Consider the following 54,565-nt stretch of genomic DNA (forward strand, 5'->3'; position numbering starts at 1 on the left):
GCGCCAGAAGCCCGCCCACCGTCGCCGATGCAGCGATGGGACCCCTTGCAGTCATCAAGGGCTGGCCCACCACGGCCTCAAGACAGCGCTGCGCGCAAGCCGTCAGCACAGCCGCCGAGGCATCGTCGATGACCACCGCGAACTTGTTGCTGGAAAAGCGGCCGACCACGTGGCTTGACATCCGGTCCTTCAGACGACGGCCAACCAGTTCGATGATCTCGTCGGCGATGCCGAAACCGTAGAACTCGTTCACCCGGCTGACATTGTCGACATTGACCAGAAGGAAGCCGAACCCGCCGCCACCGGCCGCGACGTCGACGAATCGCTGTTCCAGAAGCCGGACCAGTTGCTGCCGGTTCAATACGGCGACTCCCGCCGTCAGCAGCGAATCAGACTGTTCCGCCGAAACGGTCGGCAATTCCGGCGCGCGACGGGGAGCGTGAGGCTCGTAACCGCCAAGCCGGCGCACAATGCCGCTCATCTCGCTTGGCGAACCATCGGCACCGCCGACCAGAATGCCCTTGTCCTCGACCCAGAACGCGGCATCGTCACGCCCTTCCGGCCGGATCCGGTAGATGGTCTCGAAAGGTGTCGAAATGCCCGCCAGAACACGATTTTCGCCGTTGAATACGGCGCGCCGGTATTGTCCGGTGTCAGAACCGAGAAGCTTGTTGTAGGAGGCGCCATTGCGGGGCGGTTCGCCGCCCAGCACTCGTGAGGCGTTTTCGCACCACAGGATGCGATCATCCACCAGCGTCCAGCGATAGGCGGCACCGCCAAGCTTATGGACGATTGCCGTCACCGCGTCGTGCCGCAGGGGCACGAATCCGTCAGGTGTGTTGGCATCGTCGGGGGTGGAAACAGGCATGTTGGTTCCGGAAACGGCGTCGCGTGGCGACAAGGACCATGCCATGCGCCGAAATCAATTGCACGTAAAATAGCTCTAAATTTGTTGTATATGATATTGAAAGCGAGAATACGGTTTCAATGTACCGCCTGCCATCTCAACGTAAACGGGCCCGATCGGCTCTCGCCTCGGGCCCGTTCAATATGTCCATCGCGCGCCGTGACATGCCGCCCGGTTTGCCACCGGGCCGTCACGCAACGGCTCAGGCCTCGGCCTTCACCTTGAGGATCTGGCGACCCTTGTACATGCCGGTCTTCAGATCGAGGTGGTGCGGACGGCGCAGCTCGCCGGAATCCTTGTCCTCGATATAGGTCGGCTGCTTCAGCGCATCCGCCGAACGGCGCATGCCACGACGCGACGGGCTGGTTTTCTTCTTCGGAACGGCCATTGTCTCAACTCCTGTGCCGGCTGCCTCCGCACCCAAACGGGCGCCCTGAAGGGGGCGAGCCGGTGCCGGATAGCTCTTGTTCGGAAGGCGGGCTTATACAGCGTCGTCGCGCGAAACGAAAGAGGGCCCGACCACAAGGAAACGCGCTTTGCGCAGGCGTTCCGCCGGCAGCGGCCGCTTCAATGCCGCGGTGTCGCGCCCAAGCGGTCCGAGACAGGCCGTCAGCTCAGCTCCCTCACGGGGAATCCGCCCCTGCAGCCGTGTGGCGAGACGCGCGAGGCCGGGCTTCGGCTTGCCGGCATCGCGCGTATGGGGGTTTGGCAGCATCACCGCCATCAGCGCCGCCTCGCGCGGGCTGAGGGCCGCCGCACTCTTGCGGAAGGCGCGCTGGCTACCGGCCTCGATGCCAAACTGCCCGTCCGGCCCCCATTCGGCGATGTTCAGGTAGATCTCAAGCTGCCGCCGCTTCGACAGCACCGTGTTGAGGTAGACCGCCAGAGGCATTTCGAGCCCCTTGCGGATATAGCTGCGTCCATTCCACAGGAAGAGGTTCTTGGCGAGTTGCATGGTGATGGTGGATGCCCCGCGCGAAGGCTCGCCCTCCTCCGAGGGGTCCATCGCGTTGTTCAGCTCGACAAGGTCGACGCCGAAATGCTGGCAGAATCGCGCATCCTCGGATGCCAGCACGCTGCGGATCAGGGCGGGCGCGATCGCATTGATCGGCACCCAGCTCTGCACGACGGGCCGCGCCGTCGCATAGCGTGCGAGCATCAGCGTCGAGATCGGGTTGACGAACATGTAGAGCACGCCGAGCGCGAGGATGACCATCGCCAGCAGCGCTGCCGCGCGGAAAGCGATACGCAGCAGGCGGGTCATCTCGTCTCCTTGTCGCGCGAGGGATTCGCGGGCGCTCCTTGGCCGCGCCATACCCTGCCCCATCGAAGGCTGCTCCGACAATGCTTCGATGCCCGCCTGGCGGATCGGGCCCCGCTTGACCCCCGACGTGCGGTCGGGCACGCAGGGGCCCTGATCGGACCGAGTATCATGACCTCCCTGAACGTCGACGCCCTCGCCATCGCCATCGCCCGGACCGCCGAGGCCGTCTCCGCCCATATCGACGGCGCCATCGCCAGGCATGGCAGCGTCAGCCCGCGCCTTGCCGCGGCGATGCGCCATGCCGCGCTAGGTGGCGGCAAGCGGCTGCGGCCTTTCCTCGTCGTGGAAAGCGCGGCGCTTTTCGGGGTCGACCGCGAGGCCGCGATGCCGACAGCGGCGGCGCTGGAATGCGTGCACTGCTATTCGCTCGCCCATGACGACCTTCCCGCCATGGACAATGACGACCTGAGGCGCGGCCAGCCGACCGTGCACCGCGCCTATGACGAGGCAACCGCCATCCTGGCCGGCGACGCGCTGATGACACTTGCCTTCGAACTGCTCGGCCAGGAAAGCGCCCACCCCGATCCGGCGGTGCGGGCCGCCCTGGTGCTGGCCCTCGCGCGGGCTTCCGGCGCCAACGGCATGGTGGGCGGGCAGATGCTCGACCTTGCAGCCGAAGGTCGCTTCGAGGAACAGGGTCGCCGCGACCTTGGCCTCGCCGACATCGCCCGGCTGCAATCGCTGAAGACCGGCGCGCTGCTCGCCTTCGCCTGCGAGGCCGGCGCTCGGCTGGGCGGCGCAGACGCGGCAGAGCACGAGGCGCTTGCCGCCTATGCCAGCGCCATCGGGCGGGCTTTCCAGATTGCCGACGACCTGCTCGACGTCGAAGGCGCGCAGGAAACGGTGGGCAAGGCCGTGGGCAAGGATGCGGCGGCCGGCAAGGCGACCTTTGTCGGCCTGCTCGGCGTCGAAGGGGCCCGCGCCGAACTGGCGCGGCTCGTCGGCGAGGCCGAAACGGCGCTGGGGCGGTTCGGCGCGCGAGCCACACTGCTGCGGAAAGCGGCGCATTTCATAGCCGAACGGCAGAATTAACGGCGCAGCACCCTCGACGCGGAACCAACTTGCCGCCATCTTCTTGGTAACGTAAGCGTTCGCGCGGTGGCGGCATCAGGCCGCCGGGAGGTTGATATGCGTTTCGTCCGGTTCGCACCGGCCATTGCGGCCACGGTTTCGGCGGTATTCCTGTCGGGTCTCATTGCGGCACCGGCGCTGGCGCAGGACAGCCCCACCCGCATCATCATCCGCAAGGCGCCGGAACGGTCCTTCCTGGATCCCGGCACCGTCATCAGGCCGGGCACCGGCCGCTACAACAATTACGTCACCGCCAGCACGCCGCGGGTACCGACCTATGGCGGCGACGGTGGCATCACCGGCAGCCGATTCCCGCTGCCGCAGGCCTACGAACTGCCGGGCTTCTGAACGGGACTTCCATCGTGACATGAGACATGAGCCGCGCGGGTTCCCCTCGCGCGGCTTTTTGTCGTTTCCCTTGTATCAGGCAGCGGAAACGAAAACGGCCGGGCCCACGCGGAGCCCGGCCGTTCTCGAATGGAGCAAACGCCTCAGGCCGCCTTGTCCAGCTCCGCCAGCATCGCATCGCCCATCCCGGAAGTGCCCACCACGGTCGAACCGCCGGTGCCGGCGATGTCGCCCGTGCGGAAGCCTGCCGCCAGCGTGCCGGCGATGGCCGCTTCGATGCGGTCGGCCGCTTCGGACAGGTTGAAGGAATAGCGCAACGCCATGGCCAGCGAGCCGATCATCGCGATCGGATTGGCAACGCCCTTGCCGGCGATGTCGGGCGCCGCGCCGTGCACCGGCTCATAGAGCGCGCGACGCTTGCCGGAAATCTCCTCCACCGCGCCCAGCGAGGCAGAGGGTAGCATGCCGAGCGAACCGGTGAGCATCGCCGCCACGTCTGAGAGGATGTCGCCGAACAGATTGTCGGTCACGATGACGTCGAACTGCTTGGGCGCACGCACCAGCTGCATGCCGCAGGAATCGGCGAGCTGGTGCTCCAACCCGACATCGGCATAGTCCGCGGCGTGGACCTCGCTCACCACCTGCTTCCAGAGCACGCCGCTCTTCATCACATTGTGCTTCTCGCAGGACACCACCTTGTTGCGGCGGGTGCGCGCGATCTCGAAGGCGACGCGGGCAATGCGCTCGATCTCGTAGGATTCATAGACCTGCGTGTCGATCGCCCGCTTCTGGCCGTCGGCGATGTCGACGATCTCCTTCGGCTTGCCGAAATAGACGCCGCCGGTGAGCTCGCGCACGATCAGGAGGTCCAGACCCTCGATGATCTCCGGCTTCAGGCTGGAGGCGGAAGCGAGCGCCGGGTAGCAGATCGCCGGGCGCAGATTGGCGAAAAGCTCGAGATCCTTGCGCAGCCGCAGCAGGCCCGCCTCGGGGCGCGCCTCATAGGCCACGTCCGCCCATTTGGGACCACCCACCGCGCCGAGCAGGATGGCGTCGGCCTCGAAAGCCCGCTTCATCGCGCCCTCGGAGATGGGCTGGCCGCAGGAATCATAGGCCGAGCCGCCGACGAGATCTTCCTCGATCGCGAAAGACGCCAGGCCCACCTTTTCCAGCCAGCCGATGACGCGCTTCACCTCGGCCATGACTTCGACGCCGATGCCGTCGCCGGGCAGAAGCAGGAGCTTGTGGGTGGCCATGTGCGTTCCTCGCGATGCGCCTTCAAGACAGGCGGGTGGACAAAATCCGGGCGCGGGGAGTGCTAATCGCTGGCGTGGCGGCTGGCAAGCAGCGACGCTGCAGGAAACGCTGCAGGAAACACGGCCATCGGAGGCACGCGGCCGGTCATTCGTCCCGAAGGCGATCTGTCGAGGCGGAAGAGGCCGCCGACTGCCCGGCCGGTCGCGGAGTCGGGGTAGCCTTCGCGAAAGGCCTGAAGGCAGCCGGCGGCAGGCACGGCCATCGGTCGGGAGACAATCCGACCGGCCGGAGGACGGCGGCGAGGCCAACCCGTCGCCGGGCGCGCGACCGGGATGCACGGCGCCGGACCGGCGCCGTGCGGTTCCGCGATCAGATGGTTTTCTTCGACATTTCCCCGGCGATGAACTCCGCCTGCCGAATCGCCAGCGCCACGATCGTCAGCGTCGGGTTCTCCGCGCCGCCGGTGGTGAACTGGCTGCCGTCCGAAACGAACAGGTTGGAGATGTCGTGGGTCTGGCCATGCTTGTTCACCACACCGTCCCGCGGCTTCTCGCTCATCCGGTTGGAGCCGAGATTGTGCGTGGAGGGGTAAGGCGGGGTCGGCATGGTGCGGGTCGCCCCCACCGCCTCATACATCGCCGCACCCTGCCGGTAGGCATAGTTGCGCATGGCGATGTCGTTGGGGTGGTCGTCGAAATGCACATTGGCGACGGGCAGGCCGTATTGGTCCTTCACATCGGTATTGAGGGTGATGCGGTTGGTTTCCTGCGGCATGTCCTCGCCCACCAGCCACATGCCGGCCATGTTGGCATAGCCGTCCATGGCGGTGGAGAAGGAACGTCCCCAGGCGCCGGGGTCGAGGAACGCGGCCATGAAGGGCAGGCCGAGCGACAGCGTTTCCATCTCGTAGCCGCCGACGAAGCCGCGCTTGGTATCGAACCGCGCCTCGTCGCGCACCACGCCCGCCATGGTCGTGCCGCGATACATGTGCACCGGCTTCTCGAAGATGCCGTACACCGAGCCGGTCATGTGGCGCATATAATTGCGCCCGACCTGACCGGAGGAGTTGGCCAGACCGTCGGGGAACATGCTGGATGCCGAGTTCAGCAGCAGGCGCGGGCTCTCGATGGAGTTGCCGGCCACCGCGACGATGCGGGCTTTCTGGCGCTGGTGGTTGCCGTCCTTGTCGGCATAGACCACGCCCGTCACCTTGCCCGAGGCATCGTGCTCGATCTGCAGCACCATGCATTCGGACCGCACTTCGAGATTGCCGGTATCCTCGCCGACCGGGATCTCCGCGATCAGCGTCGACCATTTCGCCCCCGACTTGCAGCCCTGGAAGCAGAAGCCGATCTGCTGGCACGAGCCGCGATCGTGCCGGGGCTGGCTGTTGATCGCCATGTGGCCGGTCGAAACCTCGGTGTAGCCGACCTTCTTGGCACCCGCCTCGAACACCTTGAAGTTGTTGTTGCCGGGCAGTCCGGGGATCCCGTTGGTACGGGTCACGCCCATCTTGTCCTCGGCCTTGACGTACCACGGCTCCATCTCGGCGAGCGTGACCGGCCAGTCGAGCAGGTTGGCGCCCTGCAGGTCGCCATAGGTCGAGCGGGTGCGGAACTCATGCTCCTGGAAGCGCAGCGAGGCGCCGGCCCAGTGGATCGAGGACCCGCCCACCGCCTTCACGATCCAGGCCGGCAGGTTCGGGAAGTTCTTGTGCACCCGCCACGAGCCCGAAGTGGTGCGCATGTCCTTCCAGGCGAGCTGGGCGAAGCTGTCCCATTCATTGTTGATGAAGTCTTCCATGTTGTGACGCTGGCCGGCTTCCAGGATCACAACCTTGATGCCCTTGAGGGCCAGCTCGGTGCCCAGCGTGCCGCCGCCGGCGCCCGAGCCGACGATGACCACCACCGAATCGTCATTCAGGTCGAAAGGCGCTCCCATCTTTCCCTCCCTCAGAGCCAGGCGAGATCGTTGAAGCCGCGGTTGATGTAACCGCCCTTGTCGGCCGAGGAGCCCTCATAGCCGAAGATCGGCCATACCTCCTCCTGGTTGTAGAGCCCCACCACGAGGCCGGAGCGCACCTTCTCGAAGAAAGCGGTGTGCTCCATCTTGTGCAGGATCGCGACCCGCTGGTCTTCCCAGCCGACCTGCGCATAGGGCACGCCATGCTCGCCCTGCGCGATGGTGTCGAGCGCCGCCACGCCGCCCTCGACGAGCTGCTTCAGCGCCGGGTCGGTTGAACCGGTCTCGTAGGGCTTCATCGCCACCGCATAGAACTGGTCGGCGAGCCGGTCGTGGGGGTAGATGTCGCGCGCCATGACGATGAGGGTGCGCATCGTCTCGGGCTTTAGATTCGTGACCTCGAGGCCCCACGCCTCGCGGGGATTGATGATGGCACCGCCAGCGATCATCAGCGCGCCAGCGGCCCCGATGCCGGCCAGAAGCGAGCGACGCGACGGGCCGCCGGGTGATTGTCGAGGCGGACTCCGCCTGTCGATCAAAGTGGTCATGGGCATCCTCCTGAATATTCTTATGTAACGTTGGCCGCCCCTTGTTTTCCGGGGTCGTGCCTTAAAGACGTCAGCGGTAGCGTCCGTGCTTCTGTAGCACCTCGATCTTGTATCCGTCCGGATCGGCGACGAAGAAGAACTTGGCCAGAAGCGCGCCGTCGCGGAAAAACTCTTTCACCGGATTGGGGTTGAGCCCGAGTGACGTGAAGCGCGTATGTTCGGCGTCGAGATCATCGACCGCGAAGGCGATGTGGCCGTAGCCATCGCCCAGCGCATAAGGTTCGGTGCGGTCGTGATTGATGGTGAGCTCGACTTCGAAATCGGCTTCCGCATTGCGCAGATAGACCAGCGTGAAGCCGTCGAAGCCGAACCGGTCGGCGATCGCGAGGCCGAACGCCTTCTCGTAGAAATCGACCGAGCGCGCCTCGTCGAGAACGCGAATCATTGAGTGAATGGCCTTGGCCAAACCGTCCCTCCCTTGTCCGTGACGACATCATCGTCATGAAGAGGATGCTAGGCGCGCGGCAAAAGGCGTGGTGGTAGACGGCTAGCACAGGCCCGATAAGGCGCAGGAGCACGGCGGTGAAAGGCCGCACCACCACAAGCGGACGGCCGGCGCCGTCTCATTCGGCCGCCGGCAGGTGCACCATCTGCGAATCACACAGCCGCCGGGCAGCCTCGCGCGGGCTGATCACGGCAGGGGCCGTACCGCGCACCTCGGCCAGATAGATGAGACAGGAACAGCGCAGCAGCGAAGCGAAGTTGCGGACTTCGCCATGCAGGTTCAAGACCTCGTCATTGAGCGTGGTGATGAATTTGCCCAGGCTCATCCCCTGATGGGCGGCCACCTCGTCGAGGATCGACCAGAAGGCCGCCTCCAGTCGGATCGAGGTGGAATGGCCGCCGATCCGGATGGAACGGGTCTGACTTTCATAGGTTTCGGGCGCTTGGCCCGCGAAGATGTGGCACATGAGGGGCGTCTCCCGAGATCTCGTTTTTCTTTCGAACGATTCCACTCCGGGAAAACGGCGCTGTAAAGCGGGAAAAAGAATGAGGTCCCTCGTCCTCTCGGCCTGTTTGCGCCCTTCAGCGCGACCGCCGCGCCGTCACCTCGATCTCGATCTTCATTTCCGGGCGTAGCAGGCCGGCGACGATCAGCGTCGCGGCGGGACGCACCTCCCGGAAATAGGTGCCGAAGATCGGGAACACCGCATCGGCATAGGCGACGTCAGTGATGATGTAGCGGACCCGCACCACGTCGCCGAGGCTCGATCCCGCCTCGGCTAGCGCATCGGCGATGTTGCGGAAGCAGGCATGGGTCTGCGCCTCCACGCCTTCCGGCATGTCCATCGCCTCATAGTCGTAGCCGGTGGTGCCGGAGACAAAGACATCGTCGCCGTCCACCACCGCGCGCGAATAGCCTGCTACCGCCTCGAAGGGCGAGCCGGAGGAAATGAGACGGCGCCGGCTCATGGCCAACACTCCCCGGACTATGAGGGTGGAAGAGGCGCAGAGCGCCGCCGCCCGCGACCTGCGGCAGGCGGCAGGTGTACTGCCGTGGGCTCAGGCCCACGGGCGCTCCGTGGCGAGCTTGCTCTCGAAGCTCTCGATCTCGGAAGCCTTCACCTGTGTGAGGCCGATATCGTCCAGCCCGTTCAGCAGGCAGTGCTTGCGGTGCGGGTCGATGTCGAAGGAGATGGAGCCGCCGTCCGGCCCGGTGATGGTCTGGCTTTCCAGATCCACCGTCACCCGCGCATTGGCGCCGCGTGAGGCGTCGTCGAACAGCGCCTTGAGCTGCTCCGGCGTCACCTTGATCGGCAGGATGCCGTTCTTGAAGCAGTTATTGTAGAAGATGTCGGCGAAGGACGTGGAGATCACGCAGCGTATGCCGAAATCCAGCAGCGCCCACGGCGCGTGCTCGCGCGAGGAGCCGCAGCCGAAATTGTCGCCCGCAACCAGGATCGAGGCCCCCTTATATGCCGGCTTGTTCAGCACGAAATCCGGATTATCCGAACCGTCCTCATTGTAGCGCAGCTCCGAGAACAGGCCCTTGCCGAGCCCGGTGCGCTTGATCGTCTTCAGGTACTGCTTCGGAATGATCATGTCGGTATCGACATTGACCAGATGCAGGGGCGCCGCGACGCTGGTGAGGGTGGTGAACTTGTCCATCGTGTCTGATCCCGGATCGGGCAGGCCCTGCGACCTGCCCTGTTGCTCGTTGTAGTTGCTCGCTCCGCCGGGCGCAAAGTCGCACACCCGGCCCCTGCCGTCAGTTTCCGCCGGCTTCCGTCTCGACGCGCTCCATGTCGTCGTCGGACAGGCCGAAATGGTGGCCGATCTCGTGGATCAGCACATGGGTGACGAGGCGCCCCAGCATCTCGTCGTGCTCCGCCCAATAGTCGAGGATCGGGCGGCGATAGAGGTGAATCATGTTCGGCATGGCGAAGGGCACGGCATCGCCGCCCTGCGCCAGGCCGATGCCGCGGAATAGACCGAGCAGGTCGAACTCCGTCTCGGCTTCCATCTCGTCCAGAACCTCGGGCTCCGGGAAATCCTCCACCCGGATCACGAGATTGCCGCACATCGCGCGAAAGCGCCGCGGCAGACGGGCAAAGGCCGCCTCGGCCATGACCTCCATCTCCGCAAGGCTCGGTGCCTTGAGGCGTCGCAGGCGAGTGATCTCGTCGCTCTCGTCGGTCATCGTTCCGTTCATCGCAAGAAGGTGGCGATCAGGCTGGCGGCAAGGACAATACAGGCGATCACGGCGAGGCTGCGCCCGATCCGCCGACCCCAGATCACGGTCCAGTCGTCGGGCGACGGCTCCTCGCCCAAGGGAGGTGTCATGCCGCCCTCCCCGGCCCGGCGGCGACGGCCGGGCGCCAATATGGCGCAAACACGGCATCGCCCCAGGGTTGCCCGCATGCTGAACGCGCGCTGAACCCGCCCCTCAAGGCCGGTTCATCCCGAAAGGCGTGAACTGTGCGCAGCAAGGGCTGATACGTCTTGCCAGGGAACCGTCCCGCAAAGCCGGGCGTTTCCCCTTGAGACGGCGCAGCCGACGCCGCCCTCCGGCCGGAAACGGGTTCCGTCCGGTCCCAAACGGGGGGCAAAACCGTTGGAGGAGTGCTCGGCATGACAACTGCTCTCAAAACCGGACCTGTTCTCAAGATCGGCGCCTCGCTGACCATGGTGCTCGCCCTTCTCGGCACAGTGCCCGCGGCTCAGGCCGCTCCCATGCAGCCCGCCGCGATCCAGAATGCCGCGGGCGCGATGCCGGCCGCAACGCCGGTCGACTGGGGCCCGGGCGGCCCCGGCTGGCGGCGTGGCCCGCCGCCCGGCGGCGGCTGGCACAGCGGTGGACCCGGCTGGCACGGGGGCGGTCCCGGCTGGCGTGGAGGTCCCCCGCCGCGTTACGGCTATGGCTGGGGCCCGCGCCGCAACTATGGCTGGTATGGAGCCGGCACCGGTCTCGCCGCAGGCCTTGCTCTCGGCGCCATCGCCGCACAACCCTATTACCGGTCGAGCTGCGGCTATGTGATGGTGCCGACCTGGCGCTACGGGCATCGGGTTTACGTGCAGCGCTATCGCTGCTGGTAACCCCCTGCCCCGCCGTGAGCCCGACCGCGAGGTCGGGCTCACACGGTTAATCACGCCGCCTTCGGCCATTCCCGGATGTCGACGAAGCGCCCCGCGATCGCCGCCGCCGCCGCCATGGCCGGCGAGACGAGATGGGTGCGCCCCTTGAAGCCCTGCCGGCCCTCGAAATTGCGGTTCGAGGTCGAAGCGCAGCGCTCCTCCGGGCCGAGCTTGTCCGCATTCATGGCAAGGCACATGGAGCAGCCCGGCTCGCGCCAGTCGAAGCCGGCGGCCTTGAAGATCGCGTCCAGCCCCTCGGCCTCGGCTTGCAGTTTCACCAGCCCCGAGCCCGGCACGATCATGCCGGAAACGCCCTCGCGCACGGTACGGCCGCGCACGACATCCGCCGCGGCGCGCAGGTCCTCGATACGGGCATTGGTGCAGGAACCGATGAACACCTTGTCGATGGCGATGTCGGTGATCTTTGTGCCGGCCTTCAGGCCCATATAAGCCAGCGCCCGCTTCTTTGCCTCGCGCTTGGCCTCGTCCTCGATCAGGTCGGGATCGGGCACCAGGCCTTCCACCGAGATCACGTCCTCCGGGCTGGTGCCCCAGGAGACGATCGGAGGCAGCGCGGCGCCGTCGAGCCGGACAATATGGTCGAAGAACGCATCTTCGTCGGTGTGCAGCGTCTCCCAATAGCGCAGCGCGGCATCCCAGGCCGCGCCCTTCGGCGCGCGCGGACGGTCCTTCACATAGGCGAAGGTGGTCTCGTCCGGGGCCACCATGCCGGCGCGCGCGCCGCCCTCGATGGACATGTTGCAGACCGTCATGCGGCCTTCCATCGAGAGGTTGCGGAACACCTCGCCGGCATATTCGATAACGTAGCCGGTGCCACCGGCGGTGCCGGTGGTGCCGATGATGGCGAGCGTCACGTCCTTCGCCGTCACGCCGGCCGGCAGCTTGCCGTCGACGATGACCCGCATGTTCTTGCTCTTCTTGCTGATCAGCGTCTGGGTGGCGAGCACGTGCTCCACCTCCGAGGTGCCGATGCCGTGCGCCAGAGCACCGAAGGCGCCATGCGTCGAGGTGTGGCTGTCGCCGCACACGATGGTGGTGCCCGGCAGAGTGAAGCCCTGCTCCGGCCCGATCACGTGGACGATGCCCTGTCGCTTGTCGAGCTCGTTGAAATACTCGATGCCGAAGTCGCGGGCGTTTTCGGCCAGCGTCTCGACCTGGGTGCGGCTCTCGGGATCGTCGATGCCGAAACGGCGGTCGGACGTCGGGACGTTGTGGTCGACCACCGCCAGCGTCTTGGTCGGCGCATGGACCTTGCGGCCGGCGACGCGCAGCCCCTCGAAGGCCTGCGGGCTGGTGACCTCATGGACCAGATGGCGGTCGATATAGAGCAGGCAGGTGCCGTCGGGCTGACGGTCGATGATGTGGTCGTCGAAAATCTTGTCGTACAGGGTACGGGGAGCGGACGTGCTCATGTCGGGCGTCTCGATCGCGGAAATGCAGGAACGGTCTTGTGATGCGGGGGTGCGTGAACCCCTGGGCGGTGCCTGGCCTCGACCAGCGGAGGCGACGGCGCGCCGCCGGGAGCGAGACCGCTCCGGGCGACGCTCAGCGAAGGCCCGCGACCGCGCAGGCGGTGAAACGGCCGAAGAAGCGCGCCGGCATGCGTACATGATCGGGCACGGCGGCAAAGCCGATCGTGGTCGGCAGGCGACGACGCACCTCCGGCCGTGCGCCAGCGCACGCCCGCTTCATGTCGTCGATGGTGCCGAGCCTCATCATGGAACGGTTCTACCAAGTCCTGCCGGCTAAAACAATCCGCACGACGTCGCTGGCCAGCCGGGCAGGCCCGCGCGCCGTGCAACCCCGGCATATCTGAACATGGCGGGTTGTTTCATCAAGGGCGCCAATCGGCGGAACCTGCCCTGCCCCTGCTGCCGCACTATGCGAGAGGGTAGGTTCATCGTCAAAAAGGGATCTATAATAATGTATTTCAGACAAACAGGCCCTTTTTGTCGCAGATGACCTAAAGGAATGACGGTAGGATGCACAGGAGTGCTGTGGGATGATTTGTACGGTGTTTCATCATGCCTGGGGCAGTGCCTGCGGAGATGGCGATGCGAATGAGCGACATGGCTTTGGCAACCGCGCTGCTTGCGACGCTCTTTCTCTATGAGCATCACAACCGCACCGACCTGACCGCCCATCTCGCGGCGACGGAACGCCTCGCCGACGCTTCCGCTTCGATGCCGATGATCACCTGCCCCCTGCGCCATCCGGACTTCGCCACCGTCATGCAGGCGGCCGTGCTGGGCGACGGCATGCTCATCGTGGAGCAGCAGACACAAACCAGGGTGCGGCACATCAAGGATTGCTGATCCGGCCGCAAGGGTTTTGCGCAGGCAACAAAAAAGCCGGGGCGCTGCCCCGGCTTTCGAAAATGTTCCGCCCGAAGCGGCAGACAGGATCACTCGGCCGCGACGGGAGCGCCCTTCTTCGCGCCGGGCTTCTCCTGACGCTCGGCGATACGGGCGGCCTTGCCGCGACGGTCGCGCAGGTAATAGAGCTTGGCGCGACGCACCTTGCCGCGACGGACGACCTTCAGGCTGTCGATGTTCGGCGAGTAGAGCGGGAACACGCGCTCGACACCCTCGCCATAGGAAATCTTGCGAACGGTGAAGTTCTCGTTGATGCCGCCGCCGGAGCGGGCGATCACGACGCCCTCATAGGCCTGAACGCGCGAACGCTCGCCTTCCTTCACGCGAACGTTCACGATCACGGTATCGCCGGGCTGGAAGTCCGGGATCTGCTTGCCGCCGGAGAGCTTTTCGACCTGCTCGTTGTCGAGCTGCTGAATGATATCGACCATGGGATCACCTCGGCGAACGCACGGCAAAAACCGCCGTCCGCATTTTGCTGTTGTCAGTTGGTGGAACTGTAATGGCGCGCCCTATACGCGATGCGGAGTCGTTTGTCATGCCCTTTCGGTCGCAGAACCGTCATGCGCAGAACCGCCATGCGCAGAACCGCCATGCGCGGGAAACCTCGATCCGTCTCAGGGTTCGATCCGGCTGGCCCGACGCGCGGCCTTCGCTGCCATCTTCGCCGCCCTTGCTGCCGCGCGCTGGGCCTCCTGCGCTGCCTCATAGGGCTGCCACAGGTCCGGCCGGCGCTCTCGGGTGGCGGCCTCGGCCTCCGCCCGGCGCCACGCCGCCACCTTGCCGTGGTCGCCGGAGGCCAGCACGGCGGGAACCTCCCGGCCCTCGAAGATCGCCGGGCGGGTATATTGCGGATATTCCAGCAGGCCGGCCGAGAAGCTCTCCTCCGTGCCGGATTCCGGGTCCCCCATCACGCCGGGCAGCAGGCGGACGCAGGCATCCAGCAGCAGCAGCGCGCCGATCTCGCCGCCGGAGAGCACCACATCGGCGATGCTCACCTCCTCCAGCCCGCGCGCCGCGACGAGCCGCTCGTCGACGCCCTCGAACCGGCCGCAGACGATGACGACGCCCGGCCCCGCCGCCAGTTCGCGCACCCTCGCCTGTGTCAGCGGGCGGCCGCGCGGCGTCATCAGAAGGCGCGGGCGAGCATCCCCGTCAGGCGCGGCGGCATCCACCGCGCGCGCCAGCACATCGACACGCATCACCATGCCCGGCCCCCCGCCGGCGGGGGTGTCGTCCACCGAGCGGTGACGGTCGCTCGCGTGGTCGCGCGGATCGACGGTCTCGATCCCCCAGCTTCCCGCGCCGAGCGCACGGCCGGCGAGCGAGAGGCCGAGCGGACCCGGAAACATGTCGGGGAAGATGGTGACAATGGACGCCCGCCACGAGGCGGCCGATTCCGTTGCAGCAGGTTCCACGCCTGCGGGCTCCATGACGGCTAGTCCTTCGGGCCTACGGAATCCGGCTTCGCGTCGGAATCGGCGTCCTCGCCGTCCTCGGGCTTATCCTCGGCGACCCACGCCGCAACATCCACAACGAGGCGGCGGCCCTTCACGTCGATCACGGGCACCGCGGCCTTGGTGAAAGGCACCATCACGGTCTTTCCGCGCCCTTCGCCGCCGGCTTCCGGGGCGATCTCGAGAATGTCGCCGGCGCCGAAATCATAAAGGCCCACCACCGTGCCGAAGGGAGCCCCCTCCGGTGTGAAGGCCGACAGGCCGATCAGGTCGGCGTGGTAGAAATCGTCCTCGTCCTCGGTCGGCGGAAGCTGGTCGCGCGTGACGTGGAGGCCGAGATTGGTCAGCGCCTCGGCTGCCTCGCGGGTCGAGACCCCGTCCAGCCGGGCGACGAAATGATCCTTGGCGGCGCGCAGCGCCGTGATGCGGACCGTCTTGCGTCCGGCCTCGTCGGTCAGCCTGTAGTGGAGCAGGCTCTCGGGATCCTCGGCGAAGACGAACAGGCGCACCTCGCCCCGCACGCCATGCGGCGCGCCGATGCGGGCGAGAAGGATGCGGTCGGTCGACATGAGCAGGCGGCCTCGTGCGGCAGGCGTGCGCCGCCGAAGCGACGGGAGCCATATGGAAGCATTCCGTCCGGGGCCGCCGCAAGGCGGGAACGCCGGTCGAACCGGCCAGATGGAAGCCTCACGCGCATAAAAGGAATGGAGCGCTCCCTTGGTAAGGGAGAGGTCGAGAGTTCATCCTCCAGCATGCCTCCAAAACCGCGCTGGAAGGCGGGGAAGAGCGGGCCGGAAGTAAAGCCGCCGCGGACCGGCCGTTGAGCCAGCCCGCGGGAGCCGATCACGAGGTGCCGATCACTCGGTGGTCGCGGCAGCGGCGGCGGCTTCGGCAGCCTTGGCGGCCTCGGCGGCGCGCTCCTGGGCCTTCTTGCCGGGAACGGCCTTGTTCGGGTTGTTGCGCGCGGCGCGCTTCACCAGGTCGAGGCTGTCGAGGAAGCGGGCGACGCGGTCGGTCGGCTGGGCGCCCTTGGCGAGCCAAGCCTTGGCCTTCTCGGTGTCGAGGATGAAGCGATCGGCCGCGTCCTTGGGCTTCAGCGGATCGAAGGTGCCGATCTTGTCGATGAAGCGGCCATCGCGCGGGGAGCGCGAGTCGGCGACGACGATGCGGTAATAGGGACGCTTCTTGGCGCCGCCACGGGCGAGACGGATCTTGAGGGACATGGTTTTCTTCCTTCAGGTAAGTCTTGGGTCGGTTCGTTTGCCGTCCCGGGCGAAGAGGCGAAGCGAACGGAGATCCGGGATCGCAGGCCGCATGCGCGGCGGACGATCCCGGATCGCCGCCTGCGGCGCCGTCCCGGGATGACGGGATGGAGTGGTTACGTCACTTCTTCTTGTCCGGCTTGCCGAAGCCGGGAAGCCCCGGCAGGCCGCCCGGCTTGCTGCCGAGGCCGGGAAGGCCGGGCAGGTTGCCGGGGAATTTGGAGGGAAGGCCGCCCGGCATTCCGCCGAGGCCGCCGGGCATCTTGTCGGCGAGCTGCTTGAGCTGCTCCGGGCTCGGCATGGGCGGGGCACCGCCGCCGCCGAGGCCGAACATCGAGGCGAGGCCCGCCATCGGGCCGCGCTTGGCACCGGCGCCGCCCATCATCTTCATCATGTCCGCCATCTGCCGATGCATCTTCATCAGGCGGTTGACGTCCTCGACCTTGGTGCCGGAGCCGGCCGCGATGCGCTTGCGCCGCGAGCCGTCGAGCAGCTTCGGATTGCGGCGCTCCTTGCGCGTCATCGAATCGATGATCGCCTTCTGGCGCTTCACCATGCGGTCGTCGACGCCGGCGGCGGCCATCTGGTTCTTCATCTTGCCGACGCCGGGCAGCATGCCCATCAGCCCGCCGAGGCCGCCGAGCTTCTCCATCTGCTCGAGCTGCATGCGCAGGTCGTCGAGGTCGAACTGGCCCTTGCGCATCCGCTCGGCGGCGGCCATCGCCTTCTCGGCGTCGATGTTCTCGACCGCCTTCTCGACCAGCGAGACCACATCGCCCATGCCGAGGATGCGACCGGCGACGCGGCGGGGATCGAAATCCTCCAGCGCGTCCATCTTCTCACCGGTGCCGAGCAGCTTGATCGGCTTGCCGGTGACGGCCCGCATGGAAAGAGCGGCGCCGCCGCGCCCATCGCCATCGGCGCGGGTCAGCACGATGCCGGTGAGGCCGACGCGCTCGTCGAACGCCTTGGCGGTGTTCACCGCGTCCTGGCCGGTGAGGCTGTCGGCGACGAGCAGCACCTCATGGGGACGGGTGATCGCCTTCACCTCGGCGACCTCCGCCATCAGCGCCTCGTCGAGCGTGACGCGGCCGGCGGTGTCGAGCATCACCACGTCGAAGCCGCCGAGCCGGCCGGCATCCATGGCGCGGCGGGCGATCTGCACCGCCGACTGGCCGGCGACGATCGGCAGCGTCTCGACGCCGACCTGCCTGCCGAGGGTGGCCAGCTGCTCCATCGCCGCCGGGCGGCGGGTGTCGAGGGAAGCCATCAGCACCTTGCGGTTGCCCCGCTCGGTCAGGCGCTTGGCGATCTTGGCGGTGGAGGTGGTCTTGCCCGAGCCTTGCAGGCCGACCATCAGAACCGGCACCGGCGGCGCGGCGTCGAGGTCGATCGGCTTGGCGTCGGAGCCGAGCATGGCGACGAGTTCGTCATTGACGATCTTCACCACCATCTGGCCGGGCGTGACGGACTTCACGACTTCGGCGCCGACTGCGCGGCTGCGCACCCGGTCGGTGAAGGAACGCACCACGTCGAGCGCGACGTCGGCCTCGATAAGCGCGCGACGCACCTCGCGCATGGCTTCGTTCACGTCGGCCTCGGTGAGGGCGCCGCGCTTCTTCAGCCGGTCGAGTATGCCGCCAAGGCGGTCGCTCAGTGAATCGAACATGCGTTCGCTCAGCTCCATCTGCCCGCTGATCTGCGCAATGCCGAACGCGCCCGAGGGCGCACAGCGCTGTCGGGCGTGGACCTCCGGCCTCAGGGACCGGGCGGCGGGACGGCTCGCGGAGATTGCGAGAATGGCGGGGAATTAACCGCGACGGTCGGCAAAGTCAAGATTTGGCAGACAGGCACATCCCATGATCGCCGCAGTCCGGCCGGTCCGGCAGGGTCCGACCCTCGCAAAACCCGGGCGAACGAAGCCGATCCGTCCCCATCGGATGAACCGCCCGGCCCCAGGTACAAAGGAATACGAAACAAAATTATCTTCAAATTAGAAATATACTCTTGACAATACCACCGCATTTTCCTGCCTATTAGGCTCGGCGCCGCAGCGAGGACGGCGCGGGTGCAGGGGACGTCGCGATGCAGTTGCGCGAGCCTACGGTGACGACGGACGAACGGGCGGTGAGCGACGACTTCACGGGGGACGCGTGGCGTCGCGCGGCCCTGCTCGGCCTTGCGGTCTTTGTCTGGGCGCTGCTCGGCATCATCACCCGGCCCGGCGGGCACCTTGCCGCCTTCTGGCCCGCCAATGCGCTGATGCTGGGCGCGCTGGTCCGCTTTCCGCGCCTCGTCAGCCGGCCGAGCTGGCTGACGGCCGCGGTCGGCTATATTGCCGCCGACCTCATCACCGGCAACACCTTCACCATGACCATGCTGCTCACCGCCGCGAATCTTTCCGGCGTGGCGATGGGTTATCTCGCCTTCGGGCTGGTGGAGCGGGACGACCGCCGCCTCGCCCGGCCGAATGCGGTGCTCGCCGTGGCGCTGGTCTCCGCCGCCGCATCGGCCGCGGCCGGCGTTACCGGCGCCATCATCACCATCGCGCTCTATGGCGGCGCCTTCGGAACGTCATGGCTGCTGTGGTTCATCACCGAGCTGCTGAACTACATCGTCATCCTGCCGGTGATGCTGACCTTCCCGCAGACGTTCCGCTGGCCGGCTTCGGCGACGGGCGGCTCACTCGCGGGGCATCTCCTGCCCTTCCTCGCGCTCATCGCGTCGACCGCGGCGGGCATGGCGGTGGGCGGGCCCGGCGCGCTGGCCTTCCCCGTGCCCGCGCTGCTGTGGTGCGCCATCAGCTATTCGCTGTTCACCAGCAGCGTGTTGAACCTGCTTTTCAGCGCCTGGAGCCTGCTCGCCATCGCCAGCGGCATCCTGCATGTCACGCTCGATCCGCAGAGCGGTCCGACCCTGTTGTCGATACGGCTCGGCATCAATCTCATCGCGCTGGCCCCGCTGATGGTCGCGAGCGCGATGCAGGCCAATGCCGCCCTTCTGGACCGCATGAGCTTCATGGCCAATCACGACCCGCTGACCCGCCTGCCCAACCGCATCTCCTTCTCCGAGCGCGCCATGCAACTGCTCGACGATGTGGCTCTGGAGCGCCGCTCGGTGGCGATGCTGATGCTCGACATCGACCGCTTCAAGACCATCAACGACAGCTACGGCCACCAGGCCGGCGACCGCGTGCTGGTGGCGTTCGCCCGTCTGCTGGAGGCCAATGTGCGCCAGCGCGACGCCCTTGCCCGCATGGGCGGCGAGGAATTCGCCATCCTGCTCTGCGACTGCACCCCGGAAGATGCCACCACCGTTGCGGAGCGCATCTGCAGGCTGTTCGCCGAACAGCCCATCGACATCGGCGAAGCCCGGTGGATCCATGTGACCGTCAGCATCGGAATCTCCACCGCGCGACAGGCGCCGTCCGAGATCGGCGGGCTGCTGCAGGTGGCCGACGAGGCGCTCTATGCCGCCAAGGATGCCGGGAGAAACCGGGTCATCATGCGCGATTCGATGGCTACCGCCGCGCCGCGCTGATGGTCAGGCGGCGCGGTGCATCACCGCGCCCAGCCGGCGCTCGACCGCCATGCCGAGGAAGACCAGCCGCCCGCCCGCCGTCGAGAACTGCGCGCCCCGGCTGCGCCAGCCGCGGGCGATGAGGAAGCCCTCGCTTCCCACGCCGACCAGCGCCTGCGCCGTGACCAGCCCGGCCGCGCGCAGATCGGCCTCGATGTGCTCCAGCAACGCCGCGCCGATACCGTTGCGGATGAAGAGCGGATGCACATGCGGGCCGAGCAGGCAGACCGGGACGCCGGCCTCGGCCACCATCTGGCCCGCCTCTATGGACTGGGCGGCGTCGGCCCGAGCGGCATTCGGTCGGTCGACAGGGGCATCGTCGATCTCCGCCGTCGGCATCCACCCCGCGCACCCGACCGGCTCGCCCTCGATCTCGGCGAGGAAGAACCGGCCGGCCACCAATGCTCCGGCATCGACCGGTGCCGGCTCCGGGGCGCGTCCGCCCGCTGCGCGCCACGCGTCGTGGCGCAGGCGCCGGATCTCCGCGAGATCGGCGGTGAGGGCGGCGCGCAGGCTGAGCCCGGCGGATTCGAGCAGCGCGGGCGTGGGCAGGGCCTCGATCATGCAATCGCTCCATGGCGCGGGCCCCGATGCCGGGGCAACCCAATCGGTCGGCAGGCACGTCCGGTCGCCACGGTAGGCGGCGGTGGCAGACTCCCGGCGGAACATGGCATTCGCCGGGCGCTCATCGGGCAATGCCGGGACCGTGATGAGGCGTTTCATCACGGCCCCGTTTCCTGCCCCAGCGTCCATCACAACCGCGTTGTGCCGCAGGGGCGGCGTGTTGCGGGCGGGGGCGACGGCGTCTAGAACCGCTTGGAAGTCTGGAACCGCCCAAGGGTGCCGCGAGAGCGCCCGGCGCCGGCATCATGAACGCGCGACCGGAGGACACGGCCCATGGGGCTGATGGATCTTGCCAATCCGACCCGCTTCCTCGCCCTGTCCGGGCGGCTGCTGCCGTGGCTCGCCGGGCTGACGGCTTTGACGCTGGCACTCGCTTTCGTGTTGGCGATCCGCGCGCCCGCCGACTACCAGCAGGGCGAGACGGTGAAGATCATGTACATCCATGTGCCCTTCGCCTGGCTCGCCATGATGGGCTACACGCTGCTCGCGCTGTCCGCCCTCGGCATCCTGGTCTGGCGCCATCCCCTCGCCGATGTCGCGCACAAGGCGCTGGCCCCGATCGGTGCGGTGTTCGCCTTCCTGTGCCTCTTCACCGGCTCGCTCTGGGGCCGGCCGATGTGGGGCACCTACTGGGTGTGGGATGCCCGCCTCACCTCGATGCTGGTGCTGCTGCTGCTCTATCTCGGCCTGCTCGCCCTGCGCTCGGCGATCGAGGACCCCAACCAGGCTGGCCGCGCCGCCGCGGTGCTGAGCCTTGTCGGCTTCGTCAACGTGCCGATCGTCAAGTTCTCGGTGGACTGGTGGAACACGCTGCACCAGCCCGCCTCGGTTTTCCGCATGGGCGGTTCGACCATCGACCCGAGCCTGCTCTGGCCGCTCATCGCCAGCGCCGTCGGGTTCACCCTGCTCATGCTCACGCTGCACATGATGGCGATGCGCACCGAGATCCTGCGCCGGCGCCTGCGTTCGCTCGAGGCGCGCGCCGCCGCCGAAGCCGCCTTCGCCTGAGGGTCACATGCTGCCCGACCACGCCGCCTTCATCATCGCCGCCTTTGCCGGCAGCGCGCTCGTCATCGGCGCCCTGATCGGCTGGATCCTCCTTGACGGACGCGCGGTGCGGCGCAGCCTCGACGCGATGGAAGCGCGCGGCGTGCGCCGTCGCTCCGACCGCACGGAGCGCGGCTCGTGAACACGACACCACCCCGCGAAGCCGCCCCCACGCACGGGACGGGCTCCCACGAGACGCTCCCGGACGAAACGCTCCCGGACGGGACGGGCTCAGGCGGGACGAGCGCCGGGACAGCGGGCGGAAGCGACACCCCCGCAGGACGTTCGCGCCTGCTCCTGCTGCTGCCGCTGGTCGCCTTCATGGCGCTGGCCGGCCTGTTCTACGGCCGGCTGTTCTCCGGCGATCCCGCGCGCCTTCCCTCCGCCCTCATCGGCCAGCCCGCCCCGCCGCTCGACCTGCCCGCGCTGGACGGGCTCGCCACCCCGGACGGGCGGCCGGTGCCCGGCCTCGGCTCCGCCGAACTCAAAGGCCGGGTGACGGTGCTGAACGTCTTCGCCTCGTGGTGCGTGCCCTGCCGCGACGAGCACCCCGTGCTGGTGGAACTCTCCAAGCTGCGCGACTTCCGGCTCGTCGGCCTCAACTACAAGGATGACGCGGAGAACGCCCGCCGCTTCCTCGGCCGGTTCGGCAATCCCTATGCCGCGGTCGGAGTCGATGCAGGCGGGCGCACCGCCATCGACTGGGGCGTCTATGGCGTGCCGGAAACCTTCGTGATCGGCAAGGATGGCCGCATCGCCTACAAATATGTCGGCCCGCTCGACGCCGACGGCGCCGCCACCCGCCTTCTGCCAGCGGTGCAGAAGGCGCTTGAGGCCCCTGCCCCGGCGGATGCTTCGCCGGCCGACATGCCGAAGTCCACAACGCCCTGAAGACGCGCCTCAGGAGCCCAGACCGGCTACCAGCGCCCTGCGGGCCGCCTCGTCCGGCTGGCCGAGGAAGCGCATGCCTTTCGGCGTGCGGAAGGCGCCCGTGGCGCGCCGTCCGTCCGGCGCGAACAGCACCACGAGCTGGTTGTCGGCGCAGTCATGCGGCTTGCACAGGCCGAACAGTTCCTGCGGCCTGCCCTCGATGATGCTGCGCCGCGAAGGAAAGCCCACGCCGCGCCCACCGACCACCCAGGGCTCCGCCTTGGCGATCGGACGCACCAGCGCGGCATAGGTTCCGCGCCAGGGCTGGACCTTGACGGCATCGAACAGATAACGCCCCGCCGCTGCATCCTGCGCCCGCGCCGGAAAGAGAGTGGCCGCGAGAAGGCACGTCGCGAGCAGCGCCGCGCCGCTCCCCTGCGTGAAGACCCGCCCAAAGCCGCGAAGCCCCGAACCCACCGCCATTCCGCCCCTCGTCATCCCCAGCCGGCAAGACCCCGCAGGCTTCCGGCCGGACTATATGGACCTCAGTTCCGCTCGTCCGGCAGATTCGGCAGCGGGTGCACCTCGATCTCATCCTCGATCAGCGCGCGCACCTCGTCCGGGCTCGCCTCTCCATAGATGGAGCGCTTCTCGACATCGCCCTCATGCATCTGCCGGGTGAGGCTGGCGAAGTCCCCGCCGACATAGTCGGCGTTCTTCACCACATGCTCGCGCATCGCCCGCAACAGGCCGCGCAGCGCCTGCTCGCGCTCGGAGAGCAGGACAGCCGGCGCGCCCTCCCCCGCCGGCACGGCCGGCGCGGCAGCGGGCGCGGCGTCCTCGGGCGGCGTCGGCTCCGCCCCGCGGCTGCGCGCGAGGCGTGGGGCCATGATCGCCTTCTCCACCTTGTCGGCACCGCAGGCGGGGCAGGTCACGAGGCCGCGGACGCGCTGGTCCTCATAGGCTGCGGAGTCACGGAACCAGCTCTCGAACTCATGCTCCCCCTCGCAGACGAGGCGATACAGGATCATGCTGCGTCACCCGCCGGAGAGACGAGGTGCAGCCGACCCTCCTGCTCGGGGCGTACCAGCTCGAAGCGCCGGCCATTATCGAGCGAGGGAATGCGGCCGCGCACATAGGCGACGCGGGCGGGATCGATCTCGGCATGGATGATGCCCGGCTCCACGCCCGCCTCGGCGAGGATCTCGCCCCACGGGTCGATGATGAGGCTGTGGCCATAGGTCTGGCGGCCGTTCTCATGCGTGCCGCCCTGCGCCGCCGCCAGCACATAGCTGCCGGTCTCGATGGCGCGCGCGCGCAGCAGCACATGCCAGTGCGCCTCGCCCGTGGTCTTGGTGAAGGCCGCCGGCACCGCGATCATGCCCGCCCCGGCCTCGGCCAGCGCGCGGAACAGCGCCGGAAAGCGCAGGTCGTAGCAGATGGCAAGGCCCAGCCGGATCTGCGGGAGGTCGGCCAGCACGGCCAGTTCGCCGGGGCGATAGGCCTCGGATTCGCGATACACGTCGCCATTGGGCAGCGTGACGTCGAACATGTGGATCTTGTCGTAGCGCGCCGCGATGGCGCCGTCCGGCGCGAGGACGAACGCCCGGTTCGCCGCGCGGTGCTCGCCCACGCGGATCGCCAGCGAGCCGAGATGCAGGTGGATCTTGAGCTCGGCCGCCAGCGCCCGGAAGGCGGCGAGCGCGGGGTCGGTCTCCTCCGGGTGCAGCGAGGCGAACAGCGCCTCGCGGCTTTCCTCCATGGTGCCGGTCATTTCCGGCGTCTGCACATAGGAGGCGCCCAGCGCCGCGGCCTCCCGGATGAGCCGGCTCGCCTCCGCGACATTGGCCATCACGTCCCTGCCCGTGCACATCTGCACCAGCGCGGCGCGGAAGGGGGCGCCGGAGACGGGCGAGGCGGGTGCGGAAGCGTTGCTCATGGCGGTGATCCGGTCCATGGGAAAGGGAATCGAGGTTCAGTCGGCAGCCAGCAGCGGGTCGAGCTCGCCGGCCCGTTCCAGCGCATAGAGATCGTCGCAGCCGCCGACGTGATGCCCGTCGATGAAGATCTGCGGCACGCTGGTGCGGCCATTGGCGCGCCTCGTCATGGCCGCTCGGCCGGCGGGGTCGCCGGTGACGTCGGTTTCCGCGAAGTCCACCTTCTTGCGCCGCAGCAGGTCCTTGGCCGCGTGGCAATAGGGGCAGGAGGAGGTGGTGTAGATCTCGACCGCTGGCATGCGCGACAACCTTTTCGGGACCCGGCCGTCACATCCGGGCAAAGCTGGCATGCGAGCCAGCCGAAACAGCACTGGATTCAGGCGCTTGGCTAAGATAGGCCGGCATCGGGCGCCGTTCAACGCCCGTGCGACGCGCCTCCCCTATGATATGGGCGCGCGGTCACCGTCAACAAGCGGGAGAGCCGTGCCCTCCACCACGCGGGCGAAGACCAGCACGTCGACCGTCCCCGCCCCGGCGCGCAGGAGCGCCTTCGCGCAGGCATCGAGCGTCGCGCCGGTGGTGAGCACATCGTCCACCAGCACGAGGCGCCTGCCCGCGATCTCCGCCTTCGCCGCCTCCGGCACGCGGAAGGCGCCGGCGACATTCGCGGCCCGCGCCGCCCGGTCCAGACGCACCTGCGGGGCGGTGCTGCGGTGGCGCTCCAGCCAGCCGGGTTCGACCGCGATCCCGCTCTCCCGCCCGATGCCGCGCGCCAGCATGGCGGACTGGTTGAAACGCCGGTGCCACAGCCGCAGGCCATGCAGCGGCACCGGCACCAGAACGTCGGCTCCGTCCAGCACTTCGATTCCGGCCCGCGCCATCATCCGCGCCATGGGTCCCGCGATGTCCAGCCGGTCGCCATATTTCAGCCGGTGCACGAGGTCGCGCGCCACCCCGTCATAAGCCGCCACGGCGCGGGCGCGGTGATAGGCGGGCGGGCGGGCCAGCGCCTCCGGCGAGATCAGCGGGCCGCCGGGATGATGGGCGAAGGGCGTGCCCAGCCGCTCGCAACAGGGCGGCCCGATGAAGGCGATGCCGCCCCAGCAGGCGGCGCACAGGCAGCCCGGCGCCTCGACATCGGCCCGGCACAACACGCAAAGCGGGGGCAGCACCGCATCGGCAAGGCGACGGGCGAGGCCGTTGAGGCCCGCGACGACACGCCCGGCGAGACACACAACCACGCGAGGCGCCGCGGTGCCCGGGGAAGCGGCCATGCCGGGCGCCCGTCCACCCGCGACACCTTCCGGCAGCCATTCCGTCATGAACTCTCCCCGCTGCGCTCAGGCTATCGGGCGTGAAGGGCGGCGGGCAAGGGGCAGGCGGAATGCGGCGCGAGCCAAAAGCGGCTGCGGACGGCGGCAAGCCGCCCCGGCACATCCGCTGCCTTGGCGACAGGGCATGACGGTGGAAGGTTTGGGATTTCCAAACCGCTCCCCACATGGCATCCACCGCCGGCAAGCGGGCCCCTCGCACCGGGAGTCATGCCATGCGCGGAAGGGAGCCGGAGATGAACGACAGCACGGGCGCCGTCCCCCACCGCGTCTTCGACCCCGCCGCGCTTGCCGCGCGTCGCCGCCGGGCGCGTCTCCTCGGCGCCGAGCCCTTCCTGCTGGAGCGGGTGGCGGAGGATCTCGCCGACCGGCTCGCCGCGGTGAACCGTCGCTTTCCGCTCGCCGCCGACATCGGCACGCCTTCGGGCGAACTGGCCGCGACGCTCAGAGGCCATCCCGGCATCGGCCGGCTGGTGAGCGTCGGCCCGCCGGAGCGCCCGGATGCCGAGATCGCCTTCGACGGCGAGATCCTGCCGCTCGCCCCCGCCTCGCTCGACCTCGCGGTGTCCGCCCTCGCCTTCCAGAGCGTGAACGACCTGCCCGGCCTGCTGGCGCAGATCCGCCGCGCATTGAAGCCGGACGGGCTGCTGCTCGCCGCGCTGTTCGGCGCCGGCACGCTGGCCGAGCTGCGCGAGGCCTTCGCCATCGCCGAGAGCGAGACCACCGGCGGCATCTCGCCCCGTGTCGCGCCTTTCGCCGATCTGCGCGACCTCGGCGGCCTCGTCCAGCGCGCGGGGCTCGCTCTGCCGGTCACCGACATCGACCGCGTGGTGGTGCGCTATGCGAACCCGCTGGCGCTTTTCAACGATTTGCGCCGCATGGGTGCCACCAACCCGCTGGCCGACCGCCTGCGCACGCCGCTGCGCCGGGCCACGCTGGCGCGGCTGTTCGAGGTCTATTCCGAACGCTTCGCCGATGCCGACGGGCGACTGCGGGCGACCTTCGAGATCGCGTGGATTTCCGGGTGGGCGCCGCATGAAAGCCAGCAGCAGCCGCTGCGCCCCGGCTCCGCCAAGGCCCGCCTCGCCGATGCGCTGCGGGTGGAGGAGGGCAAGCTGCCGGGGCATTGAGGGGAAGCCGGCCACAGTTCGCCGTCGTCGCCAGGCCGACATGCCTCGCGCGAACCGCCGCTCCCGGCCAAGCCGTGGGGGCCCGGCCTGCGCCGGGCATGACGTCGCGAGGGGCGTGACGTCGCGAGGGGCATGACGTCGCGAGGGCGGGTCGGGTCGCGCCAACAGGCCGTCATGGCCGGGCATGGCCCGGCCATCCACCTCTCCACCGGGTGCTCCGCAGCACATCATGGACGCCGGCCGCGTCAGACAGACGACCGCCTTGCTCCTCTCGTCATCCCGGACGGCGGAAGGCCGATCCGGGATCGCGTCCCGCCGGGCCTGCCCTTCGTCCGCGCTCGGGCCTGTGAACACCCGGAAGCCCGGACGATCCCGGCTCCGCGGTTCGCTCCGGCCGGATGACGGCAGGATGCAAGGGCGAGAGATCGGCGAGGGATCCGGGCATGGCGGTGCCCCTGACCGATCTCCTCAACCACCCGCCGCTCAGTCGCGGCCCGCCCCGACAATGTCGATCAGCGCCGGAATCAGCGGTTCGTCGGCGGGCGGCATGGGGTAGTCGCGCAGCTTGCCGGGGCGCACCCAGGCGAGGCGCTGGCCTTCGCGGCCCTGCACGAGACCTTCCCAGCGCCGGCAGATCCACAGCGGCATCAGCAACTGGAACGTCTCATAGGTGTGGCTGGCAAAAGTGAGCGGGGCGAGGCATGCCTCCTTCACCGTGATGCCCAGCTCCTCCGCCAGTTCGCGGATGAGGCAGTCCTCCGGCCGCTCGCCGGGCTCCACCTTGCCGCCGGGAAACTCCCACAGGCCGGCGAGCTGCTTGCCGGCCGGGCGCTCGGCGATGAGCACGCGCCCGTCGGCGTCGATGAGCGCGGCGGCGGCGACGAGGACCAGCTTCACGCGCCCGCCCTCACGACCGGTAATCGCCATTGATGGCGACATAGTCCTTGGTGAGGTCGCAGGTCATCACCCGGTCGGCGCCATGGCCGAGCCCGAGGTCGACGCCGATGTCGATGACGTCGTTCTTCATGTAGGCGGAGACCTCGGCCTCGTCATAGGAAGGGTCGCGCATCCCCTCCTTCGCCACGGTGATGTCGCCGAAGCGGATGGCGAGCAGGTCGCGGTCCGCCGGCTCGCCGGCCTTGCCCACCGCCATGACGATGCGGCCCCAATTGGCGTCCTCGCCGGCCACCGCGGTCTTCACCAGCGGGGAATTGGCGATCGACATGCCGATGCGGCGTGCGCTCTGCTTCGACACCGCGCCGGTGACATGGATGCGCACCAGCTTGCGGGCGCCCTCGCCGTCGCGGGCAACCTGCTCGGCAAGGTTCACCAGCACCTCGTCCAGTGCGATGCGGAAGGCCGCGAGGCGCGGATCGGCGGCGCTTGCGATGGCCGGCGCGCCGCGCTTGGCCGCTGCGCCGGTGGCGAACAGCATCAGCGTGTCGGAGGTCGAGGTGTCGCCGTCGATGGTGATGGCGTTGAACGTGTCCACCACCCCGTCGGAGAGCAGCGCCTGCAGCGCCGGGGCGGCGATCGGCGCGTCGGTGAAGACGAAGGAGAGCATCGTCGCCATGTCGGGCGCGATCATGCCGGCGCCCTTGGCGATGCCGGTAATGGTGACGGCGACGCCGCCGATCTCGGCGGTCGCGGTCGCGACCTTGGGAAAGGTGTCGGTGGTCATGATGGCGCGGGCCGGCTCGATCCACGGCACCGGCGCCAACCGGGCTGCGGTTTCGGCAAGCACGCCGTCGAACTTGGTGGCGTCCAGGGGCTCGCCGATCACGCCCGTGGAGGCGAGGAAGATCTCGTTCTGCGCGCAGCCCAGCGCCTTCGCGGCGATCTCGGCGGTGAGCCGGGTCGATTCCCGGCCCTTCAGGCCGGTGAACGCATTGGCATTGCCGGAATTCACCACCAGCGCACGTGCCGTACCGGAGGCGAGATTATCCCGGCACCATTCGACCGGCGCCGAGGGGCATTTGGAGCGGGTGAACACGCCGGCGACCGTGGTGCCCGCGTCCATGGCCAGCAGCAGCACGTCGGTGCGGCCCTTGTAACGGATGCCCGCGGCGGCGGTGGCGAAACGCACGCCTTCCACCGGCCCCGGCTCCGGGGTGTGCTGCGGGGCGAGCGGGGAGACGGGGGCGTCATGGGCCATGTTCGGGAACTCTCCGGCGGAAAGGGCGCAAGGGGTGTGCCGCAGATGCGCGACATCTGCAAGACGCCCGATCCCGCCGGCCGGGCCGCCGCCGCCTCCGGGACGGGCTCCACGGAGCACGACGGGCATGATGACGGTATTATGAAACCTTCAAAAAAACGGCATTTCGGGAATGATTCCAGTCTGTTGCTCGCCAGGACGAATCCTGTCCTAGTGGCGGCCAGGTTGGGGAACCCGTCATGTTAGCGTCTGCCCCGGTCGGCACGGTCGCAGCGGTCTGCATGTGTCGCGATGCCGCCGACATCATTCTCGTGCTCTGCGGTCATTACCTGCGGATCGGGGTGGCCCGAATCCTCGTCATCGACGACGGGTCGAGCGATGGCACCCATGAGCGGCTGCAACGGCTCGCCCGCCGCACCGCAGGACGCGTCGAGGTGCGCCGCGTGCTCAACAGCCGCAACGAACAGCCCACGGTGATGACCGAGGCGATCAACGAACTGATCGCGCAGGGCTACCGACTCGTCATTCCCTTCGACAGCGACGAGTTCTGGGCGTTGACCCGCGCCGATCTCGTACGGCTCGCCGCCCGCCGCGAACCGCGGCTCATCCTCGCCCGCTGGCGCAACTTCGCCCAGCGCCGCAACCAGCATTACCCAACGCCGGCGGGACTGTTGCACGCGTACCATGCCGCGCCGGCGTCAGCCGCGGCCGATCGCATCGCGATCGAGAATCTGGAGGCACCGTTCCTCCATGTGCAGGCGCCCAAGATCGCCGTCTGGACCGAGGATCCGGTGCGCATCCTCCGCGGCCAGCACGGGCTGGAGGACGGGCCGCAGGTGCAGGATCCGGAGGTGTTCGAGATCCTCCATTTGCCGCTGCGCAGCCGCGCCGAGCTGACCAAGCGCGGACTGAATTACGAGGTCCGCCGCGACCCCGAGCGCCCGTGCGGCATGAGCTGGCAGAGCCGATTCCATCGGCGCGTGGTCGAGGAGGGGCTGACCGATCGGGTCTGGGCGGCGAACAGCGTCGATCGCGGCGGACATCTCGACGTCTATGGCCGGCGTGTCCCCTTGGAATGCGACCGGCGCCTGCAGGCGCTGGTGCTGCGCTCGGCGCTGCACCTGCTGCTGAGCTGGCGCATCTCGCCCTTCTGATGAAAGGCGCGCAGGCATGAAAAAGGGCCGCCTCGGCGGCGGCCCTCTCCTTCTTGCGCGATCCGCGGCGGGAGCGTCCGATCAGGGAGCGTCGGTCTTGGGCGGAGTGTCGGTCGGCGCGTCGGTGCGCAGGTCGCCCGGCGAGGGGGCGGCGCTGGTCTTCTCGACCTTGGCGGCCTCGCGGACCTTCTGCACCAGGTCGGCCTGCGCCTTCTGCACAAGGAACTGCTCGATCTGCGGCTTGACCTGCTCGAAGGTCGGCACCGGCTTCTCGCGCTTCTCCTCCAGCTTGATGACGTGCCAGCCGAACTGGGTCTTCACGGGAGCGGAAACCTCGCCCGGCTTCAGCTCGAAGGCGACGGTGGCGAATTCCGGCACCATCTGGTCCTTGGTGAAGAAGCCGAGATCGCCGCCATTCTCCTTGCCCGAGGGATCCTCGGTGAGCTGCTTTGCGATCGTGGCGAAGTCCTCGCCCTTCTTCAGCCGGGCCTCGACCTCGTCGGCCTTGGCCTTGGCGGCGGCGGAAGCCTTCTCGTCCTTGGGATCGGCGACGCGGAACAGGATGTGGCGGGCGTGTACCTCCTGCTCGGGCTTCTGCTTCTTCACGGCGTCCTCATAGGTCGCCTTCATGGCGTCCTCGGTGATCGCCGCCTTGGTCGCCTTGGTGAGCGCGGCCTGCATCAGGATGCGCTTGCGGGCGAAGTCGATCTGCTTCTGGAAGTCCGGGCTGTCGGCCAGCTTGTCGGCCTCGGCGGACTGCGCCAGCGCGGTCATGTCGATGAGGAAGCCGAGCACATATTCCTCGCGCGCCGGGCCGGTGAGCTGGGCCGGCAGGCTGTTGCCGAGCTCTTCCTCGGCGACGGCGAGGTCGCTCTTGCGCAGCGCGACGCCGTTCACCGTGGCGAGCACCGGATCGTCGCCCGTGGCGGCGGGCGCGGCCGAAGCGGCCGGGGCCGGCGTCGCGGGCGCAGCCGGGGTCTGCGCAAAGGAGGGATTGGCGAATGCCGCGACCAGCAGGGCGGCAAGGCTCGCCCCGGCGACCAGCGAGCGGCCGCGGCCGGTGCGGGTGGCGGCCTTGCTCTTGAGCGCAGCGCGCGGGTGATGGATCTGCATAAAACCTGTCCTTGGGGGTTTGCGGTTGTCCGCTGTTCGGGCGGCCGCAAGCTGGCGCACTCCCGGCCGGCTTGCAAGGCACTCGATGGCGGCAGGCACGGCGAGAACGGCGAAGGGATGGTGCCCCGATCCCCGGAAACCCCGACCCGATGCACAGGATCGGGCCGAACGGGGCCTTCGAGCCATCCTTCCGCGGCCTGCCGGCGGCCCGGTGCCGTGCCGGCCACGACGCCTCCTTGCCCGGACGTCCTAGCCGACGCGGCGTTCTGTCTCCGGCCCGCCGGCAATTGACAACCCCCAAACCCGTTCATAAGTGTGGCGGGCCGCGCGGGCCCACCCCGGCGCTCGCATTTATGTGACGTGTCCATGCGCGCTTTGCCGTGCGAAGGGCGCGGGTGAGGTCTATTCGGGGGTCGGCGATACGCCCGGCTGTAGAGCCGGCTGCCGCGAGCGGCGACCACACGCCGCACCGCCGGAGCGGCTCGGCGAATGCGCAAGACAGGGCCCGGCGGCCCGCCAACGCCGGCCCTTCCACACCTGCCCTGGCGGGACGGATTGGAAGACGCGATGTTCGGCGCCCTTGCGCGAAAGCTTTTCGGATCGGCCAATGACCGCCGCGTGCGCGGTTACCAGCCGAAAGTCGCCGCCATCAATGCCCTCGAGCCGGAGATGCTCAAGCTCACGGACGAGGAGCTGCGCGCGCGCACCGACCTCTTCCGCTCGGAGCTCGCCGGCGGCAAGAGCCTCGACGACCTGCTGGTGCCCGCCTTCGCCACCGTGCGCGAGGCGGCCAAGCGCGCGCTCGGCCAGCGGCATTTCGACGTGCAGCTCATCGGCGGCATGGTGCTGCATGAACGCGGCATCGCCGAGATGCGCACCGGCGAAGGCAAGACCCTGGTCGCGACTGCACCGGTCTATCTCAACGCCCTCACCGGCAAGGGCGTGCACGTCGTCACCGTGAACGACTATCTGGCCAGGCGCGACGCCGAATGGATGGGCCGGGTCTACCGCTTCCTCGGCCTCACCACCGGCATCATCGTCCACGGCATGGACGACAATGAGCGGCGCGAGGCCTATGCCTGCGACGTGACCTACGCCACCAACAACGAGCTCGGCTTCGACTATCTGCGCGACAACATGAAATACGACCTCGGCCAGATGGTGCAGCGTCCGCACCATTATGCCGTGGTGGACGAGGTCGATTCGATCCTGATCGACGAGGCGCGCACCCCGCTCATCATCTCCGGCCCGCTCGACGACCGCTCTGACTTCTACAACACCATCGACCTGTACATCCCCAAGCTGGGCAAGGAGGACTACACGGTCGACGAGAAGCAGCGCTCCGTTTCCATGACCGAGGACGGCATGGAGAAGATCGAGGGCCTGCTGCGCGACGCCGGGCTGCTCAAGGGCGACAATCTCTACGACATCGAGAACGTCTCGGTGGTCCACCACGTCAATCAGGCGCTCCGGGCCCACACCCTGTTCCAGCGCGACAAGGACTACATCGTCCGCAACGACGAAGTCGTGATCATCGACGAGTTCACCGGTCGCATGATGCCGGGCCGCCGCTATTCGGAAGGCCTGCATCAGGCGCTGGAGGCCAAGGAGCGGGTGAAGGTCCAGCCCGAGAACCAGACGCTGGCCTCCATCACCTTCCAGAACTACTTCCGCATGTATGAGAAGCTGGCCGGCATGACCGGCACGGCCAACACGGAAGCGGCCGAGTTCCAGGACATCTACAACCTCGAAGTCATCGAGATCCCGACCAACCTGCCGGTCCAGCGCATCGACGACGACGACGAGGTCTACCGGACCGCGGGTGAGAAATACAACGCGATCATCGAGCTGATCGCCGACTGCAAGAGCCGCGGCCAGCCGGTCCTGGTCGGCACCACCTCGATCGAGAAGTCCGAGCTGCTGGCCGAGCTGCTGAAGCAGCGCGGCTTCAAGCAGAAGGATTTCTCCGACCCCGACGCCTTCCGTCCGCTCTATGACGGCGACGCCGGCAAGGCCGAGGATAAGGTGTTCGCGGTGCTGAACGCCCGCCACCACGAACAGGAATCCTACATCGTGGCGCAGGCCGGCGTGCCGGGTGCCATCACCATCGCCACCAACATGGCGGGCCGCGGCACCGACATCCAGCTCGGCGGCAATGCCGACATGCGCATCTCCCACGAGCTGACCGAGCTGTCCGAGGGCGAGGCCCGCAGCGCCGCCGAAAAGGCGATCCGCGAGGAGGTGGCACGGCTGAAGAAGACCGCGCTGGAGGCCGGCGGGCTCTATGTGCTCGGCACCGAGCGCCACGAGAGCCGGCGCATCGACAACCAGCTGCGCGGCCGCTCCGGCCGTCAGGGCGACCCCGGCCACTCCCGTTTCTTCCTGTCGCTGGAAGACGACCTCATGCGCATCTTCGGGTCCGACCGGCTGGACGGCATGCTCCAGCGGCTCGGCCTGAAGGACGGCGAGGCCATCATCCATCCCTGGATCAACAAGGCGCTGGAGAAGGCGCAGCAGAAGGTCGAGGCACGGAACTACGACATCCGCAAGAACCTGCTCAAATATGACGACGTGATGAACGACCAGCGCAAGGTGGTGTTCGAGCAGCGCGTCGAGCTGATGCAGGACGAGGACGTCGCCGAGACCGTGGTCGAGATGCGCCACGGCGTGATCGACGACCTCGTGACCAAACACGTGCCGCCGACCGCCTATCCCGAGCAGTGGGACACCCAGGGCCTCGCCGAGGCGCTGCGTCAGGCGCTGGGGCTCGATCTGCCGGTGGTCGACTGGGGCCATGAGGACGGCATCGCGGACGAGGAGATGCGCGAGCGCATCCAGCGCCGCGCCGACGAGGTCATGGCCGCCAAATCCGCCCAGTACGGGCCGGAGATCATGCGCTATGTGGAGAAGTCGATCCTTCTCCAGACCCTCGACCACCTCTGGCGCGAGCATCTGGTGACGCTCGACCATCTGCGCCAGGTCATCGGCCTGCGCGGTTATGCCCAGCGCGACCCGCTGAACGAGTACAAGTCGGAGGCGTTCCAGCTCTTCGAAACCATGCTCGCCAGCCTGCGCGAGGCAGTCACCGCCCAGCTCATGCGGGTCGAGATCATGACCCAGCAGCCGGAAGAGCCGGCGCCGCTGCCCTTCATGGAGGCGCACCACCTCGACGCCTCGACCGGCCGCGACGATTTCGCCGAACTGGTCCTCGCCGAGCCTGACCTTGCGGTGACCCTCGCCCCCGGCGAGGACGCCGACAGTCCGAACCGCGATCCCAACGACCCCTCCTCCTGGGGCCGTGTCGGCCGCAACGAGCCCTGCCCCTGCGGCTCCGGCAAGAAGTACAAGCACTGCCACGGCAGCTTCGAGTGAGATTGGCCCCCTTGGGGCGCTTGTCACCGTCGGAACGACGAGAATGCCCGGCCGCCGCGCCGGGCATTTGCGTGTCGGGAGCCGATCACGCCTTCGAGCCGATCACGCCTCGGCTCGATCCGCCAGCCCCATCGCCAGCACCGCCGCCACGCCCGCGCAGGCGGCGCTGACGAGGATGGGGGCGAGGTAGCTTCCGGTCCGGTCGAACACCAGGCCCGCCAGCGTCGGCCCCACCAGCGCCGATATGCCGACCGCGGTATACAGGTGGCCAAGCACCGCGCCGATGTGCCGGGCCCCGAACACCTCGCTCGCCACCACCGGATACAGCCCGACGCAGCCGCCATAGCTGACCCCGAACAGCACGGCGAACACCGCCAGCGCCGCGAAGCTCGTCGCCATTGCCCAGATGAGGAAGCACGCCGCCACCGCGAAGGTGAGCAGCACCAGCAGCCGCAGCGCGCCGAGCCGGTCGCCGAGCCCGGTCAGCACGAAGCGCCCGGCCACGCTCCCCGCCCCGATCAGCCCTACCAGCAGGGTGCCCGTTTCCAGCGGCAGGCCGAGATCCTGGCTCGCCGGCACGATGTGCACATAGGCGATGAAGGAGCAGAAGGAAGCCAGCACCAGCGACAGGTAGAACCGCCGGAACCGCGCGTCGCGCCACAGGTCACGCGCGCCGGGAGCGGCCAGAGCGGGGGTGTTCGGGTCGGGCAGATGGGTGCGCCGGTGCAGCAGCGTCGCCGCCGGCACGCCGAACAACGCCACCGCGCCGGCCAGCATCATCAGCCCGCCGCGCCAGCCGAGCTCCGGCATCAGCCGGGCGGTGAGCATGGGCAGCACCAGCGTACCGACCCCCAGCCCGGCCAGCGCAATGCCCGAAGCCTGCGCCCGCCGTCGCGCGAACCAGGACTGCACCGCCCCCAGCGCCGGCACATAGGACAGCCCGATGCCGAGCCCGGCGCCGGCGGCATAGAACAGATAGACCGCGGCGAGCGAATGCGCGTTGGCCGCCCCCACATAGCCGAGCACCATGGCGACGAGCCCGCTCAGCACCAGCACGCGCGTCGGCAGCCGGTCGCCGAGCGGGCCGGCCACCGCGCCGAGCGAATAGAACACGAAGGCGGACAGCGAGAACACCAGCGCGGTGGCCCCGCGCGAGGCGCCGAATTCGGCGGCGAGCCCCGGAAACAGGGCCGAAAACGCGTAGGACGAGCCGAAAGTCACCCCCGTCACCACATGGGTGCCGGCCACCACCGGCCAGCCGGCCCGGGAATCGACCGCTGCGGCCGGGGAGGACGTCATGCAAGGCTCCTGGGGAACGACGCCGGCAACCGGCGAAGCGCATCCTAGGAGCCCCCGCCTGCCACGAATATCGGAATGTCGCGAAGCACGCGCGGACCGGAGCGAACGGCTGAGCGTTCAGGTCCGGCCGTTCGGGCGTCGAAGCCCCGCTATTGCTGGAAGCTGCCCGGCTGCACTATGCCGGCGCCGGAGAGCGTGCTGCCGGATGACGGCGTACCGAGATTGACGCTGGCGACCGGTTCCGCGCCATTCGCCCCCGCGCTGCCCACCGGCAGGCTGGCGGCAGGAGAGGTACTCGCGGTGGCGGGTGCGGCCGGCCTGACAGGCGGCTTCGCGGCGGCGCTCGCCGGTTTCGCGGCAGGCCGGGCGGCGGCGCGGTTGCGGGCCGGCGCCGCGTCGCCCGGCGTCGCGCTTGCGGGCTCGGTGAGCGCCACCGGGGCCGGTGCGGGAGCCGGGGCCGGCTCGTCGCCGCCGAACAGCCGGCGCAGCGAGAAGCCGGAGGAGGCCGCATTGGCGGCATTCACCGCCGGCGAGCTCTGCACAATGGAATCGGAGGAGGTGCGGCCGAGCAGGCGCGTCACCGTGCTGCTGAGCCAGGATTCGTCGCCGCCGGCCGAGGCCACCTGCACCGGCGCAGAGTTTTGCACCGGCGTGGCACCGGCGAGCAGCGTCTCCGCGCTCGGGCGCGGCGCATCCGCCGGGCGGGCCATGGGCAGCGGCACGTCGGCGCTGGCGAGCGCGACGCTTTCCGCCGCGGTCGGGGTCGGCTGCTCGACGCCGGGCAGCGGAATGTCGGCCGGCGCGTTGGTGGCGACGCCGTAATCCAGCCCCGGCGGCTTCACCACCGGCGGCAGCGAGCCCGGCGCGTTCAGCTTGGGGTCGCGCAGCTTTGCGAGGAACACCTCGTTCATGCCGCCGTCCTTGCCGGTCTTCGCCGGCTCGACGGGCGTGATGGGCGAGAGCATCGCCATCGCCCGGTCGTCCTCGGCCTTCTTCTTCGCCAGCTCGGCCTCGAGGTCCTCGGGTACCGAATAGGGCGGGCAGGCCGCGGAGGCGTCGAAGCGCTGCGAGGTCTCGGCGTTGAACACATAGCGCTTGCCGCAGACATCGACGCGCGGCGGGCGCTTGGTGATCTCGAAGGTGTCGTAGCCTTCCTTGATCATCCGCCAGAACGCCATGTTCGGGTTGTCGCGGTGGCGCGCCATGTTCTTCGGCGTCATGCGGAAGGGATAGGCCTGCACCTGGAAGGCACGCTGCCCGCCCATGAAGCTTTCGCGGCCCAGCGCGAAGATCTCCTGGATCTGCTCGTCCGTCATCGCGTAGCAGCCGGAGGAGGAGCAGTCGCCATGCACCATCAGATTGGCGCCGGTCCGACCCCAGGCGCGATCATAGGCGTTCGGAAAGCCCATATTGAAGGCGAGATAATAGTTGGAGTTGGGGTTCATCTGCCCCTGGGTAATCGTGTAGAAGCCTTCCGGCGCCTGCCGGTCGCCTTCCTTCACCTTCGGCCCCAGCTCGCCGGACCAGCGGCAGATGGGATAGGTCTTCAGGAGCGCGTAGTCGCCGTCGGTCTTCTGCTTCCAGACCTCCAGCTCCGATTCTTCCTTGAAGATGCGCACCACCACCGGGCTGTCCTTGGACATGCCCTTGCTCTCGATCAGCGCGACGGTTTCGGGGGAGAGCTGCTTCATGCCCTTGGCCATCGGGCCGGGGCCATTGGCGTTGCAGGCGCCGAGCGCGAGGGCGGCCACCGAGATGATGAGCGCGCCCCGGAACCGGGCGATGAGGCCGGCCCTTGCCAGCGGCGCCGTCGCGAGAGCCTTCAACGCACTCCTCCTCGTTCCACCCGGCGAGCGGCGATGAGTCCTGCGTACAGCGATAGCCTTGCCCGCATTTTCCTGCAAGCAAGGCGTACGGCCCCTGTCCCCAGACGCCCCTGTCCCCAAGACCTTCGGCGCGCTCCTGCGCAGGCCACGCCCGCGCAACACAACACGTCACGCAACACACCGGCCGCGCCCCCGCGGCAAAATCCATCCGCAGCACGACCGGACCGGCACGCATCCTCCGCGCGGCGACCGCGCGAGAGCCTTTCCCGCGGCTCAGAGGTTCCGGCCGATGGCCAGGAACTTCTCCCGCCGCGCCTTCCTCAGCGCCGCAGCGTCGAGCCCCTCGAGGCTCGCCAGCGCGCTTTCGATCGCATCGCCGGTGGCGGTCATCGCCGCCTCCGGGTCGCGGTGCGCGCCCCCGGACGGCTCCGCAATGATGGCATCGACGATGCCGAAGCGCTGCAGGTCCTGCGCGGTGATTCGCATGTTGGTGGCGGCTTCCTGCGCCTTGGCGGTGTCGCGCCACAGGATGGAGGCCGCGCCTTCCGGCGAGATCACGCTGTAGATCGAATGCTCCAGCATCAGCACACGGTTGGCCGTCGCGATCGCGATGGCTCCGCCGGATCCACCCTCGCCGATGATCACGGCAACATTGGGGACGCCGAGGGAGAGGCAGGCGTCGGTCGAGCGGGCGATCGCCTCGGCCTGTCCGCGCTCTTCCGCATCGAGGCCGGGAAACGCGCCGGCCGTGTCCACCAGCGAGATGACGGGCAGGCCGAACCGGTCCGCCAGCTCCATCAGCCGGGCCGCCTTGCGGTAGCCTTCAGGCCGCGCCATGCCGAAATTATGCTTGATGCGGGTTTCGGTGGTGGAGCCCTTCTCCTGCCCGATCAGGCATACCGCCTGCCCGCGGAACCGGGCGAAGCCGCCGAGAATGGCCTGGTCGTCGGCGAATTTGCGGTCGCCCGCCAGCGGCACGAAATCCTCGAACAGCGCCCCGGCATAGTCGGAGAAGTGCGGGCGCATCGGGTGGCGCGCCACCTGCGTCTTCTGCCAGGGCGTGAGGTTGCCGTAGAGCTGGTTCAGCGCGTCGGCGGCCTTGGTCTGAAGCCGGCTGATGTCGTCGCCGATGGCCACCGCGTCGCCCTTTGCGGACAGCTCGCGCAGTTCCTCGAGCTTGGATTCCAGCTCGGCCACGGGCTTTTCGAAATCGAGATAGCTGCGCATGAGTGGTAGGCGATCCTTGCGTGCGATCTTCGGGCGTGTCGGCACCGGCGACCTGCGGGAGATCCGCCGGCACCACGGGCACGCGCCCCGGCGGGGCTTCAGTCCATAAATGCGCGCGGAAGCTGCCCTGCAAGGGGCGCGACGTCAAGGCGCGATGGCGCGAGGGCTTCGCGCAGCCCGGCGCGGCGCCGTGGCCGGCCCTCCCCCACGCCGGCGTCCCGGCCGAAGCCAAGCCATCCGCAATCGTCATCCCGGCCGGAGCGAGCGCCGAGCCGGGATCGTCCGCGCCCGTCGGGAGTCGCCCTCGAGCCGACGCGCTTCCCCGCCTCTTCGTGCGCTCGCCCGTCACGGCAAGGACGCCGGACCCGCCGGATCCGATCGCGGATCGGCCATGGTCATCCGGGATGACGGACATGGTGAGGGACGGAAATAATGAAGGATGGAAGGGGTGAAGGGCGAGCGCCCGCGCTTTCGTGCCCGCAGGGAGCATGGATAACGGCGCGGGACGGGGCGGACCGGAACGCCCCGCCGCCACCCGGCCTCACGCCACCGGCCGCAGCCGCTTCCAGTAGAGCCGCGTGCCGGTGAGGCCGCCCTGCGGCTTCAGCGCAAAGTCGGGAATGGTGCCGGCATGGACGAAGCCCTGCTTCTCATAGAGCCCGGAAGCGCCGTCCTCCTCGGCGGTGTCGAGCACCAGAAGGGTGCGCCCCTCCGCCCGGGCGCGGGCCTCGGCCGCCGCCAGAAGCGCGCGGGCGATGCCGCGACCGCGATGGGAGGGCCGCGTCATCATCTTGGCGATCTCCGCGCGGTGCGGCTGGTTGGGCGGAAGATCGGTGACGAGCGTGACCGTCGCAACCAGCGCCGGCCCCTCGCAGGCACGGAGGTCGAATGCCTGGAGGTCGAACGCCCCGAACACCACCCGCCGCCCGGCCTGCGCCGCCGCCAGCGAATCGCGCCAGAAGGCGCGCGCTTCCTCCGGGTCGAGCGGGTCCATGAAGCCGACCGAGCCGCCACCCGCGACCGTCGCCACCAGCAGGCCGGTCAGCGCCTCCAGAATCGCGGAATCGGGGCCGAGCGGGCGGATGTCGATGCCGGGAGGCGCGTCGCGGTCGGGATCGGCCATGCGACGCCCTATTCCTTCGCCAGCGGGTGCAGGTCGCGGACCATGCCCTTCAGGCGCTCGTCGAGCACATAGGTGTAGATCTGCGTCGTCGAAACGTCGGCATGGCCGAGCAAGGTCTGCACCGCCCGCAGGTCGGCGCCATGGGCGAGCAGATGGCTGGCGAAGGCGTGGCGCAGCACATGGGGCGAGAGGCGCGCGGGGTCGAGGCCGGCGGCAAGCGCGAGATCCTTCAAGTCGAGCGCCACCTGCTGGCGGGTCACATGCCCCGCTTCGGCGCCGGAGGGAAAGAGGAAGCGGCCCACCATGGCGGCCTCGGGCCGGGCCGTCACCGGACGACCGCGCCGCTTCGCCGGCGTCTCGCCGTCAGCCGCACCGCCCGCCTCCCCGGCGCGGGCGGCGGCGAGGTCCGACAGCGCGCCGCGCCACGCCGCCATCGCCGCGCGGGCGGGCTCGCCGAGCGGCACCAGCCGCTCCTTGTTGCCCTTGCCGCGCACGATGATCGCATCCCCCTGCGCCCGCGCCGCCGCCGCCGGCAGGCTCGCGAGCTCCGAGACGCGCAGGCCGGTGGCGTAGAGCAGTTCGACGAAACACGCCACGCGCGCCCGCCGCGCTCGCTCGGACAGCGTCGTCCCCTCCTCCGCGGCACGGGCGTGGGCGGTCTCGATCAGCCGGGTCACCTCGTCGACCGAGAGCACCTTGGGCAGCGCCCGTCCCCGCTTCGGCCCTTCCAGCACGGCGGCGGGGTCGTCGGCGCGCAGGCCCTCGACATAGAGGAAGCGGTGGAGCTGGCGCACCGCGGAGAGCCGGCGGGCGATGCTGGTCGCCTTGAAGCCGCGCGCGGTGAGGTCGGCGAGGAAGGCGCGGATATGGCTGGTCTCACTACCCACCACATCGGACCCATCGGTCACCAGGAACAGCTCGTAATCGGCAAGGTCGCGGCGATAGGCGTCGAGGGTGTTCGCCCCCGCCCCGCGCTCGGCCGCCATCATGTCGAGGAACAGGGCGACCGGCCCCTGCAGCGGGGCGGTCGTCATCGGTTGAACCGCTCCGCCGGAATGGTCACGCTCATCTCGCGGGGATGTGGCGGCACCAGATTGGCAAGCGCCCACATCGCCCCGTAGCAGAGCCCGCCCAGCAGACCGAGAACGACGAGAAGTCGGATCAGGCTCGGCATGAGGCTATGTCGGCACCGCGAATCGCAAGGGGAAGCCACATGCTAGGCGCATTCGCCGCTGTGGCGAAGCCTTGATGATGCAGTGCAATGGCCGCGCATCAATTGCCTCGCCTCGCGCACGATGCTAGTCCGGCAGGAAACGCGCCGGCCACCGGCTCGAAGACACGCCTTCCAAGACGCCCTCGAAGATACGCGCCGAGCCGATACGACCATGGGTCCCCTGCTGTCCGAACCCGAAAGCGAACAGGCGGCTCGGCTGCGCCAGCGGCTCGGCACCCGTTCGATCGTGCTGGTCGGCATGATGGGCGCCGGCAAGTCCTCCATCGGCAAGCGCCTTGCCCGCCGTCTCGGCATGCATTTCGCCGATGCCGACACCGAAATCGAGCAGGCCGCCGGCATGACGATCCCGGAAATCTTCGCCGCTCACGGCGAACCGGCCTTTCGCGACGGCGAGAAGCGCGTGATCGCGCGGCTGCTGGAGAATGGGCCGATCATCCTCGCCACGGGCGGCGGCGCCTATATGAACCCGGAGACGCGCGAAGCCATCGCGCTGCATGGCATCTCGGTCTGGCTCAAGGCCGAGCTGGACGTGCTGCTGCGCCGGGTGAAGCGGCGCGACGACCGTCCTCTGCTCAAGGCCGGCGACCCGGCGGCGATCCTCGCCCGGCTGATCGACGAACGCTACCCGACCTATGCCGACGCGCATGTCACGGTGATGTCTCACGATCTGCCCCACGAAGTCATGGCGGACGCCGTGATGAGCGCGGTGGAGCGCCATCTCGATACCGCCGATGCAGACCCGAGCGGAGACCCGCCCCATGCCGGCTGAACCGATCCACGCCGAGACCCTTCCCGCAGCGCATGGCAGCGCGCCGACCATCCTGCCGGTCGGACTCGGCGAGCGCAGCTATCCCATCGTGATCGGCCCCGGCCTTTTGGCCGGCATCGGCGCGCGCCTCGCCGCGCTGCGCCCCGGCGCGCGAGTCGGCATCGTGACCGACACCAACGTCGCGGAGCGCCATCTCGGCACGGTGGAGACCTCGCTAAGCGCGGCCGGCCTGCAGCCGTCCACCGTCACGGTGGCTGCGGGCGAGAAGTCCAAGTCCTTCGCAACGCTGGAAAACGTCCTCGACGGCTTGCTCGCGGCACGGATAGAGCGGCGGGACCTCGTGCTGGCGCTGGGCGGCGGCGTGGTGGGCGACCTCACCGGTTTCGCCGCGGCGGCGCTGCGGCGCGGCGTCGATTTCGTGCAGGTGCCGACCAGCCTGCTGGCGCAGGTCGATTCTTCCGTTGGCGGCAAGACCGGGATCAACAGCCGGCACGGCAAGAACCTGATCGGCGCCTTCCACCAGCCCATCCTCGTGCTGGCCGACACCGACGTGCTCGACACCCTGCCGCTGCGCGAATTCCGCTCCGGCTATGCGGAAGTCGCGAAATACGGCCTCATCGACAACGCGCCCTTCTTCGGCTGGCTGGAACGGCACTGGCAGAACGTGTTTCGCGGCGGCAGCGAACGAATCGAGGCGATCGCCACGAGCTGCGCCTCCAAGGCCGCCGTGGTGGCACGCGACGAGAAGGAAACCGGCGACCGCGCACTTCTCAATCTCGGCCACACCTTCGGCCACGCGCTGGAAGCCGGCGCCGGCTTCTCGCAGCGCCTGCTGCATGGCGAAGCGGTCGCGATCGGCATGGCGCAGGCCTTCCGCTACTCGGCCCGACACGGGCTGTGCAGCGCGGAGGACGCCGCCCGCGTCACCGCTCATCTCAACACGGTAGGCCTGCCGACCCGCATCGCCGACATTCCCGGCGAGCTTCCCGACACCGACGGGCTGATGGCGCTGATCGCACAGGACAAGAAGGTCTCGCGCGGCTCGCTCACCTTCATCCTCGCCCGCGGCATCGGCCGGTCGTTCATCGCCCGCGATGTCGAGCCCGCAGCCATCCGCGCCTTCCTCGATGCCGAGCGGGCCGGCATCACCTGATGAGCACGCATCCGCTGATCGCCCGGCTGCGTGGCCGGCTCGGCTACCGGCGGCGACCCGAGCCTGCGCCCCCGGCGCCGGCCGGCCCCAGTGAGGCGGAGCTGCTGCAGCATGCCCTCGACGCGCTCCAGCGGGTGGCGACGCTCGGCAATGACGACCGCGACATGGTCGCGGGTCTTCTCAACCTGCGCGAGCTCGAAGTCTCGGACGTCATGGTCCACCGGACCAAGATGGAGACCATCGACGTCTCGGAATCACCGGCCGAGATCGTTGCGCAGGTGATGGCCTCGCCTTTCACCCGCCTGCCGCTCTGGCGCGACATGCCGGAGAACATCACCGGCGTGCTCCACGCCAAGGACCTGCTGCGCGAATTGCAGCGGCTCGGCGAGAACATCGACGCGCTCGATGTCGAAAAGATCGCGCTGCCGCCCTGGTTCGTGCCCGGCAACACGCTCGCCGCCGACCAGCTCAAGGCGTTCCGCCGCCGCAAGCAGCATTTCGCGCTGGTGGTCGACGAGTATGGCGAGGTGATGGGTCTCGTCACCCTGGAGGACATCCTCGAGGAGATCGTCGGCGACATCTCGGACGAGCACGACAAGACCTTCGCCAGCGCTCGCCGCCACCCGGACGGCTCGGTCAGCGTGGAAGGCAGCCTCGCGATCCGCGACCTCAACCGCGCCATGGGTTGGCATCTGCCGGACGAGGAGGCGACCACCATCGCCGGGCTCGTCATCCACGAGGCGCGGATCATCCCCGAGCCTGGGCAGAGCTTCATCTTCCACGGCTTTCGCTTCCAGGTGATGCGCCGGCAACGCAACCGCATCACGCTTCTGCGGGTCATGCCGCTGCCGCCGGCCCGCCCTGCGCCCTGAGCCGGGCTACGCTCCAACGACCTATGCCCGCGCTGGCAAAAGACGGCCCGCGCCCCATATCAGGGGAACCGCGGCGTCCCGCCCTATTCGCCGGGCGCCTTTGCCTCTATGGCGAGGGCATGAAGACCGAGGCTGATTTCTTCCGCGAGAAGGCCGTTCACCAGCCGGTGCCGCGCAATGCGGTTCTGGCCGCGGAAGACCTCGGAAACGATGCGGACGCGCAGATGGGTGAGCCGGCCGGGACGATGGCCGCCATGACCCTCGTGGCGGTGGCTCTCGTCCTCGAGTTCGAGAAACACCGGCGACAGCTCGGCCAGCGCGGAGCGAATCCGGGCCAGAGCCTCGGCGACGGCCGCGGTCGGCGGATGGGATGGCGTGGAGGCGCGCATATGATCGGAGCTCATCGTCCTGCGGTAGCCGCGACGCCACACCGCGTCAATATCCCCGCGGGAACCGCACAGGAGGGCCGTGACCTGCCTGCGGTTTCTTGTATACCTGCCTCGGCCTCAGCATAATCGAACCCATGAAGCTCGACTCTCCCCTTTTTGACCGCATCCGCGTCAAGCCGGACAAGGACCGGCGCTTCCAGGCGAGCGCACCGACCTGCGAATGGGCCGGCTGCGACCAGCCTGCGACGCATCGCGCCCCAAAGGGACGCGATCGCGAAGGGCAGTTCTGGCGCTACTGCTTCGATCATGTCCGTCAGTACAACCAGTCCTACAACTACTTCGCCGGCATGAAGGACGACGCCGTCGCGGCCTATCAGAAGGACGCGATGACCGGCCACAGGCCGACCTGGAAGATGGGCTCCAACAACACCGGCGGCACCAAGCGCTTCCGCGAGGCCGAGCCGCATGAGGGCATGGCGGACCCGTTCGGCGTGTTCGGCGAAATGGGCGGACGCGCCCGCCCCGAGGCGGAACCGGCGCGCGAAAGCCGCATGATCCGCAATGCGGAGCGCAAGGCGCTGGAGACCCTTGGCGTCGAGATGAGCGCCACGGCGGAGGAGATCAAGACCCGTTTCAAGGTGCTGGTGAAGAAGTATCACCCGGACGTGAACGGCGGCGACATTTCAACCGAGGACCGTCTGCGCGACGTGATCCAGGCCTATAATTACCTGAAGAGCGCCGGCTTCTGCTGAGGCATGGCGACGAATGAGACGTCCGCTGAGGCGGGCAACGGAGGACGAATGACTGCGACGCTTACCCAGGCCGCCCCGATGCCGGACATGAAGGTTTCGGTCCGCCAGCTGTTCGGCATCGACATCGATCTGGAGGTGCCGGCCTATTCGGAGCCCGACGCCTATGTGCCCGATCTCGATCCGGACTACCTCTTCGACCGCGCCACCACGCTCGCCATCCTCGCCGGCTTCGCCCACAACCGCCGCGTGATGATCACCGGCTATCACGGCACCGGAAAGTCCAGCCATATCGAGCAGGTGGCCGCCCGCCTGAACTGGCCGTGCGTGCGCGTGAACCTCGACAGCCACATCAGCCGCATCGACCTGATCGGCAAGGACGCCATCGTGGTGAAGGACGGCCTGCAGGTCACCGAATTCCGCGACGGCATTCTGCCCTGGGCCTACCAGAACAATGTCGCGCTGGTGTTCGATGAATATGACGCCGGCCGCCCGGACGTGATGTTCGTGATCCAGCGCGTGCTGGAATCCTCCGGCCGCCTGACGCTGCTCGACCAGAACCGCGTGATCCGCCCGCACAATGCGTTCCGCCTGTTCTCGACGGCGAACACGATCGGCCTCGGCGACACCACCGGCCTCTATCACGGCACCCAGCAGATCAACCAGGCACAGATGGACCGCTGGTCCATCGTCACCTCGCTGAACTATCTGGCGCACGACAAGGAGGTGGACATCGTCGCCTCCAAGGCCAAGCACTTCCAGACCAAGGAAGGCCGCGACACCGTCTCGCGCATGGTGCGCCTCGCCGACCTCACCCGACAGGCCTTCATCAATGGCGACCTGTCGACCGTGATGAGCCCGCGCACCGTCATCACCTGGGCCGAGAACGCCGAGATCTTCAAGGATCTCGCCTTTGCCTTCCGGGTGACCTTCCTCAACAAGTGCGACGAGCTGGAGCGCACGCTGGTGGCCGAGTTCTACCAGCGTTGCTTCGGCAAGGAGCTCACGGAATCGGCGGTCAACGTCGCATTGTCCTGAGCCTCTCCACCGCGTCGGGCCGCAGGCAGGTCCTGCGGTCCGCCCGCCGTCTTCCCGCACGGGAAGGCCACCGCCAGCCATGAAGGCGCCGTCATGAATCCGTCGAACCGCACCACGCGCACGCCTCCGAAGGAGTCGCCGACCGAACCGCTCAAGCGGGCGGTGTCCGGCTGCCTGAAGGCGATCGCCGGCGAGAGCGAGATCGACGTGACCTTCGGTACGGATCGACCCGGCTTCGCCGACGGGCGCGCGCGCCTGCCGGAACCCGGCCGGCGCATGAGCAAGCAGGATGTCGCGATCCTGCGGGGACAGGCCGATTCCATGGCGCTGCGCCTGGCCTGCCACGACCCCAAGGTGCATAAGCGCCTCTCTCCCGCCGGTCAGACCGCCCGCGCCGCCTTCGAGGCCGCAGAGCAGGCCCGCTGCGAGGCGATCGGCGCGCTGCGCATGGATGGCGTGGCGCAGAACCTGACCGCGATGATCGAGGACAAGTACCAGCGCGCCAATTTCGCCAATCTCGCCGACCGCGCCGACGCCCCGATCGAGGACGCGCTGTCCCTCATCCTGCGCGAGAAGCTGACCGGCGCGCCCCCTCCGGCCGCGGCCCGCGAACTGGTGAATCTGTGGCGCGGCTTCGTCGAGGAGCACGGCGCCACCGCGCTCGCGGAGCTGGCCTCCACCACGACCGACCAGCAGCGCTTCGCCGAAGCGGTGCGCGACCTGCTGTCCTCCCTCGGCATGGGTGAGGACATCGCACCCTTCGACGAGAACAACGATCCCTCCACCGACGCCGACGATCGCCGCGACGACGATTCCGGCAAGGGCAGCGACGCCGAGGAGGAGGAGAGCACCGAGGGCAGCACCGAGATCGACACCGACCTGTCTTCCGACCAGACCCCGGAGGACAGCGAGGAGCAGCAGGAGCAGCAGCAATCCGACCTGTCGGAGGACACCGAACTCGGCGAATCCGATGAATCGACCGAGCCCTGGCGTCCGCAGACCATGTCGCCGGCCGAGCCCAAGCCGCCGGAATACCACCCCTTCACGCCCCGCTTCGACGAGACGGTGAATGCCGACGAGCTGTGCGATCCGGAGGAGCTCTCGCGCCTGCGCGCCTATCTCGACAAGCAGCTCGTGCATCTGCAGGGCATCGTCGCCCGCCTCGCCAACCGCTTGCAGCGCAAGCTGATGGCGCAGCAGAGCCGGGGCTGGGAGTTTGACCTCGAGGAAGGCATGCTGGATCCGGCGCGCCTGCACCGCGTCATCATCGACCCGATGCAGCCGCTTTCCTTCAAGCGCGAGCGCGACACCGACTTCCGCGACACCGTGGTCACCCTGCTGCTCGACAATTCTGGCTCCATGCGCGGCCGGCCGATCACGGTCGCCGCCGCCTGCGCCGACATTCTGGCACGCACGCTGGAGCGTTGCGGGGTGAAGGTCGAGATCCTCGGCTTCACCACCAAGGCATGGAAGGGCGGGCAGGCGCGCGAGAGCTGGCTCGCCGCCGGCAAGCCCGGCACGCCGGGCCGGCTGAACGACCTGCGCCACATCATCTACAAGTCGGCGGACGCACCCTGGCGGCGGGCTCGCAAGAATCTCGGCCTGATGATGCGCGAAGGGCTGCTGAAGGAGAACATCGACGGCGAAGCGCTCGATTGGGCGCACAACCGCCTGCTGGCCCGCAACGAATCCCGCCGCATCCTGATGATGATCTCGGATGGTGCGCCGGTGGACGATTCGACGCTTTCGGTGAATCCCGGCAATTATCTGGAACGGCATCTGCGCTGGATCATCCAGCAGATCGAGGACAAGTCCCCCGTCGAGCTCATCGCCATCGGCATTGGCCACGACGTGACGCGCTACTACAAGCGCGCCGTCACCATCGTCGATGCCGAGGAACTGGGCGGAGCGATGACCGACAAGCTGGCGGAGTTGTTCGACGAACAGGACGCCCGCAACCCCGGGCGCGGACGTCGCCTGCACTGAGCAGGCGCGCGGGGGCGGATGCAACCCTGCCCCCGACATGCCGTTCCCGAAATCTTGGCTTTACCTCTTGAAACGCCGCGGATTGCCCCCACATCAAGGACATCCCAGCCAGAGAGGGGCTTCCGGCATGCCGGCGCATCGTCAGCGCCGCGTCGGATGGGGAAGGGTCAGGACGGATGTACTCCGGCCCTTCGCATTCCCCCCGGTCGCCTGACGAGCGACCGGCGCTCTGGCGGGAGACGTCTTTTCCTCTCCGTCGTCTTGAACATCGGCTGTGTCGCCGGATGTCTTGGATGACGGATGCGAAGATCGAAAACGGGCCGCACCGCTTCATCCGGCGCGGCCCATTCTGTTTTTACACCCCGAAGGGTGGACGCGAGCCTCGCGGGTCGCCGACCTCGTCCAGCGCCACGTCCGGCCCCGGATCGTCCGGCATATGGGGCGTCGCCAATACCGGGCGCAGCGGGATCGGTGCTGCCGGCGGGGGGACGGGCGCCGCTTTAGCCTCGACCGGTGTGGCCACGACCTCCGGCTCCGGCACGATTATGGTCGGCACCTCGCTTGCCGTGCGGGCTTCCACGATCTTGGCCTCGACGATGCGGGCCTCGGCGGCACGCTCCTCGACGATCCGCTCCTCGATGGCCCGCGCTTCCTCCGCCTCGCGCTGCTCCACCGCGGCGGCGATGGCGATGCGCACGCGCTCCGCCTCGTTCTCGAGCACGGGCGTCGACGGCACGCCGGGCGGCACCCGCCACTCGAAGGCGTCGAGCCGGCCGGTCACGGGGGAGACCGGCGCCCAGCGCTCGGCGACGATGCCGTCCGCCACCCAGGCCGGGTCGCGCGGCGCACGCACGGCGCGGGCGGTCCATTCGCGGGCCTTGCCGATGTCCCCGCTCTCCGTGGCTTCGAGCTCCGCCATCAGCAGGCAGACACGCTGCGAGGCCGTGTCGAGCATATCCTCCAGCGCCGCCCGGGCGACGGCGAATTCCTGCGCGTCGAGCGCCGCCCGGGCGATGATCATGGCGCTTTCCGGATGGGTCGGCGCACGGGCGGTGAGGTTGTGGACCCGGCGCATCCGCTCCCGCGCCGAATCGCTCGGCCTCAGATGCAGATAGGCGTCGCCGAGTTCGGGATGCGGGGTCGCGGCATAAGCGTGCTCGAGGATCTTGGACGCCTTGCGCACATCGCCCGCCGCGCCGAGCAGACGCCCGGCGATCTCGGCCGCCGGCACGAGGGTCGGGGCAAGCCGCACCGCTTCGACCGCCCGATCCTTCGCCACCGCGGGGTCGCTGAATTCCAGCCCCTGCGCCTGAGCCGCCAGCAAGACCGCGCGGCGGCGCCGATGGGTCGTCCGGTCGAGCGCGCCATGAGCGACCTCGCGCTCCAGCACCGCCAGCGCACCCTTGTAGTCGCCGGCGAGGCAGCGTGCCTCGATCACCGCATCGGAGGCCCAGATCAGGCCCGGCTCGTGACGGGCCGCTTCCTCGGCGGTGGCAAGCGCGGCGACCGCATCGCCACGCCGACGGGCCTCCACATGCAGCCCGCGCAGGCCGAGCACGCGGGTCGCCGGCGTCTCCGCCATGGAGCGGAAGGCCGCTTCCGCCGCCTCGGCATTGCCGGAAAGCTGTGCCGCCTGCGCCGACAGCAGCCGCGCCAGCGGCTCGTGCCCCACCAGCCGCTCGGCATCGGAAGCCGCGCGCCGGGCACCGGCGACATCGCCGGAGCCGACCGCGACGAGCCCGCGCGAGATGGCGGCGAATCCCTTGTTCCGCCGCCTATTCCGCCAGGCCATGGTCATCAGGTCGGGCGACTGCAGCAGGAACCGCAGCAGGTTCCACAAGAGGATCGCGAGGGCGATGACCACCAGCAGCGCGCTGGCCGCCACCATCACGCTGGTATGGACCTCCCAGCCCTGCCAGACGATGGAGATGTCCCCGGGCCGGTCCGCGAGCCAGGCGACGCCGAACGCGACCGCCGCGAGGACGAGAAGATAGATGACGAGACGGATCAAGGCGTCCTCCCGGCGAGAGCGGCGAGAATGCGCCGGTTGACGGCATCGATGCCGGCGAGCGCGGACTGGCGGGCATCGAGCTGGGCGAGAACCGCGGTCACGCTCTCGGGTTGGGGTGCCGGCACGCTCTTCAGAAGTTCGGTCGCCTTGGCGGTGTCGCCGCGGCGCAGCGCGTTGCGCGCAGCCCCCAGCGTCTCGCCGGTGGCATCGGCAATCGCCGCGTCATCGTCGGTGCGGCGCACGGTGATGAGGCCCTGCGCGCCCTGCTTCAGCCGGTCGAAGAAGCTGGAACCGCCCTCCCCGGTCGCAGGCTCGGGCGCCGCCTCGGGCTTCGGCTCGAGGGTGAGCCGGTTCGCCAGCATTGCCGGTGTCGGCAGGCCTGCTGCAGCATAGGGGTCGAGACTGGAGAGCTCGGGCACCGCGCCGCCGGCCAGTGCCTTCAGCGTCGCGAGTTCGTCGGCATAGGGCTCGCCCGCCCGGATCGCGCTGCGCAGCGCGACAAGGGCCGTGAGCTGGGCGCCCTCGCGCGCCACTGCCTCGGACCGCTCGACCATCGCCTTCGCGGAACCGGCCGTCTGCTCATTGACCTGGCCGAGAGTCTGGACACGTTCGTCCAGCGCCGCGATCCGGTCGCCGAGCCCGCTCACGGCACCAACGGCACCTGCGGCGCGGGCGGCGTCGTTCACGGCCTGCTGGGCCTGATCGCTCACCTTGCCGGCCTGTTCGGCGGCCTGCCGTGCCGCCTCGTCGGCGGCGCCGGCGCGGTCGCCCGCCTGCTTCGCCGCCTGTTCGACGGCGGCGATGCGATCCAGAACTTCGGGTGCTGGCGCGGCGTTCGCCGGCGCCTTCTCGAGCGCGCTCACACGGCTGTCGAGCTGGCCGACCGAATCGCCCAGCGTGCCGACCCGCGCATCGGGCTCGGCCGCCGGTGCGGGTCGGGCCTCAAGCGCGTCGAGCCGCTGGCGCAGATCGACGACATGCGCCTCCACGTCGGTGATCGCCTCGGCATTCTCGGAAGCGTCATAGACCATGCCGGCAACGGCGAAGGCGATCGCCCCGCCGATGATGCCGCAGGCGAGTGCAAGGCCCGCCACCGCGAGCGGCCCGGGCGACCGGCGCTGCGGCGCCGGGACGGCCGCGAAGCGTTCCTCCCGCGCGGCCGGCTCAACCGGATCGCCGGGGGGCGGCGCATCGGGCGAGCGGTCGGCAAAAGCGGACTTGCCCTCCGGTGAAGCCGGAGAGGAGGCCAGGGCCTCGACACCGGAAGCCTCGGAAGGAGCCGAATCGGCGGATGCGGGTTCGTGCGCAGATTCCGGCGCAACGATCTCCGGCGCGGACGTGTCGGGCGTGGACGTCTCGGTGGAGAACGTCTCGGCCGGCGTTTCGGGCGCGAATGCCTCGGAGACCGATGTCTCGGGCGTGGGTGTGTCCGTCTTCGGCGTTACATCGGTGGCGGAGAGATTGATGGTCGCCGGCGCGCGGCGGCGCCCCTTCCGGCCGGCAAGCGGCACCGTTGCCGTCGCCGGATCATCGGTCACCGGCTCGGCCGTCACCGTCCTGTCCACGTCGGACCTGCCGGCCTGCGGGCCGGCCACATTCGGCTCGGGTGCGGGCTGCTTTGGGGTGTCCGCCGGATCGTCCTTCACCACGTGCTCACCTCACGATCAACCTGCCGGTCAGGGTAGCAGCGGGGATAGACCGCCGCACCTCTGGTAGCAACATCGTATGGTCCTTGTGGTTCACATCCCAAGCAAGGAGAGAAGAGATTCTTCCGTCGGTTCCGCACAGAAGCCAGCCGACCAGCCGGCCTGCACCAGTTTTGCGGCAATATTCGCCGAGAGGCAGACATGCCGCATCGCGCCGAGCTGCGCGACGAGCCCCGCCTGCCGGCCAAGCGCCACCAAGGTCGCGGCCGTCTTCGGCGAGAAATGCAACACCGCGTCGATCTGTCCCTGTGCAAGCGCGGCATGGGTAGCGGGCGTCAGGACCCGCGCCGCCGCGGTGCGATAGATCACCATCACGTCAACCGCGATGCCGTCCGCGCGCAGCGCCTCGCCGAGATCGACCGCACGGTCCTCCCCGGCCACATGGAGCACGCGCGCACCGGCCGGGAGCCGCTCCCGCAGCAGCGCGGCGAGGGCCACCCCGTTGCCGGCGGCGATCTCCACCGCGCTGAACGCGTCGCCGGCCGCCGCGGCCGTGCGCCAGCCCACCGCGAAGAGCGGCAGCCGATCCAGCTCCCCCCGCGCCGGGTGACGCTGCAACAGCCGCGCCCCGTTCACGCTGGTCAACGTCACCGCGTCGAAACGCCCCGCCGGCAGCGCCGCCGCGAGCGGCTCGACCGTCAGCAGCGGCTCGATCACGACTTCGTGTCCCATGGCGACGAGGCGCGCGGCTGTGGTCTCGGCGTCCGGCAGCGGGCGGGTGACGAGAATACGCATCGCTCAGTCCGGCAGGATATGCCGCGGCGCGCGCGCTTTCACATCGCGGCCCGCCTCGGTGCCAATGGCGACGGCCTCGGAAATCGTGCAACGCCGCTCCACCTCCACCGCCTCGCGCCCGTCCGGCGACAGCAGCAGGCCGCGGAAGCTCACCTCGCCGCCCTCGATCCGGGCGAGGCCGGCGAGCGGGGTGCGGCAGGAGCCGTCCAGCTCGGTCAGGAAGGCGCGTTCCATGCTCACCGCGACGCCGGTGGCCGGATCCAGCACGGGGGCGAGTTGCTCGCCGGTCGCGGCATCGCCCAGCCGCGCCTCGATGGCCACCGCCCCCTGCCCCACCGCGGGCAGGAACGCATCGGTCGGGAGCACCGCGCTCGCTTTGTCCGCCAGGCCGAGCCGGGTGAGGCCGGCGAGCGCTAGCAGCGTGCCGTCGAATACGCCATCGCGTACCTTGCCGAGTCGGGTATGTACGTTGCCGCGCAGCAGCGACACGTCGAGGTCCGGCCGCAGCCGCCGAAGCTGGGCTTCCCGGCGCAGCGAGGCGGTGCCGATGCGCGCGCCCGGCGGTAGGTCGTCGAGCGAAGCGCCTTCGCGCAAGATCAGCGCGTCCCGCACATCGGCGCGGGGCAGATAGCCGGCTATGTGCAGACCGTCCGGCAGTTGCGTCGCCATGTCCTTGGCCGAATGCACCGCGAGATCGATGCGCCCGTCGAGAAGCGCCTCCTCCAGTTCCTTGGTGAAGAGCCCCTTGCCCCCGGCCTCGGCGAGCGCGCGGTCGGTGATGGCATCGCCTGTGGTGCGGATCACCTCGACCGCGACGTCCCCGGGCGACCAGCCATGGGCCGCCACCAGCGCATCGCGCACCGCATGGGCCTGCCACAGCGCCAGCGGGCTGCCGCGGGTGCCGAGGGTGAGCCGCGGACGGGATGGGGTAAGCGATTGCGTCATGACGGGCTGCGATGCTAGCGGTTCAGGGAGGGTCCAGAACACCCGGACCGACCCATAAGTCAACGCCGCGCCGCGACGGCGCGCCAGAGGCAGGCCTCGAGCGATGAGCGATCTTCTTCTGTTGGGCATCGAGACGACCTGCGACGAGACCGCCGCCGCGGTGGTGCGCCGGCGCGCGGATGGCAGTGGCGAGATCGTCTCCAATGTCGTGCTCTCACAGATCGACGAGCACGCCGCTTATGGCGGGGTGGTGCCGGAAATCGCCGCCCGCGCCCATGTCGAGGTGACCGACCGGGTGATCGACGAGGCGCTTAAGGCGGCCGGCATCGAACTGCGCCAGCTCGACGGCATCGCCGCCGCCGGCGGACCGGGACTGATCGGCGGGGTGATCGTCGGCCTCACCACGGCAAAGGCGCTGGCGCTTGCCACCGGCAAGCCGCTCATCGCGGTGAACCACCTCGAAGCCCATGCGCTGACCGCCCGGCTCACCGACGGCGTCGGCTTCCCCTATCTGCTGCTGCTGGTCTCCGGCGGCCATACCCAGCTTGTCTGCGTGTCCGGGGTCGGCGCCTATCGCCGGCTCGGCGGCACCATCGACGACGCCATCGGCGAGGCCTTCGACAAGACCGCCAAGATGCTGGGCCTGCCCTATCCGGGCGGCCCGGAGGTGGAGAAGGCGGCCGAGCGCGGCGATGCCACCCGATTCGCCCTGCCCCGCCCGCTGATGGGACGACACGAGCCGGATTTCTCGCTCTCCGGCCTCAAGACCGCGGTGCGGCTCGAAGCGTTGAAGATCGCCCCGCTCTCCGAACAGGACGTGTGCGACCTGTGCGCGTCCTTCCAGGCGGCGATCGTCGATATCGTCGCCGACCGGGTGCGCGCCGCGATGCGGGTGATGCGCGAGATCGGCCAGAAGCCGACCGCTCTCGTGCTTGCCGGCGGGGTCGGCGCCAATCAGGCGGTGCGGCGGATGCTGCACAAGGTGGCGGCCGAAGGCGGCACCCGGCTCGCTGTGCCACCACC

56 protein-coding genes and 1 pseudogene (2 of these 57 only partly in view) are annotated in these 54,565 nt (G+C 68.9%); 18 read left to right on the plus strand and 39 right to left on the minus strand.

Translation table 11 applies throughout. The annotated features are described in order from the left end of the window. The 3 genes from MWN34_RS16055 to MWN34_RS16065 all read right to left on the minus strand — a co-directional run. Window positions 1-868, minus strand: the 5' end (the start) of a protein-coding gene (locus MWN34_RS16055; protein WP_247030325.1) for a GGDEF domain-containing phosphodiesterase. 872 nt of this gene lie to the left of the window's left edge; the window shows 868 of its 1,740 coding nt (coding positions 1-868); its start codon is at window positions 866-868; the stop codon falls past the left edge of the window. A gap of 241 nt (window positions 869-1,109) precedes the next feature. Next, window positions 1,110-1,295 (minus strand): 50S ribosomal protein L32, encoded by a 186-nt coding sequence (rpmF, locus tag MWN34_RS16060; protein ID WP_247030326.1) that lies wholly within the window; start codon window positions 1,293-1,295, stop codon window positions 1,110-1,112. 93 nt (window positions 1,296-1,388) lie between these two features. Continuing rightward, window positions 1,389-2,171 (minus strand): transglycosylase domain-containing protein, encoded by a 783-nt coding sequence (locus tag MWN34_RS16065; protein ID WP_247030327.1) that lies wholly within the window; start codon window positions 2,169-2,171, stop codon window positions 1,389-1,391. A gap of 168 nt (window positions 2,172-2,339) precedes the next feature. On the opposite strand from MWN34_RS16065, the gene MWN34_RS16070 reads away from it, so the two are divergent. After that, complete coding sequence (locus MWN34_RS16070; protein ID WP_247030328.1) at window positions 2,340-3,263, plus strand: polyprenyl synthetase family protein; 924 nt, start codon at window positions 2,340-2,342, stop codon at window positions 3,261-3,263. Between the two features lie 96 nt (window positions 3,264-3,359). After that, complete coding sequence (locus tag MWN34_RS16075; RefSeq protein WP_247030329.1) at window positions 3,360-3,650, plus strand: hypothetical protein; 291 nt, start codon at window positions 3,360-3,362, stop codon at window positions 3,648-3,650. A gap of 143 nt (window positions 3,651-3,793) precedes the next feature. Here the strand turns inward: MWN34_RS16075 and leuB are convergent, their stop codons facing one another. From leuB to MWN34_RS19650, 9 genes are all read right to left on the minus strand, one after another. Next, window positions 3,794-4,906 (minus strand): 3-isopropylmalate dehydrogenase, encoded by a 1,113-nt coding sequence (leuB, locus tag MWN34_RS16080; RefSeq protein ID WP_247030330.1) that lies wholly within the window; start codon window positions 4,904-4,906, stop codon window positions 3,794-3,796. Window positions 4,907-5,276: 370 nt separating this feature from the next. Further along, entirely contained in the window at window positions 5,277-6,848 is a 1,572-nt protein-coding gene (locus MWN34_RS16085; protein WP_247030331.1) for a GMC family oxidoreductase, read from the minus strand. Between the two features lie 11 nt (window positions 6,849-6,859). Next, on the minus strand, window positions 6,860-7,417 hold the full coding sequence (locus MWN34_RS16090) for a gluconate 2-dehydrogenase subunit 3 family protein (RefSeq protein WP_247030332.1): 558 nt from the start codon (window positions 7,415-7,417) through the stop codon (window positions 6,860-6,862). A 70-nt stretch (window positions 7,418-7,487) separates the two neighbouring features. Then, a complete protein-coding gene (locus MWN34_RS16095; protein WP_247030333.1) occupies window positions 7,488-7,883 on the minus strand; it encodes a VOC family protein in 396 nt (131 codons plus the stop codon). A gap of 157 nt (window positions 7,884-8,040) precedes the next feature. After that, window positions 8,041-8,388 carry a ribbon-helix-helix domain-containing protein gene (locus MWN34_RS16100; RefSeq protein WP_247030334.1) on the minus strand — a complete coding sequence of 116 codons (348 nt, stop codon included), beginning with the start codon at window positions 8,386-8,388 and terminating at the stop codon, window positions 8,041-8,043. A gap of 115 nt (window positions 8,389-8,503) precedes the next feature. Beyond that, window positions 8,504-8,890, minus strand: a complete 387-nt coding sequence (locus tag MWN34_RS16105) for a RidA family protein (protein WP_247030335.1) — start codon at window positions 8,888-8,890, stop codon at window positions 8,504-8,506. A 90-nt stretch (window positions 8,891-8,980) separates the two neighbouring features. Then, window positions 8,981-9,586 carry a 3-isopropylmalate dehydratase small subunit gene (gene leuD / locus MWN34_RS16110; protein WP_247030336.1) on the minus strand — a complete coding sequence of 202 codons (606 nt, stop codon included), beginning with the start codon at window positions 9,584-9,586 and terminating at the stop codon, window positions 8,981-8,983. A gap of 100 nt (window positions 9,587-9,686) precedes the next feature. Further along, entirely contained in the window at window positions 9,687-10,118 is a 432-nt protein-coding gene (locus MWN34_RS16115) for a metallopeptidase family protein (protein ID WP_247030337.1), read from the minus strand. A gap of 8 nt (window positions 10,119-10,126) precedes the next feature. Continuing rightward, a complete protein-coding gene (locus tag MWN34_RS19650; RefSeq protein ID WP_281503054.1) occupies window positions 10,127-10,261 on the minus strand; it encodes a hypothetical protein in 135 nt (44 codons plus the stop codon). Window positions 10,262-10,549: 288 nt separating this feature from the next. On the opposite strand from MWN34_RS19650, the gene MWN34_RS16120 reads away from it, so the two are divergent. After that, a complete protein-coding gene (locus tag MWN34_RS16120; RefSeq protein ID WP_247030338.1) occupies window positions 10,550-11,014 on the plus strand; it encodes a hypothetical protein in 465 nt (154 codons plus the stop codon). 50 nt (window positions 11,015-11,064) lie between these two features. Here MWN34_RS16120 and leuC read toward each other — a convergent pair whose 3' ends face one another. After that, window positions 11,065-12,486 carry a 3-isopropylmalate dehydratase large subunit gene (leuC, locus tag MWN34_RS16125; protein ID WP_247030339.1) on the minus strand — a complete coding sequence of 474 codons (1,422 nt, stop codon included), beginning with the start codon at window positions 12,484-12,486 and terminating at the stop codon, window positions 11,065-11,067. A gap of 133 nt (window positions 12,487-12,619) precedes the next feature. Further along, window positions 12,620-12,793 (minus strand): hypothetical protein, encoded by a 174-nt coding sequence (locus MWN34_RS16130; RefSeq protein WP_247030340.1) that lies wholly within the window; start codon window positions 12,791-12,793, stop codon window positions 12,620-12,622. Between the two features lie 341 nt (window positions 12,794-13,134). On the opposite strand from MWN34_RS16130, the gene MWN34_RS16135 reads away from it, so the two are divergent. Then, window positions 13,135-13,389 carry a hypothetical protein gene (locus MWN34_RS16135; RefSeq protein ID WP_247030341.1) on the plus strand — a complete coding sequence of 85 codons (255 nt, stop codon included), beginning with the start codon at window positions 13,135-13,137 and terminating at the stop codon, window positions 13,387-13,389. An 89-nt stretch (window positions 13,390-13,478) separates the two neighbouring features. Here MWN34_RS16135 and rplS read toward each other — a convergent pair whose 3' ends face one another. The 5 genes from rplS to ffh form a co-directional block, all read right to left on the minus strand. Beyond that, window positions 13,479-13,880 (minus strand): 50S ribosomal protein L19, encoded by a 402-nt coding sequence (gene rplS / locus MWN34_RS16140; RefSeq protein WP_247030342.1) that lies wholly within the window; start codon window positions 13,878-13,880, stop codon window positions 13,479-13,481. Window positions 13,881-14,066: 186 nt separating this feature from the next. Beyond that, window positions 14,067-14,867, minus strand: coding sequence for a tRNA (guanosine(37)-N1)-methyltransferase TrmD (trmD, locus tag MWN34_RS16145; RefSeq protein WP_343311940.1), 801 nt, complete (start codon window positions 14,865-14,867; stop codon window positions 14,067-14,069). 20 nt (window positions 14,868-14,887) lie between these two features. Next, window positions 14,888-15,475: a ribosome maturation factor RimM gene (gene rimM / locus MWN34_RS16150; protein WP_247030343.1), complete on the minus strand. Its 588-nt coding sequence runs from the start codon at window positions 15,473-15,475 to the stop codon at window positions 14,888-14,890. Window positions 15,476-15,763: 288 nt separating this feature from the next. Continuing rightward, window positions 15,764-16,129 carry a 30S ribosomal protein S16 gene (rpsP, locus tag MWN34_RS16155; RefSeq protein WP_247030344.1) on the minus strand — a complete coding sequence of 122 codons (366 nt, stop codon included), beginning with the start codon at window positions 16,127-16,129 and terminating at the stop codon, window positions 15,764-15,766. 160 nt (window positions 16,130-16,289) lie between these two features. Further along, complete coding sequence (ffh, locus tag MWN34_RS16160; RefSeq protein ID WP_247030345.1) at window positions 16,290-17,837, minus strand: signal recognition particle protein; 1,548 nt, start codon at window positions 17,835-17,837, stop codon at window positions 16,290-16,292. Window positions 17,838-18,253: 416 nt separating this feature from the next. On the opposite strand from ffh, the gene MWN34_RS16165 reads away from it, so the two are divergent. After that, complete coding sequence (locus MWN34_RS16165) at window positions 18,254-19,708, plus strand: GGDEF domain-containing protein (protein WP_247030346.1); 1,455 nt, start codon at window positions 18,254-18,256, stop codon at window positions 19,706-19,708. A gap of 3 nt (window positions 19,709-19,711) precedes the next feature. Here MWN34_RS16165 and MWN34_RS16170 read toward each other — a convergent pair whose 3' ends face one another. Next, the gene (locus MWN34_RS16170; protein WP_247030347.1) at window positions 19,712-20,311 is read right to left on the minus strand and encodes a GNAT family N-acetyltransferase; all 600 of its coding nucleotides are present in this window, start codon (window positions 20,309-20,311) and stop codon (window positions 19,712-19,714) included. 333 nt (window positions 20,312-20,644) lie between these two features. Between MWN34_RS16170 and MWN34_RS16175 the strand changes: the two genes are divergently transcribed. From MWN34_RS16175 to MWN34_RS16185, 3 genes are all read left to right on the plus strand, one after another. Further along, on the plus strand, window positions 20,645-21,379 hold the full coding sequence (locus MWN34_RS16175) for a heme ABC transporter permease (RefSeq protein ID WP_247030348.1): 735 nt from the start codon (window positions 20,645-20,647) through the stop codon (window positions 21,377-21,379). A 7-nt stretch (window positions 21,380-21,386) separates the two neighbouring features. Next, entirely contained in the window at window positions 21,387-21,560 is a 174-nt protein-coding gene (gene ccmD, locus MWN34_RS16180; RefSeq protein WP_247030349.1) for a heme exporter protein CcmD, read from the plus strand. Window positions 21,561-21,709: 149 nt separating this feature from the next. Further along, window positions 21,710-22,309: a DsbE family thiol:disulfide interchange protein gene (locus tag MWN34_RS16185; RefSeq protein WP_247030398.1), complete on the plus strand. Its 600-nt coding sequence runs from the start codon at window positions 21,710-21,712 to the stop codon at window positions 22,307-22,309. A gap of 9 nt (window positions 22,310-22,318) precedes the next feature. Here MWN34_RS16185 and MWN34_RS16190 read toward each other — a convergent pair whose 3' ends face one another. The 5 genes from MWN34_RS16190 to MWN34_RS16210 all read right to left on the minus strand — a co-directional run bounded on the left by MWN34_RS16190 (window position 22,319) and on the right by MWN34_RS16210 (window position 25,547). Further along, on the minus strand, window positions 22,319-22,771 hold the full coding sequence (locus MWN34_RS16190; protein WP_247030350.1) for an Ivy family c-type lysozyme inhibitor: 453 nt from the start codon (window positions 22,769-22,771) through the stop codon (window positions 22,319-22,321). A gap of 62 nt (window positions 22,772-22,833) precedes the next feature. Next, window positions 22,834-23,319 (minus strand): DUF1178 family protein, encoded by a 486-nt coding sequence (locus MWN34_RS16195; RefSeq protein WP_247030351.1) that lies wholly within the window; start codon window positions 23,317-23,319, stop codon window positions 22,834-22,836. Then, a complete protein-coding gene (locus tag MWN34_RS16200; RefSeq protein ID WP_247030352.1) occupies window positions 23,316-24,227 on the minus strand; it encodes a carbon-nitrogen hydrolase family protein in 912 nt (303 codons plus the stop codon). Before MWN34_RS16200 ends, MWN34_RS16195 begins: the two co-directional genes overlap by 4 nt. A 36-nt stretch (window positions 24,228-24,263) precedes the next feature. Next, window positions 24,264-24,524: a glutaredoxin 3 gene (gene grxC, locus MWN34_RS16205; RefSeq protein WP_247030353.1), complete on the minus strand. Its 261-nt coding sequence runs from the start codon at window positions 24,522-24,524 to the stop codon at window positions 24,264-24,266. A gap of 141 nt (window positions 24,525-24,665) precedes the next feature. Next, on the minus strand, window positions 24,666-25,547 hold the full coding sequence (locus tag MWN34_RS16210) for a ComF family protein (RefSeq protein ID WP_247030354.1): 882 nt from the start codon (window positions 25,545-25,547) through the stop codon (window positions 24,666-24,668). A gap of 245 nt (window positions 25,548-25,792) precedes the next feature. On the opposite strand from MWN34_RS16210, the gene MWN34_RS16215 reads away from it, so the two are divergent. Then, entirely contained in the window at window positions 25,793-26,686 is an 894-nt protein-coding gene (locus MWN34_RS16215; RefSeq protein ID WP_247030355.1) for a methyltransferase domain-containing protein, read from the plus strand. A gap of 483 nt (window positions 26,687-27,169) precedes the next feature. Here the strand turns inward: MWN34_RS16215 and mutT are convergent, their stop codons facing one another. Both mutT and argJ read right to left on the minus strand, forming a co-directional pair. Continuing rightward, window positions 27,170-27,613 (minus strand): 8-oxo-dGTP diphosphatase MutT, encoded by a 444-nt coding sequence (gene mutT / locus MWN34_RS16220; RefSeq protein WP_247030356.1) that lies wholly within the window; start codon window positions 27,611-27,613, stop codon window positions 27,170-27,172. Then, entirely contained in the window at window positions 27,594-28,841 is a 1,248-nt protein-coding gene (argJ, locus tag MWN34_RS16225) for a bifunctional glutamate N-acetyltransferase/amino-acid acetyltransferase ArgJ (protein ID WP_247030357.1), read from the minus strand. Before argJ ends, mutT begins: the two co-directional genes overlap by 20 nt. A 239-nt stretch (window positions 28,842-29,080) precedes the next feature. Between argJ and MWN34_RS16230 the strand changes: the two genes are divergently transcribed. Then, the gene (locus tag MWN34_RS16230; RefSeq protein ID WP_247030358.1) at window positions 29,081-29,995 is read left to right on the plus strand and encodes a glycosyltransferase family 2 protein; all 915 of its coding nucleotides are present in this window, start codon (window positions 29,081-29,083) and stop codon (window positions 29,993-29,995) included. An 81-nt stretch (window positions 29,996-30,076) separates the two neighbouring features. Here MWN34_RS16230 and MWN34_RS16235 read toward each other — a convergent pair whose 3' ends face one another. Further along, window positions 30,077-31,108: a peptidylprolyl isomerase gene (locus MWN34_RS16235; protein ID WP_247030359.1), complete on the minus strand. Its 1,032-nt coding sequence runs from the start codon at window positions 31,106-31,108 to the stop codon at window positions 30,077-30,079. A 567-nt stretch (window positions 31,109-31,675) separates the two neighbouring features. On the opposite strand from MWN34_RS16235, the gene secA reads away from it, so the two are divergent. Beyond that, window positions 31,676-34,480: a preprotein translocase subunit SecA gene (gene secA / locus MWN34_RS16240; protein ID WP_247030360.1), complete on the plus strand. Its 2,805-nt coding sequence runs from the start codon at window positions 31,676-31,678 to the stop codon at window positions 34,478-34,480. A 102-nt stretch (window positions 34,481-34,582) separates the two neighbouring features. On the opposite strand, the gene MWN34_RS16245 is transcribed toward secA, so the two are convergent. From MWN34_RS16245 to MWN34_RS16270, 6 genes are all read right to left on the minus strand, one after another. Next, entirely contained in the window at window positions 34,583-35,779 is a 1,197-nt protein-coding gene (locus tag MWN34_RS16245; RefSeq protein ID WP_247030361.1) for an MFS transporter, read from the minus strand. A gap of 149 nt (window positions 35,780-35,928) precedes the next feature. Next, entirely contained in the window at window positions 35,929-37,605 is a 1,677-nt protein-coding gene (locus MWN34_RS16250; protein ID WP_247030362.1) for a L,D-transpeptidase family protein, read from the minus strand. A 273-nt stretch (window positions 37,606-37,878) separates the two neighbouring features. Next, window positions 37,879-38,832, minus strand: a complete 954-nt coding sequence (locus MWN34_RS16255; RefSeq protein ID WP_247030363.1) for an acetyl-CoA carboxylase carboxyltransferase subunit alpha — start codon at window positions 38,830-38,832, stop codon at window positions 37,879-37,881. Window positions 38,833-39,373: 541 nt separating this feature from the next. Beyond that, window positions 39,374-39,955 carry a GNAT family N-acetyltransferase gene (locus tag MWN34_RS16260; RefSeq protein WP_247030364.1) on the minus strand — a complete coding sequence of 194 codons (582 nt, stop codon included), beginning with the start codon at window positions 39,953-39,955 and terminating at the stop codon, window positions 39,374-39,376. An 8-nt stretch (window positions 39,956-39,963) separates the two neighbouring features. Beyond that, entirely contained in the window at window positions 39,964-40,989 is a 1,026-nt protein-coding gene (locus MWN34_RS16265; RefSeq protein ID WP_247030365.1) for a site-specific tyrosine recombinase XerD, read from the minus strand. Beyond that, entirely contained in the window at window positions 40,986-41,129 is a 144-nt protein-coding gene (locus MWN34_RS16270) for a hypothetical protein (protein ID WP_247030366.1), read from the minus strand. Before MWN34_RS16270 ends, MWN34_RS16265 begins: the two co-directional genes overlap by 4 nt. A gap of 211 nt (window positions 41,130-41,340) precedes the next feature. Here MWN34_RS16270 and MWN34_RS16275 point away from each other — a divergent pair, with 211 nt between their 5' ends. The 3 genes and pseudogenes from MWN34_RS16275 to MWN34_RS16285 all read left to right on the plus strand — a co-directional run. Next, a complete protein-coding gene (locus tag MWN34_RS16275) occupies window positions 41,341-41,958 on the plus strand; it encodes a shikimate kinase (RefSeq protein ID WP_247030367.1) in 618 nt (205 codons plus the stop codon). Further along, window positions 41,948-43,111 carry a 3-dehydroquinate synthase gene (gene aroB / locus MWN34_RS16280; RefSeq protein ID WP_247030368.1) on the plus strand — a complete coding sequence of 388 codons (1,164 nt, stop codon included), beginning with the start codon at window positions 41,948-41,950 and terminating at the stop codon, window positions 43,109-43,111. The genes MWN34_RS16275 and aroB overlap by 11 nt, the downstream gene beginning before the upstream one ends. An 89-nt stretch (window positions 43,112-43,200) precedes the next feature. Continuing rightward, window positions 43,201-43,983 (plus strand): annotated as a pseudogene (locus MWN34_RS16285) (transporter associated domain-containing protein); the annotation flags it as partial. Between the two features lie 83 nt (window positions 43,984-44,066). Here MWN34_RS16285 and MWN34_RS16290 read toward each other — a convergent pair. Then, the gene (locus tag MWN34_RS16290; RefSeq protein ID WP_247030369.1) at window positions 44,067-44,387 is read right to left on the minus strand and encodes a BolA family protein; all 321 of its coding nucleotides are present in this window, start codon (window positions 44,385-44,387) and stop codon (window positions 44,067-44,069) included. Between the two features lie 119 nt (window positions 44,388-44,506). Between MWN34_RS16290 and MWN34_RS16295 the strand changes: the two genes are divergently transcribed. From MWN34_RS16295 to cobT, 3 genes are all read left to right on the plus strand, one after another. Next, window positions 44,507-45,124 carry a J domain-containing protein gene (locus tag MWN34_RS16295; protein WP_247030370.1) on the plus strand — a complete coding sequence of 206 codons (618 nt, stop codon included), beginning with the start codon at window positions 44,507-44,509 and terminating at the stop codon, window positions 45,122-45,124. A gap of 48 nt (window positions 45,125-45,172) precedes the next feature. Continuing rightward, a complete protein-coding gene (cobS, locus tag MWN34_RS16300; RefSeq protein WP_247030371.1) occupies window positions 45,173-46,159 on the plus strand; it encodes a cobaltochelatase subunit CobS in 987 nt (328 codons plus the stop codon). A gap of 93 nt (window positions 46,160-46,252) precedes the next feature. Then, window positions 46,253-48,145, plus strand: a complete 1,893-nt coding sequence (gene cobT, locus MWN34_RS16305; RefSeq protein ID WP_247030372.1) for a cobaltochelatase subunit CobT — start codon at window positions 46,253-46,255, stop codon at window positions 48,143-48,145. A gap of 355 nt (window positions 48,146-48,500) precedes the next feature. Here the strand turns inward: cobT and MWN34_RS16310 are convergent, their stop codons facing one another. From MWN34_RS16310 to hemC, 4 genes are all read right to left on the minus strand, one after another. Then, entirely contained in the window at window positions 48,501-50,156 is a 1,656-nt protein-coding gene (locus MWN34_RS16310) for a heme biosynthesis protein HemY (protein WP_247030373.1), read from the minus strand. After that, complete coding sequence (locus MWN34_RS16315; protein WP_247030374.1) at window positions 50,153-51,805, minus strand: hypothetical protein; 1,653 nt, start codon at window positions 51,803-51,805, stop codon at window positions 50,153-50,155. The genes MWN34_RS16310 and MWN34_RS16315 overlap by 4 nt, the downstream gene beginning before the upstream one ends. A 90-nt stretch (window positions 51,806-51,895) precedes the next feature. Then, window positions 51,896-52,597 (minus strand): uroporphyrinogen-III synthase, encoded by a 702-nt coding sequence (locus MWN34_RS16320; protein ID WP_281503055.1) that lies wholly within the window; start codon window positions 52,595-52,597, stop codon window positions 51,896-51,898. Between the two features lie 3 nt (window positions 52,598-52,600). Further along, the gene (hemC, locus tag MWN34_RS16325) at window positions 52,601-53,542 is read right to left on the minus strand and encodes a hydroxymethylbilane synthase (protein ID WP_247030376.1); all 942 of its coding nucleotides are present in this window, start codon (window positions 53,540-53,542) and stop codon (window positions 52,601-52,603) included. A gap of 103 nt (window positions 53,543-53,645) precedes the next feature. Here hemC and tsaD point away from each other — a divergent pair, with 103 nt between their 5' ends. Beyond that, a protein-coding gene (gene tsaD / locus MWN34_RS16330) for a tRNA (adenosine(37)-N6)-threonylcarbamoyltransferase complex transferase subunit TsaD (protein WP_247030377.1) crosses the window boundary here: on the plus strand, window positions 53,646-54,565 show its 5' portion. The gene runs 199 nt beyond the window's last position; only the first 920 of its 1,119 coding nucleotides appear in the window; it begins with the start codon at window positions 53,646-53,648; its stop codon lies beyond the right edge, outside the window.

The sequence above is a fragment of the Ancylobacter crimeensis genome, assembly GCF_023016805.1.
GTDB classification, from domain to species: domain Bacteria; phylum Pseudomonadota; class Alphaproteobacteria; order Rhizobiales; family Xanthobacteraceae; genus Ancylobacter; species Ancylobacter crimeensis.

What these genes read in the sequence shown, in the direction of transcription:
- rpmF (WP_247030326.1), bottom strand. Translation starts at nt 1,295, where the DNA reads ATGGCCGTTCCGAAGAAGAAAACCAGCCCGTCGCGTCGTGGCATGCGC.
- MWN34_RS16065 (WP_247030327.1), bottom strand. Translation starts at nt 2,171, where the DNA reads ATGACCCGCCTGCTGCGTATCGCTTTCCGCGCGGCAGCGCTGCTGGCG.
- MWN34_RS16070 (WP_247030328.1), top strand. Translation starts at nt 2,340, where the DNA reads ATGACCTCCCTGAACGTCGACGCCCTCGCCATCGCCATCGCCCGGACC.
- MWN34_RS16075 (WP_247030329.1), top strand. Translation starts at nt 3,360, where the DNA reads ATGCGTTTCGTCCGGTTCGCACCGGCCATTGCGGCCACGGTTTCGGCG.
- leuB (WP_247030330.1), bottom strand. Translation starts at nt 4,906, where the DNA reads ATGGCCACCCACAAGCTCCTGCTTCTGCCCGGCGACGGCATCGGCGTC.
- MWN34_RS16085 (WP_247030331.1), bottom strand. Translation starts at nt 6,848, where the DNA reads ATGGGAGCGCCTTTCGACCTGAATGACGATTCGGTGGTGGTCATCGTC.
- MWN34_RS16090 (WP_247030332.1), bottom strand. Translation starts at nt 7,417, where the DNA reads ATGACCACTTTGATCGACAGGCGGAGTCCGCCTCGACAATCACCCGGC.
- MWN34_RS16100 (WP_247030334.1), bottom strand. Translation starts at nt 8,388, where the DNA reads ATGTGCCACATCTTCGCGGGCCAAGCGCCCGAAACCTATGAAAGTCAG.
- MWN34_RS16105 (WP_247030335.1), bottom strand. Translation starts at nt 8,890, where the DNA reads ATGAGCCGGCGCCGTCTCATTTCCTCCGGCTCGCCCTTCGAGGCGGTA.
- leuD (WP_247030336.1), bottom strand. Translation starts at nt 9,586, where the DNA reads ATGGACAAGTTCACCACCCTCACCAGCGTCGCGGCGCCCCTGCATCTG.
- MWN34_RS16115 (WP_247030337.1), bottom strand. Translation starts at nt 10,118, where the DNA reads ATGACCGACGAGAGCGACGAGATCACTCGCCTGCGACGCCTCAAGGCA.
- MWN34_RS19650 (WP_281503054.1), bottom strand. Translation starts at nt 10,261, where the DNA reads ATGACACCTCCCTTGGGCGAGGAGCCGTCGCCCGACGACTGGACCGTG.
- MWN34_RS16120 (WP_247030338.1), top strand. Translation starts at nt 10,550, where the DNA reads ATGACAACTGCTCTCAAAACCGGACCTGTTCTCAAGATCGGCGCCTCG.
- leuC (WP_247030339.1), bottom strand. Translation starts at nt 12,486, where the DNA reads ATGAGCACGTCCGCTCCCCGTACCCTGTACGACAAGATTTTCGACGAC.
- MWN34_RS16130 (WP_247030340.1), bottom strand. Translation starts at nt 12,793, where the DNA reads ATGATGAGGCTCGGCACCATCGACGACATGAAGCGGGCGTGCGCTGGC.
- MWN34_RS16135 (WP_247030341.1), top strand. Translation starts at nt 13,135, where the DNA reads ATGAGCGACATGGCTTTGGCAACCGCGCTGCTTGCGACGCTCTTTCTC.
- rplS (WP_247030342.1), bottom strand. Translation starts at nt 13,880, where the DNA reads ATGGTCGATATCATTCAGCAGCTCGACAACGAGCAGGTCGAAAAGCTC.
- rimM (WP_247030343.1), bottom strand. Translation starts at nt 15,475, where the DNA reads ATGTCGACCGACCGCATCCTTCTCGCCCGCATCGGCGCGCCGCATGGC.
- rpsP (WP_247030344.1), bottom strand. Translation starts at nt 16,129, where the DNA reads ATGTCCCTCAAGATCCGTCTCGCCCGTGGCGGCGCCAAGAAGCGTCCC.
- ffh (WP_247030345.1), bottom strand. Translation starts at nt 17,837, where the DNA reads ATGTTCGATTCACTGAGCGACCGCCTTGGCGGCATACTCGACCGGCTG.
- MWN34_RS16165 (WP_247030346.1), top strand. Translation starts at nt 18,254, where the DNA reads ATGCAGTTGCGCGAGCCTACGGTGACGACGGACGAACGGGCGGTGAGC.
- MWN34_RS16170 (WP_247030347.1), bottom strand. Translation starts at nt 20,311, where the DNA reads ATGATCGAGGCCCTGCCCACGCCCGCGCTGCTCGAATCCGCCGGGCTC.
- MWN34_RS16175 (WP_247030348.1), top strand. Translation starts at nt 20,645, where the DNA reads ATGGGGCTGATGGATCTTGCCAATCCGACCCGCTTCCTCGCCCTGTCC.
- ccmD (WP_247030349.1), top strand. Translation starts at nt 21,387, where the DNA reads ATGCTGCCCGACCACGCCGCCTTCATCATCGCCGCCTTTGCCGGCAGC.
- MWN34_RS16190 (WP_247030350.1), bottom strand. Translation starts at nt 22,771, where the DNA reads ATGGCGGTGGGTTCGGGGCTTCGCGGCTTTGGGCGGGTCTTCACGCAG.
- MWN34_RS16195 (WP_247030351.1), bottom strand. Translation starts at nt 23,319, where the DNA reads ATGATCCTGTATCGCCTCGTCTGCGAGGGGGAGCATGAGTTCGAGAGC.
- MWN34_RS16200 (WP_247030352.1), bottom strand. Translation starts at nt 24,227, where the DNA reads ATGAGCAACGCTTCCGCACCCGCCTCGCCCGTCTCCGGCGCCCCCTTC.
- grxC (WP_247030353.1), bottom strand. Translation starts at nt 24,524, where the DNA reads ATGCCAGCGGTCGAGATCTACACCACCTCCTCCTGCCCCTATTGCCAC.
- MWN34_RS16210 (WP_247030354.1), bottom strand. Translation starts at nt 25,547, where the DNA reads ATGACGGAATGGCTGCCGGAAGGTGTCGCGGGTGGACGGGCGCCCGGC.
- MWN34_RS16215 (WP_247030355.1), top strand. Translation starts at nt 25,793, where the DNA reads ATGAACGACAGCACGGGCGCCGTCCCCCACCGCGTCTTCGACCCCGCC.
- mutT (WP_247030356.1), bottom strand. Translation starts at nt 27,613, where the DNA reads ATGGCGATTACCGGTCGTGAGGGCGGGCGCGTGAAGCTGGTCCTCGTC.
- argJ (WP_247030357.1), bottom strand. Translation starts at nt 28,841, where the DNA reads ATGGCCCATGACGCCCCCGTCTCCCCGCTCGCCCCGCAGCACACCCCG.
- MWN34_RS16230 (WP_247030358.1), top strand. Translation starts at nt 29,081, where the DNA reads ATGTTAGCGTCTGCCCCGGTCGGCACGGTCGCAGCGGTCTGCATGTGT.
- MWN34_RS16235 (WP_247030359.1), bottom strand. Translation starts at nt 31,108, where the DNA reads ATGCAGATCCATCACCCGCGCGCTGCGCTCAAGAGCAAGGCCGCCACC.
- secA (WP_247030360.1), top strand. Translation starts at nt 31,676, where the DNA reads ATGTTCGGCGCCCTTGCGCGAAAGCTTTTCGGATCGGCCAATGACCGC.
- MWN34_RS16245 (WP_247030361.1), bottom strand. Translation starts at nt 35,779, where the DNA reads ATGACGTCCTCCCCGGCCGCAGCGGTCGATTCCCGGGCCGGCTGGCCG.
- MWN34_RS16255 (WP_247030363.1), bottom strand. Translation starts at nt 38,832, where the DNA reads ATGCGCAGCTATCTCGATTTCGAAAAGCCCGTGGCCGAGCTGGAATCC.
- MWN34_RS16260 (WP_247030364.1), bottom strand. Translation starts at nt 39,955, where the DNA reads ATGGCCGATCCCGACCGCGACGCGCCTCCCGGCATCGACATCCGCCCG.
- MWN34_RS16265 (WP_247030365.1), bottom strand. Translation starts at nt 40,989, where the DNA reads ATGACGACCGCCCCGCTGCAGGGGCCGGTCGCCCTGTTCCTCGACATG.
- MWN34_RS16270 (WP_247030366.1), bottom strand. Translation starts at nt 41,129, where the DNA reads ATGCCGAGCCTGATCCGACTTCTCGTCGTTCTCGGTCTGCTGGGCGGG.
- MWN34_RS16275 (WP_247030367.1), top strand. Translation starts at nt 41,341, where the DNA reads ATGGGTCCCCTGCTGTCCGAACCCGAAAGCGAACAGGCGGCTCGGCTG.
- aroB (WP_247030368.1), top strand. Translation starts at nt 41,948, where the DNA reads ATGCCGGCTGAACCGATCCACGCCGAGACCCTTCCCGCAGCGCATGGC.
- MWN34_RS16290 (WP_247030369.1), bottom strand. Translation starts at nt 44,387, where the DNA reads ATGAGCTCCGATCATATGCGCGCCTCCACGCCATCCCATCCGCCGACC.
- MWN34_RS16295 (WP_247030370.1), top strand. Translation starts at nt 44,507, where the DNA reads ATGAAGCTCGACTCTCCCCTTTTTGACCGCATCCGCGTCAAGCCGGAC.
- cobS (WP_247030371.1), top strand. Translation starts at nt 45,173, where the DNA reads ATGACTGCGACGCTTACCCAGGCCGCCCCGATGCCGGACATGAAGGTT.
- cobT (WP_247030372.1), top strand. Translation starts at nt 46,253, where the DNA reads ATGAATCCGTCGAACCGCACCACGCGCACGCCTCCGAAGGAGTCGCCG.
- MWN34_RS16320 (WP_281503055.1), bottom strand. Translation starts at nt 52,597, where the DNA reads ATGCGTATTCTCGTCACCCGCCCGCTGCCGGACGCCGAGACCACAGCC.
- hemC (WP_247030376.1), bottom strand. Translation starts at nt 53,542, where the DNA reads ATGACGCAATCGCTTACCCCATCCCGTCCGCGGCTCACCCTCGGCACC.